The organism is Alkalicoccobacillus porphyridii, from assembly GCF_007293315.1.
GTDB lineage: Bacteria > Bacillota > Bacilli > Bacillales > Bacillaceae_D > Alkalicoccobacillus > Alkalicoccobacillus porphyridii.
In genome coordinates, this window is sequence record NZ_VLXZ01000008.1 from 1 (window position 1) to 57671 (window position 57671).

Annotated in this window: 66 protein-coding genes, 7 tRNA genes and 1 pseudogene (1 of these 74 running past the window's edge); 62 read left to right on the forward strand and 12 right to left on the reverse strand. The window is 34.9% G+C overall.

Annotated elements, in window-relative coordinates; translation table 11 throughout:
* The first annotated feature begins 204 nt into the window (after nt 1–204).
* From FN960_RS13040 to FN960_RS13100, 13 genes are all read left to right on the forward strand, one after another.
* Nucleotides 205–1035: an NAD(P)H-hydrate dehydratase gene (locus tag FN960_RS13040; RefSeq protein ID WP_260682000.1), complete on the forward strand. Its 831-nt coding sequence runs from the start codon at nt 205–207 to the stop codon at nt 1033–1035.
* 75 nt (nt 1036–1110) lie between these two features.
* Nucleotides 1111–2301: an alanine racemase gene (gene alr / locus FN960_RS13045; RefSeq protein ID WP_143849186.1), complete on the forward strand. Its 1191-nt coding sequence runs from the start codon at nt 1111–1113 to the stop codon at nt 2299–2301.
* Between the two features lie 174 nt (nt 2302–2475).
* Nucleotides 2476–2775: a CopG family ribbon-helix-helix protein gene (locus FN960_RS13050; protein ID WP_143849187.1), complete on the forward strand. Its 300-nt coding sequence runs from the start codon at nt 2476–2478 to the stop codon at nt 2773–2775.
* 3 nt (nt 2776–2778) lie between these two features.
* Nucleotides 2779–3129 carry a type II toxin-antitoxin system PemK/MazF family toxin gene (locus FN960_RS13055; RefSeq protein ID WP_143849188.1) on the forward strand — a complete coding sequence of 117 codons (351 nt, stop codon included), beginning with the start codon at nt 2779–2781 and terminating at the stop codon, nt 3127–3129.
* A gap of 150 nt (nt 3130–3279) precedes the next feature.
* Nucleotides 3280–4098, forward strand: coding sequence for an RsbT co-antagonist protein RsbRA (gene rsbRA / locus FN960_RS13060; RefSeq protein WP_143849189.1), 819 nt, complete (start codon nt 3280–3282; stop codon nt 4096–4098).
* A 19-nt stretch (nt 4099–4117) separates the two neighbouring features.
* The gene (locus tag FN960_RS13065) at nt 4118–4474 is read left to right on the forward strand and encodes an STAS domain-containing protein (protein WP_143849190.1); all 357 of its coding nucleotides are present in this window, start codon (nt 4118–4120) and stop codon (nt 4472–4474) included.
* A 3-nt stretch (nt 4475–4477) separates the two neighbouring features.
* Nucleotides 4478–4891: an anti-sigma regulatory factor gene (locus tag FN960_RS13070; RefSeq protein ID WP_143849191.1), complete on the forward strand. Its 414-nt coding sequence runs from the start codon at nt 4478–4480 to the stop codon at nt 4889–4891.
* An 18-nt stretch (nt 4892–4909) separates the two neighbouring features.
* Nucleotides 4910–5923: a PP2C family protein-serine/threonine phosphatase gene (locus FN960_RS13075; protein ID WP_143849192.1), complete on the forward strand. Its 1014-nt coding sequence runs from the start codon at nt 4910–4912 to the stop codon at nt 5921–5923.
* Nucleotides 5924–6008: 85 nt separating this feature from the next.
* Nucleotides 6009–6338 (forward strand): STAS domain-containing protein, encoded by a 330-nt coding sequence (locus FN960_RS13080; protein WP_143849193.1) that lies wholly within the window; start codon nt 6009–6011, stop codon nt 6336–6338.
* A complete protein-coding gene (rsbW, locus tag FN960_RS13085) occupies nt 6335–6823 on the forward strand; it encodes an anti-sigma B factor RsbW (RefSeq protein ID WP_143849194.1) in 489 nt (162 codons plus the stop codon). Before FN960_RS13080 ends, rsbW begins: the two co-directional genes overlap by 4 nt.
* The gene (sigB, locus tag FN960_RS13090) at nt 6783–7568 is read left to right on the forward strand and encodes an RNA polymerase sigma factor SigB (protein ID WP_143849195.1); all 786 of its coding nucleotides are present in this window, start codon (nt 6783–6785) and stop codon (nt 7566–7568) included. Before rsbW ends, sigB begins: the two co-directional genes overlap by 41 nt.
* Nucleotides 7568–8170, forward strand: coding sequence for a PP2C family serine/threonine-protein phosphatase (locus FN960_RS13095; protein ID WP_143849196.1), 603 nt, complete (start codon nt 7568–7570; stop codon nt 8168–8170). Before sigB ends, FN960_RS13095 begins: the two co-directional genes overlap by 1 nt.
* 97 nt (nt 8171–8267) lie before the next feature.
* Nucleotides 8268–10454: a Tex family protein gene (locus tag FN960_RS13100; protein ID WP_438799885.1), complete on the forward strand. Its 2187-nt coding sequence runs from the start codon at nt 8268–8270 to the stop codon at nt 10452–10454.
* A gap of 38 nt (nt 10455–10492) precedes the next feature.
* Here FN960_RS13100 and cmpA read toward each other — a convergent pair whose 3' ends face one another.
* A complete protein-coding gene (cmpA, locus tag FN960_RS13105) occupies nt 10493–10621 on the reverse strand; it encodes a cortex morphogenetic protein CmpA (protein ID WP_143849197.1) in 129 nt (42 codons plus the stop codon).
* Between the two features lie 103 nt (nt 10622–10724).
* On the opposite strand from cmpA, the gene FN960_RS13110 reads away from it, so the two are divergent.
* From FN960_RS13110 to FN960_RS13160, 11 genes are all read left to right on the forward strand, one after another.
* Nucleotides 10725–11174, forward strand: coding sequence for a SprT family protein (locus FN960_RS13110; RefSeq protein ID WP_143849198.1), 450 nt, complete (start codon nt 10725–10727; stop codon nt 11172–11174).
* A gap of 65 nt (nt 11175–11239) precedes the next feature.
* Nucleotides 11240–11314: transfer RNA gene (locus tag FN960_RS13115), tRNA-Asn, on the forward strand.
* Nucleotide 11315: 1 nt separating this feature from the next.
* Nucleotides 11316–11406 (forward strand) — tRNA-Ser (locus FN960_RS13120).
* Between the two features lie 17 nt (nt 11407–11423).
* A tRNA-Glu gene (locus tag FN960_RS13125) sits at nt 11424–11498 on the forward strand.
* A 258-nt stretch (nt 11499–11756) separates the two neighbouring features.
* Nucleotides 11757–11832, forward strand: a tRNA-Val gene (locus tag FN960_RS13130).
* Between the two features lie 13 nt (nt 11833–11845).
* A tRNA-Asp gene (locus FN960_RS13135) sits at nt 11846–11922 on the forward strand.
* A gap of 24 nt (nt 11923–11946) precedes the next feature.
* Nucleotides 11947–12028 (forward strand) — tRNA-Leu (locus FN960_RS13140).
* 32 nt (nt 12029–12060) lie between these two features.
* A tRNA-Leu gene (locus FN960_RS13145) sits at nt 12061–12143 on the forward strand.
* 457 nt (nt 12144–12600) lie between these two features.
* Nucleotides 12601–13683, forward strand: coding sequence for an SIR2 family protein (locus FN960_RS13150; RefSeq protein ID WP_143849199.1), 1083 nt, complete (start codon nt 12601–12603; stop codon nt 13681–13683).
* Between the two features lie 26 nt (nt 13684–13709).
* Complete coding sequence (locus tag FN960_RS13155) at nt 13710–15485, forward strand: ATP-binding protein (protein WP_143849200.1); 1776 nt, start codon at nt 13710–13712, stop codon at nt 15483–15485.
* Nucleotides 15486–15499: 14 nt separating this feature from the next.
* On the forward strand, nt 15500–15715 hold the full coding sequence (locus tag FN960_RS13160) for a KTSC domain-containing protein (RefSeq protein ID WP_143849201.1): 216 nt from the start codon (nt 15500–15502) through the stop codon (nt 15713–15715).
* 114 nt (nt 15716–15829) lie between these two features.
* Here FN960_RS13160 and FN960_RS13165 read toward each other — a convergent pair.
* Nucleotides 15830–16450 (reverse strand): annotated as a pseudogene (locus tag FN960_RS13165) (site-specific integrase); the annotation flags it as partial.
* A gap of 204 nt (nt 16451–16654) precedes the next feature.
* Between FN960_RS13165 and FN960_RS13170 the strand changes: the two are divergent.
* The 10 genes from FN960_RS13170 (at nt 16655) to FN960_RS13215 (ending at nt 25000) form a co-directional block, all read left to right on the forward strand.
* Nucleotides 16655–17230, forward strand: coding sequence for a histidine phosphatase family protein (locus FN960_RS13170; RefSeq protein ID WP_143849203.1), 576 nt, complete (start codon nt 16655–16657; stop codon nt 17228–17230).
* A gap of 630 nt (nt 17231–17860) precedes the next feature.
* Nucleotides 17861–18061, forward strand: a complete 201-nt coding sequence (locus tag FN960_RS13175; RefSeq protein WP_143849204.1) for a hypothetical protein — start codon at nt 17861–17863, stop codon at nt 18059–18061.
* Between the two features lie 162 nt (nt 18062–18223).
* Nucleotides 18224–18625: a VOC family protein gene (locus FN960_RS13180; RefSeq protein WP_143849396.1), complete on the forward strand. Its 402-nt coding sequence runs from the start codon at nt 18224–18226 to the stop codon at nt 18623–18625.
* Nucleotides 18626–18795: 170 nt separating this feature from the next.
* Nucleotides 18796–19134: a DUF2441 domain-containing protein gene (locus FN960_RS13185; RefSeq protein WP_143849205.1), complete on the forward strand. Its 339-nt coding sequence runs from the start codon at nt 18796–18798 to the stop codon at nt 19132–19134.
* A gap of 458 nt (nt 19135–19592) precedes the next feature.
* Nucleotides 19593–20129 carry an RNA polymerase sigma factor gene (locus tag FN960_RS13190; RefSeq protein WP_143849206.1) on the forward strand — a complete coding sequence of 179 codons (537 nt, stop codon included), beginning with the start codon at nt 19593–19595 and terminating at the stop codon, nt 20127–20129.
* Complete coding sequence (locus FN960_RS13195) at nt 20122–20898, forward strand: hypothetical protein (RefSeq protein WP_143849207.1); 777 nt, start codon at nt 20122–20124, stop codon at nt 20896–20898. The genes FN960_RS13190 and FN960_RS13195 overlap by 8 nt, the downstream gene beginning before the upstream one ends.
* Nucleotides 20885–21760, forward strand: coding sequence for an ABC transporter ATP-binding protein (locus FN960_RS13200; RefSeq protein ID WP_143849208.1), 876 nt, complete (start codon nt 20885–20887; stop codon nt 21758–21760). Before FN960_RS13195 ends, FN960_RS13200 begins: the two co-directional genes overlap by 14 nt.
* Nucleotides 21738–22889, forward strand: coding sequence for a hypothetical protein (locus tag FN960_RS13205; protein WP_143849209.1), 1152 nt, complete (start codon nt 21738–21740; stop codon nt 22887–22889). The genes FN960_RS13200 and FN960_RS13205 overlap by 23 nt, the downstream gene beginning before the upstream one ends.
* A gap of 1 nt (nt 22890) precedes the next feature.
* Entirely contained in the window at nt 22891–24117 is a 1227-nt protein-coding gene (locus FN960_RS13210; RefSeq protein ID WP_143849210.1) for a hypothetical protein, read from the forward strand.
* A gap of 439 nt (nt 24118–24556) precedes the next feature.
* Nucleotides 24557–25000: an NlpC/P60 family protein gene (locus FN960_RS13215; protein WP_143849211.1), complete on the forward strand. Its 444-nt coding sequence runs from the start codon at nt 24557–24559 to the stop codon at nt 24998–25000.
* Nucleotides 25001–25076: 76 nt separating this feature from the next.
* On the opposite strand, the gene FN960_RS13220 is transcribed toward FN960_RS13215, so the two are convergent.
* The 3 genes from FN960_RS13220 to FN960_RS13230 all read right to left on the reverse strand — a co-directional run bounded on the left by FN960_RS13220 (nt 25077) and on the right by FN960_RS13230 (nt 26344).
* Entirely contained in the window at nt 25077–25586 is a 510-nt protein-coding gene (locus tag FN960_RS13220; RefSeq protein ID WP_143849212.1) for a TetR/AcrR family transcriptional regulator, read from the reverse strand.
* Nucleotides 25587–25658: 72 nt separating this feature from the next.
* Entirely contained in the window at nt 25659–26021 is a 363-nt protein-coding gene (locus FN960_RS13225) for a DMT family transporter (protein WP_260682001.1), read from the reverse strand.
* A gap of 11 nt (nt 26022–26032) precedes the next feature.
* Entirely contained in the window at nt 26033–26344 is a 312-nt protein-coding gene (locus FN960_RS13230) for a DMT family transporter (protein ID WP_143849213.1), read from the reverse strand.
* Nucleotides 26345–27010: 666 nt separating this feature from the next.
* Here FN960_RS13230 and FN960_RS13235 point away from each other — a divergent pair.
* From FN960_RS13235 to arsC, 11 genes are all read left to right on the forward strand, one after another.
* Nucleotides 27011–27505, forward strand: a complete 495-nt coding sequence (locus FN960_RS13235; protein WP_143849214.1) for an RNA polymerase sigma factor — start codon at nt 27011–27013, stop codon at nt 27503–27505.
* Nucleotides 27492–28145, forward strand: coding sequence for a zf-HC2 domain-containing protein (locus FN960_RS13240; RefSeq protein WP_143849215.1), 654 nt, complete (start codon nt 27492–27494; stop codon nt 28143–28145). The genes FN960_RS13235 and FN960_RS13240 overlap by 14 nt, the downstream gene beginning before the upstream one ends.
* Before the next feature lie 760 nt (nt 28146–28905).
* The gene (locus FN960_RS13245; RefSeq protein WP_143849216.1) at nt 28906–29304 is read left to right on the forward strand and encodes a hypothetical protein; all 399 of its coding nucleotides are present in this window, start codon (nt 28906–28908) and stop codon (nt 29302–29304) included.
* A gap of 124 nt (nt 29305–29428) precedes the next feature.
* On the forward strand, nt 29429–30208 hold the full coding sequence (locus tag FN960_RS13250) for a hypothetical protein (protein WP_143849217.1): 780 nt from the start codon (nt 29429–29431) through the stop codon (nt 30206–30208).
* 229 nt (nt 30209–30437) lie between these two features.
* Entirely contained in the window at nt 30438–31004 is a 567-nt protein-coding gene (locus FN960_RS13255; RefSeq protein ID WP_143849218.1) for a hypothetical protein, read from the forward strand.
* An 800-nt stretch (nt 31005–31804) separates the two neighbouring features.
* Nucleotides 31805–32458: an ATP-binding cassette domain-containing protein gene (locus FN960_RS13260; RefSeq protein WP_143849219.1), complete on the forward strand. Its 654-nt coding sequence runs from the start codon at nt 31805–31807 to the stop codon at nt 32456–32458.
* Between the two features lie 437 nt (nt 32459–32895).
* A complete protein-coding gene (locus FN960_RS13265; protein WP_143849398.1) occupies nt 32896–33216 on the forward strand; it encodes an ArsR/SmtB family transcription factor in 321 nt (106 codons plus the stop codon).
* Between the two features lie 249 nt (nt 33217–33465).
* On the forward strand, nt 33466–33837 hold the full coding sequence (locus tag FN960_RS13270; RefSeq protein ID WP_143849220.1) for an ArsI/CadI family heavy metal resistance metalloenzyme: 372 nt from the start codon (nt 33466–33468) through the stop codon (nt 33835–33837).
* Nucleotides 33838–33962: 125 nt separating this feature from the next.
* Entirely contained in the window at nt 33963–34307 is a 345-nt protein-coding gene (locus FN960_RS13275; protein WP_143849221.1) for an ArsR/SmtB family transcription factor, read from the forward strand.
* Between the two features lie 19 nt (nt 34308–34326).
* Nucleotides 34327–35625 (forward strand): arsenic transporter, encoded by a 1299-nt coding sequence (locus tag FN960_RS13280; protein WP_143849222.1) that lies wholly within the window; start codon nt 34327–34329, stop codon nt 35623–35625.
* 19 nt (nt 35626–35644) lie between these two features.
* On the forward strand, nt 35645–36064 hold the full coding sequence (arsC, locus tag FN960_RS13285; RefSeq protein WP_143849223.1) for an arsenate reductase (thioredoxin): 420 nt from the start codon (nt 35645–35647) through the stop codon (nt 36062–36064).
* A gap of 372 nt (nt 36065–36436) precedes the next feature.
* Here the strand turns inward: arsC and FN960_RS13290 are convergent, their stop codons facing one another.
* Nucleotides 36437–37402, reverse strand: a complete 966-nt coding sequence (locus FN960_RS13290) for an ornithine cyclodeaminase family protein (RefSeq protein WP_143849224.1) — start codon at nt 37400–37402, stop codon at nt 36437–36439.
* Between the two features lie 313 nt (nt 37403–37715).
* On the opposite strand from FN960_RS13290, the gene FN960_RS13295 reads away from it, so the two are divergent.
* The 5 genes from FN960_RS13295 (at nt 37716) to FN960_RS13315 (ending at nt 43193) form a co-directional block, all read left to right on the forward strand.
* The gene (locus tag FN960_RS13295) at nt 37716–38243 is read left to right on the forward strand and encodes a GNAT family N-acetyltransferase (RefSeq protein ID WP_143849225.1); all 528 of its coding nucleotides are present in this window, start codon (nt 37716–37718) and stop codon (nt 38241–38243) included.
* A 396-nt stretch (nt 38244–38639) separates the two neighbouring features.
* Nucleotides 38640–38891, forward strand: a complete 252-nt coding sequence (locus FN960_RS13300; RefSeq protein WP_143849226.1) for a hypothetical protein — start codon at nt 38640–38642, stop codon at nt 38889–38891.
* Nucleotides 38892–40255: 1364 nt separating this feature from the next.
* Nucleotides 40256–41461: an MFS transporter gene (locus FN960_RS13305; protein WP_143849227.1), complete on the forward strand. Its 1206-nt coding sequence runs from the start codon at nt 40256–40258 to the stop codon at nt 41459–41461.
* 31 nt (nt 41462–41492) lie between these two features.
* Nucleotides 41493–42077 (forward strand): TetR/AcrR family transcriptional regulator, encoded by a 585-nt coding sequence (locus FN960_RS13310; protein ID WP_143849228.1) that lies wholly within the window; start codon nt 41493–41495, stop codon nt 42075–42077.
* Between the two features lie 378 nt (nt 42078–42455).
* Nucleotides 42456–43193, forward strand: coding sequence for a class I SAM-dependent methyltransferase (locus FN960_RS13315; RefSeq protein WP_143849229.1), 738 nt, complete (start codon nt 42456–42458; stop codon nt 43191–43193).
* A gap of 421 nt (nt 43194–43614) precedes the next feature.
* Here FN960_RS13315 and FN960_RS13320 read toward each other — a convergent pair whose 3' ends face one another.
* Nucleotides 43615–44124 (reverse strand): DinB family protein, encoded by a 510-nt coding sequence (locus tag FN960_RS13320; RefSeq protein ID WP_143849230.1) that lies wholly within the window; start codon nt 44122–44124, stop codon nt 43615–43617.
* A 376-nt stretch (nt 44125–44500) separates the two neighbouring features.
* Between FN960_RS13320 and amaP the strand changes: the two genes are divergently transcribed.
* The 4 genes from amaP (at nt 44501) to FN960_RS13340 (ending at nt 47374) form a co-directional block, all read left to right on the forward strand.
* Nucleotides 44501–45052 (forward strand): alkaline shock response membrane anchor protein AmaP, encoded by a 552-nt coding sequence (gene amaP, locus FN960_RS13325; RefSeq protein ID WP_185971030.1) that lies wholly within the window; start codon nt 44501–44503, stop codon nt 45050–45052.
* A gap of 12 nt (nt 45053–45064) precedes the next feature.
* Nucleotides 45065–45274: a DUF2273 domain-containing protein gene (locus tag FN960_RS13330; RefSeq protein ID WP_143849232.1), complete on the forward strand. Its 210-nt coding sequence runs from the start codon at nt 45065–45067 to the stop codon at nt 45272–45274.
* Between the two features lie 24 nt (nt 45275–45298).
* Entirely contained in the window at nt 45299–45769 is a 471-nt protein-coding gene (locus FN960_RS13335) for an Asp23/Gls24 family envelope stress response protein (RefSeq protein WP_143849233.1), read from the forward strand.
* Between the two features lie 288 nt (nt 45770–46057).
* Entirely contained in the window at nt 46058–47374 is a 1317-nt protein-coding gene (locus FN960_RS13340; RefSeq protein ID WP_143849234.1) for a 2-hydroxycarboxylate transporter family protein, read from the forward strand.
* A 22-nt stretch (nt 47375–47396) separates the two neighbouring features.
* Here the strand turns inward: FN960_RS13340 and FN960_RS13345 are convergent, their stop codons facing one another.
* Nucleotides 47397–48293 (reverse strand): LysR family transcriptional regulator, encoded by an 897-nt coding sequence (locus FN960_RS13345; protein WP_185971031.1) that lies wholly within the window; start codon nt 48291–48293, stop codon nt 47397–47399.
* A gap of 121 nt (nt 48294–48414) precedes the next feature.
* Between FN960_RS13345 and FN960_RS13350 the strand changes: the two genes are divergently transcribed.
* The 5 genes from FN960_RS13350 to FN960_RS13370 all read left to right on the forward strand — a co-directional run bounded on the left by FN960_RS13350 (nt 48415) and on the right by FN960_RS13370 (nt 52889).
* Complete coding sequence (locus FN960_RS13350; protein ID WP_185971032.1) at nt 48415–49347, forward strand: hydroxyacid dehydrogenase; 933 nt, start codon at nt 48415–48417, stop codon at nt 49345–49347.
* An 8-nt stretch (nt 49348–49355) separates the two neighbouring features.
* Nucleotides 49356–50054 (forward strand): RraA family protein, encoded by a 699-nt coding sequence (locus tag FN960_RS13355; protein WP_143849237.1) that lies wholly within the window; start codon nt 49356–49358, stop codon nt 50052–50054.
* A 501-nt stretch (nt 50055–50555) separates the two neighbouring features.
* Nucleotides 50556–51263, forward strand: coding sequence for an ABC transporter ATP-binding protein (locus tag FN960_RS13360; protein ID WP_143849238.1), 708 nt, complete (start codon nt 50556–50558; stop codon nt 51261–51263).
* Nucleotides 51260–52348, forward strand: a complete 1089-nt coding sequence (locus FN960_RS13365) for an ABC transporter permease (RefSeq protein WP_143849239.1) — start codon at nt 51260–51262, stop codon at nt 52346–52348. Before FN960_RS13360 ends, FN960_RS13365 begins: the two co-directional genes overlap by 4 nt.
* Before the next feature lie 160 nt (nt 52349–52508).
* Nucleotides 52509–52889 (forward strand): MerR family transcriptional regulator, encoded by a 381-nt coding sequence (locus FN960_RS13370; RefSeq protein WP_143849240.1) that lies wholly within the window; start codon nt 52509–52511, stop codon nt 52887–52889.
* A 36-nt stretch (nt 52890–52925) separates the two neighbouring features.
* Here the strand turns inward: FN960_RS13370 and FN960_RS13375 are convergent, their stop codons facing one another.
* Entirely contained in the window at nt 52926–53897 is a 972-nt protein-coding gene (locus tag FN960_RS13375) for an aldo/keto reductase (protein WP_143849241.1), read from the reverse strand.
* 292 nt (nt 53898–54189) lie between these two features.
* On the opposite strand from FN960_RS13375, the gene FN960_RS13380 reads away from it, so the two are divergent.
* On the forward strand, nt 54190–54711 hold the full coding sequence (locus FN960_RS13380; RefSeq protein WP_143849242.1) for a GNAT family N-acetyltransferase: 522 nt from the start codon (nt 54190–54192) through the stop codon (nt 54709–54711).
* A 137-nt stretch (nt 54712–54848) separates the two neighbouring features.
* Here FN960_RS13380 and FN960_RS13385 read toward each other — a convergent pair whose 3' ends face one another.
* Entirely contained in the window at nt 54849–55547 is a 699-nt protein-coding gene (locus tag FN960_RS13385) for a YetF domain-containing protein (protein ID WP_143849243.1), read from the reverse strand.
* A gap of 97 nt (nt 55548–55644) precedes the next feature.
* Between FN960_RS13385 and FN960_RS13390 the strand changes: the two genes are divergently transcribed.
* Nucleotides 55645–55983 carry a DUF4363 family protein gene (locus tag FN960_RS13390; RefSeq protein WP_185971033.1) on the forward strand — a complete coding sequence of 113 codons (339 nt, stop codon included), beginning with the start codon at nt 55645–55647 and terminating at the stop codon, nt 55981–55983.
* A gap of 87 nt (nt 55984–56070) precedes the next feature.
* On the opposite strand, the gene FN960_RS13395 is transcribed toward FN960_RS13390, so the two are convergent.
* Both FN960_RS13395 and FN960_RS13400 read right to left on the reverse strand, forming a co-directional pair.
* A complete protein-coding gene (locus FN960_RS13395) occupies nt 56071–56592 on the reverse strand; it encodes a cupin domain-containing protein (protein ID WP_143849245.1) in 522 nt (173 codons plus the stop codon).
* Between the two features lie 261 nt (nt 56593–56853).
* Nucleotides 56854–57237 carry a RidA family protein gene (locus FN960_RS13400; RefSeq protein ID WP_143849246.1) on the reverse strand — a complete coding sequence of 128 codons (384 nt, stop codon included), beginning with the start codon at nt 57235–57237 and terminating at the stop codon, nt 56854–56856.
* A 106-nt stretch (nt 57238–57343) separates the two neighbouring features.
* Between FN960_RS13400 and FN960_RS13405 the strand changes: the two genes are divergently transcribed.
* On the forward strand, nt 57344–57671 hold the 5' portion of the coding sequence (locus FN960_RS13405; protein WP_143849247.1) for a winged helix-turn-helix transcriptional regulator. It continues 8 nt past the right edge of the window; the window shows 328 of its 336 coding nt (coding positions 1–328); its start codon is at nt 57344–57346; its stop codon lies off the right edge, out of view.

The following is a 57671-nucleotide window of genomic DNA, read 5'->3' on the forward strand; positions in this document are numbered from 1 at the left end:
CGCGCCGATAAAGAGCTCCTCCCGCCGATAAGAGAGTCCTCCGCGCCGATAAAGAGCTCCTCCCGCCGATAAGAGAGCGCCCCACGCCGATACAAAGCTCCTCCCACCGATCCAAAACTCTCACCAAGACTCCCCCTGCCAGTTACCTCACTACCATTAAAGGGTAAAGAGCCATATCAAAAGAATGGGGTGGGGCGGATGCAAATGTTAGAACAACATCAAGTAAGTGAATGGCTTCCTTATAGGGAGCAGGATAAAGATACAAACAAACGAGATTATGGTCAGGTTCTACTCATTGGCGGGTCCCGTGGAATGGGGGGAGCAATCTTAATGGCGGCTGAGGCTGCAATGATGTCTGGGGCGGGCTTAACGACTGTAGCCACAGACGAGAATCATTTTAGCGCTCTCCACACAAGGCTTCCGGAAGCGATGGCTGTTCCTTTGGAGGATGTAAAGGAAATACGTCATCAGATCAAAAAAAACACAGTCATTGCAATGGGTCCAGGTCTGGGTTTAGATGAAAAAGCGAGAGATGTTTTTCGACTTGTACTAAAAGAGGTGGAACAGCATCAGACATTGCTATTGGACGCCGATGCCTTAACTCTTCTCTCTGAAGAGAAGGTAGACTTACCGCAAATGACAATTCTTACACCTCATGCAGGAGAATGGCAGCGGCTGACTGGACTAAAACCAGAAGAGCAATCAGAAAATGAAAATCGTAAATGGGCGAACAAGCTAGGCGCACTGGTTGTGCTAAAAGGGGATCAGACAAGGATCTATACTCCAGAAGCAAGTTATCTAAATATTAAAGGTACACCTGCCATGGCGACTGGTGGGATGGGAGACTGTCTTACAGGCTGTATAGCTGGGATTTGTGCACAAAATGAAGACGTGTTAGAGGGAGTACTTGCTGCTGTTTTTCTCCACTCATATATTGGTTGTTCTTTGGCGCAGACGAGGCATGTGGTTAGACCTACTGAAATCGCACAGTCTTTACCAGTGTATATGAAACAACTTTCAACTTTATCTAAATGAAATTGACACCCACTGTATAAGACATTCATAATCAATGTATCATTCGGAAAAAATGAAAGATGGAGAGTGGCGCTAGTGCAAGCAGATTATCTTAATGCATTTTATAGAGACACATGGGTAGAGGTTAACCTTTCAGCGATCGAAGAAAATATCCGGTCGTTAAAGGAATTATATAGAGATCAGGAAACAACTATCATGGCAGTGGTTAAAGCGGATGGCTATGGACATGGGGCTGTTGAGGCAGCCCATGCGGCTATTGAAGGCGGCGCTACTTTTCTTGGGGTGGCGATTTTAGATGAGGCGTTAGCGTTAAGAGAGGCGGGGCTAACCCTACCCATTCTAGTTCTCGGCAGAATGAGAGCCGAGAATGCTGCGCTTGCAGCCCAATTGAACATTTCTGCCACGGTTTATTCAACAACCTGGCTGAATGAAGCAGAAGAGTGGATGAGACACTCAGATTGTAAACAACCTCTCTCCATTCATTTAAAGTGTGACACAGGTATGGGCAGAATCGGGTTTCTGAACACAACAGAAGTAGAATCGGCTATTATGATTATTAATGGAACAGATCTGTTTGAGCTTGAGGGAGTGTACACGCATTTTGCTACGGCAGATGAAATAGATGTAACCTATTATGAGAAACAGTACGATTATTTTAAACAGTATATTCAATTAGTAGAAGATATGGGTGTGAATATTCCTTATATTCATTGTGCAAATAGTGCAGCAGCCATGCGTTTTATTAATAGAGCGTTTTCGATGGTTCGGTTTGGCATTTCTATGTATGGCTTAACCCCATCACCAGAAATAAACGAGCTTCTTCCTTTTCCTTTAAAACCGGCCTTTGAGCTAAAGACACGTTTAGTCCAAGTGAAAAAGGTAGAACCTGGAACGACCATTAGCTATGGTGCTACTTATACTGCGAAAGATGAAGAATGGATTGGCACATTACCGATTGGATATGCAGATGGTTGGATCCGAGCTCATTCTACAAATGGTGGCCACGTTCTAATTGAAGGTGAAGAAGCACCGTTTGTTGGTCGAATTTGTATGGATCAATGTATGGTGAAACTAGCAGGACCGAAGCCAGAGGGATCCGTTGTTACATTGATTGGCTTCGATGGAGATGAAAGTGTAACAATGGAAGACGTTGCACAAAGACTGCAAACGATTAACTATGAAATTCCCTGTGTCATAGGCAAAAGAGTGCCTCGAGTTTATTATAAGGACGGGGAAATCATCGCTATTCGCAATGATATAAGGTAGCCTTGCATAATAAAAAAATCTTTGGGCACGATTTTTAACAAGAAAAGAAAAAGAAATATGTAAAAACCTCTTTGCAATCCAATTGCCTGAATGCTATGATGGTTCTTGAATAGTAAAGCAGACATACGTAATAATTTTACCAGTGTAAATTACAGAAATATGTAAAAGGCGTTTATGGTGGGAGTTGATACGTGCATGAAGGATAAGAACTCTAAGGATATTACCGTTTCGATACCACAACAATTGTTAAACGAGGTGGATGCATTGTTAGAACAGGAAAACCTTAATAGAAGTGAATTTATCTCTAAAGCAACGAAAACGTATATTATGGAAAGACAGCAATCCCAAATTCGCGAAACGATGCAGCAAGGTTACATGGAAATGGCAAAGATTAATCTGACAATTGCATCAGAGGCTTTTCTTGCGGAGGAGGAAGCGGATCTAACCCTTGTTCGTTTAGTTAGTGGGGTGTAGCATTTGATTGTGAAAAGAGGAGACGTATATTTTGCGGACCTCTCACCGGTGGTAGGTTCCGAACAAGGTGGAGTTAGACCCGTTCTAATTATTCAAAATGATATCGGCAACCGCTTTAGCCCAACAGTGATTGTTGCAGCCATAACAGCACAAATTCAAAAGGCAAAATTACCGACTCATGTTGAAATTAATGCCAAAAAGTATGGATTTGATCGTGATTCGGTTATTTTACTAGAACAACTCCGTACCATCGATAAGCAACGCTTAACAGATAAGATTACCCACCTCGATGAAAGTATGATGAACGCAGTCAATGATGCATTGTTTATTAGCTTAGGCCTAGTTGATTTTTAATAAAATAATGGATAAAATCCCCGATCACTAAGACCGGGGATTTTTAAATGATTAAAAATACAAAAAATGACTAAATCTAATAGTTTCTCTTTGCAACAAGCGCCAACTCATGAAATAATGGCTAAAGAGAATATGTTTGGAGGCTATTACATGCAATCGAATGCACTCGCCTACTTAAAGGCTAATCAAGATCAAATTATCGAGTATTGGGATGAACAGCTTTCTAACCTAAAAAGTGAAATTGAAATGAAGGCGTCCCTAGAAAAAGCTGTAGAGCATACAAACCAAGAATATATGTCTTTAATCTTTCGAACGCTTAGAAATAATAAAGAGGAAGATCTAGAAGGCTTGAAGGCTTTTACAGAGCAGTACATCCAAAGTGGTCGTTCGTTATCTTATTTCACTAGAGCTTTACAGGGCTTAAGAAGAGCGGTATATACTCAGTTGAAGTCAGTGCCTCCTGAAGAAGGTCATATCATCGATGTATACAATGATTTAAACCATTGGATTGATAATATGACAAATTTACTAGTGCAAGAGTATATAGGCTCATGGGAAGACACGTTGGAAATGCAGAAGTTATCCCTGCTTGAATTATCTGCACCGCTTATTCCAGTTTTTAGTGGTATCACGGTTATGCCTCTTATTGGTAGTATAGATACAACACGAGCAAAGCTAATAATGGAAAATCTTTTGAATGGTGTGATTAAACATCGCTCAAGAGTGGTTTTAATTGATATTACAGGAGTACCAATTGTCGATACAATGGTTGCTCATCACATTATAGAAGCGTCTGAAGCTGTCAGACTTGTTGGAGGTACAGCGATATTAGTTGGTATCCGTCCTGAAATCGCTCAAACGATTGTGAACCTAGGAATTGATCTGACTAAGTTTCCAACAAAAAGCACCTTACAAAAAGGGATGGAAAAAGCACTTGAAATGTGTAATCAAAAAACGGTCGAATTGTAAGTTGGAGGTATATAGATAAATGAGAATCCCTATTTTAAAATTGGGCACATATTTACTTATCAGTATTCAAACAGAATTAGATGATCAAACGGCCTTACTATTTCAGGAGGATCTTCTTAATAAGATCCATCAAGAAGGATCAACCGGAGTTGTTATTGACTTAACCTCTGTAGATATGATTGATTCCTTTATTGCTAAGGTATTAGGCGATGTCGTTGATATGTCCAGCTTAATGGGAGCTAAGGTCGTGTTAACAGGAATTCGTCCAGCTGTTTCTATTACACTTATTGACATGGGAATTAAATTAGAGGATGTCTCAACCGCTCTTGATTTAGAACAAGGTTTAGAGAAATTGCAACAGGAATTGGAGGGCTAAATCATGAAAACCCAATCCTGTGTTGAGGTGAAAAATGAATGGGGAATTGTAGCGGCTAGACAAGCTGGAAGAACCCTTTCAAAAGAACTGGGCTTTGGCAATGTAGATCAGGCCCGAATTACCACAGCTATATCAGAGCTGGCTCGTAATATATACCTTTACGCAAAACGTGGGGAAATAAAACTAGACGTGCTAGAGGAACCAAGTAAATTTGGGACAAAAAAAGGAATCAAGATTACTGCAGTTGATTCTGGACCCGGTATACCCGATTTGCGTCAAGTGATGGTAGATGGTTTCACCACATCAAGTGGTCTTGGTGCGGGACTCCCTGGGGTAAAGCGTCTAATGGACGATTTTGATATTGAGTCTGAACTAGATAAAGGAACAACAATTACAGCTACTAAATGGCTCCGGTAAGGAGGACATCAATGAACTATGAACTATACAGATAACAATATTGAAACCTCTTATAAAGAGATCCTAGAATCATATTTGAATACTGGAAGTGAACAGGTTTTGTATGAGGTCCAGCAGTTTACTCGTAATCTGCTGGAGCATCAGACCTCGCCTGAAGAGCTTGTCAGTCTACACAGATCTATCATTGATCAACTATATCCGGATTTACCTGAGGATATTCAAGCATCGTTCGATTTTTTGTTAGAGGCAATGATGGGCTATGGAATGGCTTATCGTGAACATCAAATTCTTCGAGGGCGTCAACAGGAGCTTGAGGCAGAGATTGATGTGGCCGCAAAAATGCAACAAACGTTATTGCCACATGAAAGCATTGAAGTAGAAGGGTTAGATGTAGGGGTCGTTAGTGTTCCTGCTAAGAAAATGAGCGGAGACTATTATCACTATGTGCTCGACCAATATGGCGGGATAGGCCTAGCCATCTCTGACATTATAGGAAAAGGAGTTCCCGCTGCTTTATGTATGTCTATGATTAAGTACGCCATGGACAGCCTTCCAGAACAACAACTAAATCCAAGTGCACTTCTTGAGAATTTAAACCGCGTGGTAGAGCAAAATGTAGATGACAGTATGTTTGTGACGATGATGTACGGTTATTACAATTCACTTACCCATGAATTTACCTATTCAGGCGCTGGGCATGAGCCCGGTTTCTTTTATAACGCACAAAAAGACTCATTTGAGGATTTGACTGCAAAGGGACTCGTCTTAGGTGTGTCTAAAAAAGCTAATTACAGAGAATATGTGAGAAAGCTCTCTGTTGGGGATTTTATCGTGCTACTGACAGATGGGGTAACGGAATGCCGGGTAGGTGATGATTTTCTTGAAAGAGAGGAAATTGCGTCGTTAATCAAAGAGTCCATTCATCTTAGTGCTCAAGAAATGGTTGAACATGTATATAAGGAATTAAGTAAAATGCAGGACTTTACACTTCGAGATGATCTTACCTTAATTATTTTAAGAAGAAATGTTTAAAAATGTTTAAACCGAATGAATTAGTGGTATACAAGGAAGACTCATGTTTGAATAATGAATCGGTTTTACTCAAGGAGGAAGTTAGATGAACCTGGATATTCAAGTTGAAGAGAATGGTAACCAAAAGAATGTGTTGCTCTCTGGTGAGATAGACACATATACAGCACCAAAGCTAAGAGAGGCACTTATCCCTCTAGCTGAAGCAAGTGGAAGTCAATTGATTATAGACCTTAGCGAAGTTCAATATATAGACAGTACAGGATTAGGGATTTTTGTGGGAGTTCTTAAAGCTACGGATACAAATGGTGGTTCTTTAACTCTCACCGGCATGACGGAGAGAATTAAGAGACTATTTGTTATTACCGGATTAGATGAAGTTATCACCATTGTAGATAGGAGGGAAGAAGCAAAATGACGCATTCCCACATCGATCACATTGAAATGAGCATTCCAGCCAAAGCCGAATATGTAGGTGTTGTACGCCTGACCATTTCAGGAATAGCGAATCGGTTAGGCTTTTCCTATGACGATATAGAAGATATGAAGATTGCTGTTGCCGAGGCATGTACAAACGCTGTGAATCATGCGTATCATGAAGAAGGAAATGTTAAGATTGCCTGTGACCTGTATGAAGATCGTATGGAGATTATTATTGCAGATAATGGTCAAAGCTTTGACGCAAAGGATCTGCAAGGAAAGCTCGGTCCTGTAGATTCTAAACAGCCAATTGGTGATATGAAGGAAGGCGGACTTGGCTTATTCTTGATCAGTACGCTGATGGACAAAGTTCAAATCCATGATGAAGCAGGTGTAGTCTTAATGATGACTAAGTTCTTGCGAAAAAATGAGGTGGAAGAACATGTCGACGGAATCTCATCATTACAATCAGAACAAGGATAAGGTTTATGGTTGGATAAAGGAATACCAAGAAACAAAAAACGATGACGTCCAGTTAAAGCTTGTGCAGCACTATGAAGCTTTAGTTCGTTCACTTTCACGCAAGTTCTCTAAAGGTCGAGAGCATGACGAAGATTTGTTTCAGGTTGGAATGGTAGGGTTGCTTGCTGCTCTTCAGCGCTATGATAACGAATTTGGAAGAAGCTTTGAATCTTTTGCCGTACCAACCATCGTAGGCGAAATCAAGCGCTTTATTCGTGATAAAACATGGAGTGTGCATGTTCCAAGACGTATTAAAGAGCTTGGGCCTAAAATCAAAAAAGCAGTTGATGTGTTAACAGCAGAATTGCAAAGATCACCGCTTGTTCATGAGATCTCCAGTTATCTTGATGTATCTGAAGAAGAAGTGCTAGAAACGATGGAAATGAGTAAGAGCTATCAAGCACTTTCTGTTAACCGGGCTCTCGAAGCAGATCAAGAGGGCGGGGAAGTGACATTACTTGACCTTGTAGGTCAGGAAGATAGTGGATATGAACAAACGGATCAGCAAATGCTATTAGAAAAAGCTTTTCAGGTTCTTAATGAACGTGAACGCTTGATTTTACAATACACATATTATGACAATTATAGTCAAAAAGAAGCGGGAGAGCGGTTAGGTATTTCACAAATGCATGTGTCTAGATTGCAAAGGCGTGCTTTGGAAAAGCTAAGAGAATCTATTCGTGTAGAGCCGTCTGAAATTCTTTAATGGTGATCTATAAAGAAGATGATCATGTTGAAGTAGCTGTCTTACAACGTTCCAAGAATAGTGGTGAATTCTGTGGTGACGCCTATGCGGTGGTCCAAACGGAACACTATGCGGTTTGCGCTGTAATCGATGGACTAGGCAGTGGCGAGGGCGCAAGCGAATCGGCACAAACAGCCATGCGCATCGTTGAACGTGATCATGAATTGCCAGTGAAGATGATCGTAGAACGATGCAATCGAGCTCTTTCTGGAATGCGTGGCGCAGTCTTGACCATCGTTAAGCTTGTTTATGAAAACAGGCAGATGAGCTACAGTAACTTTGGGAATATTGGGTTTACCATGTATAATCCGAATGGCACCGTCATTCAACCGATGCCGACTAGGGGCTATTTATGTGGTCGGAATGAGACAATTAAAGAGAGTTACTTTCAATATGATGAAGGAACGATTTTTATCCTCTATTCAGATGGGGTCGTCAGTCCACCTCCTAAGAGTAACCTTTTAAATATTAGTCGAATCAAAAACAAAGAAGGAACTATATTCGAACAAGCTCGTTATGTCGAAAATGACGATATAACGTTACTTATAGGTAAGCTTAAATAAGCTCTTACGCCCAACATGAGGTGGAGAGCTTATTTTTGTGACACCCAGGGTTATGATATGATAGAAGGATGGATGTCAGAGAGCTACAAGGAGGAAGATGATGGAGGATCAAAAGCAAGTCATGATTCAACAGGTGTCAAAGGAATTAAATATTCAAGAGAAATATGCGAAGCAAGTGATTGAAATGATGGATGAAGGAAATACCGTTCCTTTTATCGCACGCTACCGAAAAGAAATGACCGGTGGATTAGACGAGGTTCAGCTTCGAGACCTAGCAGAGCGTTGGAGCTATGTGAACCAGCTTTATCAACGAAAAGAAGAAGTCATCCGACTCATTGATGCGCAGGAGAAGCTGACAGAGGAGCTTCGTGCAGCGATTGAAGAAGCAGACAAGCTACAAACGGTGGAGGACTTATATCGCCCCTATAAACAAAAACGTCGTACAAGGGCAACAGTAGCAAAGGAAAAGGGACTAGAGCCCTTGGCAGAATGGTTATTTTCCTTGCCGAAGTCAGGCGATCCACTAGAAGAAGCCCATTCATACATAACCGAAGAAAATGAGCTTGAATCAGCAGAGGCAGCCTTAGAAGGTGCACAGGATATTATTGCTGAATGGATTGCGGATGATGCCGATCTCCGCAGCCTAATTCGTAATCGAACGATGAAAGAAGGTAGCTTAACAGCAGAGGTAAAGGACAAGGAAGCAGACGAGAAATCGGTATTTGAAATGTATTACGAATATGCAGAGCCCTTGCGTACGATGGCTCCACACCGTGTCCTAGCCGTCAACCGTGGCGAAAAGGAGGGGATCTTACGGGTTGCAGTCCAATCTCCAGCGGATAAACTAACAAGTGAACTCGTTCGTAGGACCATTCGTTCGTTTGGATCAAAGGCTGTTCCGTATGTAGAGGAAGCCATTGCTGATAGCTATAAGCGTCTCATTCAACCTTCAATTGAGCGGGAAATTCGTAATGAACTTAATGAAAAAGCCGAAGAGCAAGCGATTCACATCTTCTCTGAGAATTTACGAAACCTCCTGCTTCAACCTCCAATGAAAGACCGAATTGTCTTAGGTGTTGACCCGGCTTTTCGTTCGGGATGTAAGCTTGCAGTAGTGGATGGCACGGGCAAGGTTCTCGACATTAGAGTTATCTATCCAACACCACCTAAGCAGCAGGTAGAGCAGTCAGCCAAGGTCGTCAAAGAGTTAATCAAGAAATTTGGAGTCAATATCATCGCTATTGGTAACGGAACAGCTTCTAGAGAGACAGAGCAATTCATTGCGGATGTAATCAAAGAGCTAACTGACCCAATCTATTATGTTATTGTCAATGAGGCAGGGGCAAGTGTCTACTCAGCATCTGATCAAGGAAGAGAAGAATTTCCTGAGCTTCAAGTGGAAGAGCGTAGCGCCATTTCAATTGCCCGTCGCCTCCAGGACCCACTTGCTGAATTAGTGAAAATTGATCCGAAATCAGTAGGGGTTGGCCAGTATCAGCATGATGTCTCTCAGAAAAAGCTGACAGATTCATTAACCTTTGTTGTTGAAACGGTTGTGAACAGGGTAGGGGTTAATGTGAATACAGCCTCAGCAGCTCTTTTGCAATATGTAGCTGGTCTATCTAAAACAGTGGCAAACAACATCATTAAGCAGCGTGACGAGCAAGGGCGCTTCCAAAGTCGGACAGAGCTAAAGAAAATCCCAAGACTGGGCGCAAAAACGTACGAGCAGTGTATCGGTTTCCTGCGTATTCAGGATGGAAAGCAGCCACTGGATGCAACAGGTATTCACCCGGAAAGTTACAAGGTGGCCAAAACCATCCTTGATAAGGTGGATGTTTCGACAAAAGAAATCGGAACATCAATGGCTAAAGAACGCATTCAATCTATTCAGAATCAAGAGCTTGCAGCAGATCTAGATATTGGTTTACCGACTTTAAAGGATATTCTAGATGCCTTCATTCGTCCAATGAGAGACCCACGAGATGAAGTAGCCAAGCCATTACTCAAGCAGGATGTTCTGAAAATGGAGGACCTTGAGCCAGGTATGCAAATGGAAGGCACAGTCCGAAACGTCGTAGACTTCGGAGCTTTTGTTGACATTGGTGTAAAACAAGACGGGCTCGTGCACATCTCCAAGCTCACAAAACGTTTTGTGAAAAACCCAATGGATGTGGTATCCGTAGGTGACATCGTAACGGTGTGGGTGACCTCAGTAGATGTTCAAAAAGGACGAATTGCGTTAACCATGCTAGAGCCAGAAAACCAAGTCATTTCATCCTAATATGTTTAAATATAGAACGAAGTAGGCGAGAACATTGTCTACTTCGTTTTTCGATGAAAAGGATAGCTCTTCTGATAGTAGAACCAGCACTGGTTCAATACGCGTAGTTGGTATTTATTTTTTTCGGCGAATGCGCGTCTAAGCTGCTTTTTTAACCAAGTAGGCATAATTCGCCATCTCCTTCGTTCGTATGATAGTATTAACTACTATATGCAATGGAGTTTGTCAGTGTTTCCACCTTTAGTGTATTTTTTTGAAAGGAGAACGCCCATGCACCAACAAGAGCTACAACAGCTTGTCGAGAATATCTCCTCGGAGCACTTTAACCGTCCATTCGTACACACAGCACGTTTTAATGCAAGACTGCGTACCACAGGAGGACGATACTTCCTCCAATCCCATGATATTGAGATAAATCCTAAAATGCTCGCAGCCTTTGGTATGGATGAGTTAATCGGCATCATCAAGCATGAGCTTTGCCATTACCACCTTCATCTCCAAAAACGAGGCTACAAGCATCAAGACCCAGAATTCAAACAATTACTCAGCCAAGTGGGCGGCTTAAGACATTGCCGATTCATTGAGGGCACTCAAAATACACCGAGGCAAATTCACACATATAGCTGCTCCTCCTGTAATCAAACGTATATAAGAAAACGAAGAATAAACACCTCTCGATATGCCTGCGGAAAGTGCAGGGGAAAGCTAAAAAAAATCTAAAAAAGTTATTGCTTGTCTATAATAGATTATGATATATTATAGAAGTCGCAAAAATGAGTACATATTCCACAGTAGCTCAGTGGTAGAGCAATCGGCTGTTAACCGATTGGTCGTAGGTTCGAGTCCTACCTGTGGAGCCACGGAGAAGTACCCAAGTGGCTGAAGGGGCGCCCCTGCTAAGGGTGTAGGTCGTGTAAGCGGCGCGAGGGTTCAAATCCCTCCTTCTCCGCCATTTTTTTATGTTTCATCGGCCCGTTGGTCAAGTGGTTAAGACACCGCCCTTTCACGGCGGTATCACGGGTTCGAATCCCGTACGGGTCACCATTATATATGCCAGCAATTGATTGAAGATAGGGTAATTTCGAGGACACAAGTTATTAAAAGAAGGAGCGTACAACCGTACGTGACCGATTGAGAATAACGAAATGGACGAAGAAATTCGCCGCTTATCTGAGATTGTTGACAAAGAGAAACGATGAGTTCGAGGACACAAGCTTTCGAAGGATGGAGCGTACGACCGTACGTGACTGACTGAGAATAGCGCAGAGGACGAAGAAATCAGAAGTTTATCTGCAGTCAAGGGGAGGATTAGCTCAGCTGGGAGAGCATCTGCCTTACAAGCAGAGGGTCGGCGGTTCGAGCCCGTCATCCTCCACCATTTATCTTAATATGGTCCGGTAGTTCAGTTGGTTAGAATGCCTGCCTGTCACGCAGGAGGTCGCGGGTTCGAGTCCCGTCCGGACCGCCATTTTTATAGGATGTATCTAAACACGCGGGTGTGGCGGAATTGGCAGACGCGCTAGATTTAGGATCTAGTGTCTTATGACGTGGGGGTTCAAGTCCCTTCACCCGCACTTTTCACAAAGTGCTTTTTTTTATACAACGAGCGGTTGTGGCGGAATGGCAGACGCGCTAGGTTGAGGGCCTAGTGAGGTTAAACTCGTGGAGGTTCGAGTCCTCTCAACCGCATCCCAGTAGTACCAAGGCTTTTAAAGCTTTGGTGCTTTTTTATTATATTCTAATAGAGGTAATATCTTCACCATATCTTCACCACAGGGGTAAAAAACGGGAGTAAAACTGGAGTAATAGATAGGTTTTATTTAAAATCTGAAAATGTTCACAAAATATTCATAGTTCGTGTTTGAACATAGAAATAATTCTGCACTAAATTTAAACGGTAATTACTTTAATGAAGTTCCAAATAATATTCATAAGCTAGATTAAAACTAGTGCAAAAGTTTTAGTGAGAAATCTGTCGAAATCTAATGCTAGTCCTAAAGACACTTATTGGGTATAATGCAAAGTAACTACTAATTGCTAGGAGGAAAATATTATTTATTTTAATCCAATTAGAGAAATAAGTGAAATTAAAAATCAAATTTCGTATCCAAAAAGAATTGGTTTTCTTTTCGGGGCAGGAAGTTCAATGGCTCTAGGTCTTCCGGGAATTTGGAAATTGACAGAATTAGTCGTAGATAACTTAAGTACTGAAAACCGAGAAGTTGTAAAAATAATCGTATCTGAACTAGATGATGAAAAATGTGAACCTCATATTGAGCAGATTCTTAATAAGATAAGAATGATTAGACAAGTTACTAAAGATAGTGAAAATAGATCTTATGTTGAAGTAAATGGCTTAGTTGCAAAAGAATTAGACATAGAGATTTGTAAGCAAATATATATGATTTTAAGTGAAGAAGAAAAAAAAGCAATTGAATCAGAAGAAAATAATTCTCATTACACTGAGCGATTTTTTGCATGGTTAAACAATAACAGACAAAATTTTGAAAAAGAAATATTTACTCTGAATTACGATATGGTTTTTGAACGATCATTAGAAAATTTAAAACTTCCTTATTATGATGGGTTTGTAGGTGCTTATGAACCTTTTTTCTGTCCTGAAAGTATTGAGAAATTAGATGTGATGAATAGTATACCAGTTTCTTGGATTAAAATTTGGAAAATGCACGGTTCTTTGGGTTGGTATTGGAAAAAAGGTAGCTCTGTTACTGGTGGAAAAGTAGTTAGATTAGGAGTTCAAGTTAATGAGGAATTAGATGAACTTGTTATATATCCTTCTAAAGAAAAATATGAATCGTCACGTAAACAACCATTCATCACTTATGTTGATAGGCTAAAAAATTATTTGAGGGATGGAGAAGGAATATTTGTCATTAGTGGTTACTCATTTGGTGATGAACATATCAATGACGTGATTTTTGATGGATTAAGACAGAATAATAGATTACATGTGATAGTTCTACTTTTTTCCAATGATGACTTAAACAGAATTAAAGAAGATGTCATGAACTTTATGAATATATCTGTTCTATCACCAAATTATGCAATTATAAGTGGTAAACATGGTGAATGGAAGTTAGATGAAGAAGAGTTAGAAGACGGAAACGGAGATATAACTGATTTCTGGGATATAGATGATAATTCATTAGTTATCGGAGATTTTCTTAAAGCAGTAAATTTCATTACTGAACATAAGGAAGTCGAATAGTGGTAACTATTCTAAGGAGATACTAAATGAAAAGTGAAGTTACATACTTAGGATCAGTGATTAACGTAGATAGTAACTCAATTGAAGTTGAGATCACAGATGATATTCCCTCTTCAGCACCTATAGTAAATGGAAGGTTATATCGAATTGGACAAATAGGTACTTTAGTAAAAGTTCCTATAGGTAATATAAGACTTTTTGGTATTGTAGCTTCAGTTAGCAATGTCTCTAATAAGATACAAGATGAGAATAACATGAATGATAACGGATCAAGATATTTACAAGTGCAATTAGTAGGGGAGCAGATTGGAAAAAAGAAATTTGAGAGAGGTATTGGAACTTTTCCAACTATTAATGATGAGGTTCATATAGTTACTGAAGGGGATTTACTTAATATTTATGGAGAAGAAGGAAAAGGGTTAATTGAAATAGGAAAACACTCTTCAAGTGATAATTTATCAGTGCACCTAGATTTGCACAATTTAGTACTAAGGCATAGTGCTATCTTAGGATCAACAGGCAGTGGTAAATCAAACACTACAGCACATTTAATTAATGAAATTTTAGAGAACTATAATGGTTCAAGAGCAGTTCTAATTGATATTCACGGCGAATACTCATCAGCTTTTAATGGTAAATGTAAAGTTTTTAAGATAAATGATACTGCTAATCCTTTAAAAATACCCTATTGGACTATGAATTTTGATGAATTATCATTTTTCTTGGTTGGAAGACCGAATGGACAAGAAAGACCTGAAGATAAAAAATTGCGGGAAGAAATATTGAGGTACAAGAAACTAAATGCGGGAAAACTAAAGGCTGGTAGTATTAATGAAGATTCTATCACACCTGATTCACCTATTCCTTTTGATATCAAGCAAGTATGGCATAATTTTAATCGAGAAGTAAATGGTACTTATTCTTCGTCAAGCGACCAGACTAGAAATACTGAAGAATTAGAAGATGAGGGAGATTTTCAAAACTTAATTCCGGCAAAATTTAAAGAGTATGCTATTGGAAGTGGAGCTCCTTATAAATCTAAAAATCAAATTATGTATTCATATGAGCAAAAAATATTCTCGAGGTTAAAAGACTCTAGGTATAACTTTATGTTTAATCCTGAAGGTTATTTAAACGCAGATTCAGAGTGTGATTTAGATACATTAATACGTGGGTGGATTGAACATAATGAAAGGCTTACAATTCTAGACCTTAGTGGTGTACCATTTGAATTAATAGACATAACAGTAGGTTTATTAACAAGATTAATCTTCGATAGTATGTATTGGGGTAGAAAAGAAACTTACACTGGTAAAAACAGACCTCTATTGATGGTTTTTGAAGAAGCTCATATATATTTACCTAAAAACGAGGATAGTACTCATATTTATGGTTATGCAAGGAAAGCAGTTGAAAAAGTATTTAAAGAAGGTAGAAAATTTGGAGTAGGTGCTACAGTAGTTACACAAAGACCATCGGAGATATCAGAAACTATATTAGCACAAGTAGGAACATTTATTGCTCTAAGGCTAACTAATAGTTCAGATAAAGGAACTGTTAAATCTGCTGCACCAAATAATATGAACAGCCTAATAGATTTACTTTCTTCGCTTAGAAAAGGAGAGGCAATTGTAGTAGGTGAATCTATTGAAATTCCCTCGAGAGTTCGTATAAAAGAGTACACACCAAGACCTAATAGTAACGATCCTAATCTAGTTGAGAGTTGGATAAAGGATTTTAAATTGGATGATGTAAATTATAAGAGTGTCGTTACTGCAATGAGAGAACAAAAACATTTATAAGGAGTGTTTAATATATGGAAAGAAATTATGTAAGTTCAAGTATGATTTTGTCTATTGGATATGAAGAAGAAACCTCAACTCTAGAAGTGGAGTTTAAAAGTAATAATCAAGTATGGAACTATTATGATGTACCAAGTTATATTTATGATGAATTTCATACCAATGAATCTTGTGGGAAGTATTTTCACTCCAATATTCGTGGCAAATATGCAGAAAGTCGAATTGCATAATAATTACATTATACAAACTAAATAATAAGAGCGTTTTTTCTATTAAAAGAAAAGCGTTCTTTTTTGTTTTAAATGTAAAAATAAAGTTAATTAGCCAAGCAAAGGTCGCTTGGCTTAGAACATACTATCAAATTTATCTGCTGTCTCTTGTTGTTTATTTGGGAACAGGTGACCATATACGTCTATGGTAGTTTTAATAGAAGCATGTCCTAATCTTTCTTTAATGGTCACATGATCCTCTTGCTGATTGATAAGTAAAGCTACGTGCGAATGTCTTAGATCGTGCAAGCGAATAGGTTCTAAATCACCTTTACTACATATCGTTCTAATTCTTCGACTGAATATATCTTTAGTGGGAGGTTTCTCTCTATATTGAAACATGTGTACTTCATCATGATGTTTTATATCTAATTTATTAAAGAGATAGATTTGTTTTTCTCTCCACTGATCGAGAAGTTCAATTAATTTTGTATTAATACTTACACGTCTAATAGAGTTTTTTGTTTTAGGTTCAGTAATAACGATTTCACCGTTTAGGTAGTTGAGTGATTTATGAACATTAATTTCTCTTTTAGAACGGTCAATGTCATTCCAGTTTAATGCTAACATTTCACCACAACGCATTCCTGTTAGGTATACGAATGTATAAAACACTTTGAATAGAAAATTATCTTCATCGATCAAAGACAAAAATTCTTTGAATTGATCAGGTGTCCAGAAGAAAGGCGGTTTCTTTCGTTATGTAAAAAAATAGTAATTTTAATTAGGTCAGTTTCCTAACAATCTTTGTCATAGATTTAAGCTGTAGGAGGCGTCATATACAAACATTTATACTCACCCTAACGATACTTCTTTACAACTATTTTTAAAACAAGGTACTCTTGTAATAACTTAAAATACCTATCCAACTAATGATATTAATTTATAGGAGTGTTAATTTTGGAAACGTATATTTACATGATAAGACATTGTGAATCACCAAAAGAGGGTGGTAGTGAAAAATCAAGAGGGCTAACTAGGAAAGGAAAAACGGATGCTAGTAAATTAACAAAATTATTAATCGATGCTGATATAGAGGTTTTTATTTCAAGCCCTTATACCCGTGCCATCCTTTCAATAGAGGAATTAGCTAATAAGATTGGGAAGGACATATTAATATATGAAAATTTTAAAGAATGTAAATTTTCGCAGGAAGATAAGGTTATCCCTAATGAGCAAGTTTACCCTCTTGTGGAAAGAATGTTCTTAAACCATGATTACGCAATATTAGGCGGTGAAACGTATAAACAGTGTATGGATAGGGCTATATTTGAATTGGAAAGAGTATTAAGTAACTTTAAAGGAAAGAAAGTCGCGATTAGTACGCACGGGTTTGTAATGACACTAATGATTAGCTTTTTTATTAAAAATATCGGTTTTGACTTTCTAGTGGAGACTTCAAAGCCTGATGTATACCTATTGAAATTCAATGGAGTGAAATTAACTGAGTTTAATAGAATTAGAAGAGAAGTTTAATTGTTAAGTAGTTCCTAAACTTTATATAGTAAAAGATTAAAATCAGAAGATGCTTTAGATGTTGTTCAAGATGTTGCTTATCGATAAGCAATGATTTTGTGTAAGACGGAATAATTATTCGTCTTTTTAAAACTTAATTCTTTCCAAAATCTTACCATAACTATGTGATTTAAACTGACCTAGGTATATGAATGAGGTGTTTAATATAGTTAAATGAGGTCTATGTAGTCATTTCTACCACTTTGCAAAATTGAGGGCTTAGTGAGGTTAAACTCGTGGAGGTTCGACTCCTCTCAACCGCATATAAAATTATGTAGAGTACCAAGGCTTTTTAAGCCTCGGTACTCTCTTTGTTTTGATAACGATAAATAGACAGTGTATACTCATATTTTACATATAAGGAAATTTGTGTTTTATTTCTATGGATAGAACCATTTGTGCAATTACCGATCTTTATAAATACTTTATAAGTATATGATATATTGATTTTACTTTTGTTGAAAATAATTTATTTTAAACTTATTAATGTTTAATATGTTATTTAAAGTTAGTTGGGTGTCTTCTTATGTTTTACACAGATAATGTTCCATTTCTGAAGTGAAGTCCCATAACTCTAGGAGGTGTTAAGTAATGGAAATTGAAAAAAAGTCATTAGCAAATCTTTATATGGATACCAAGAATGATTCATCTTGTAAGGAGGGTAGTCTCGATTTTAGTAGTCTACTTATTATAGACTTAATTGTTAATGCAGAAGCTCAAGCAATAATCAAAAAGAATTTTTTATTGGGAATAGAAAACTCCAGAATTCAAGTCAATAATATTAAAATTTAGTAACTGTAAGTGGCGACTATAAATCCGTATAAGATTAATTAAGTATCATAGTTCTAAGGTCAGAGCTAGGGTGCTTTTTTGTTTTTTATGCAGGTGATGGAATAAAATTGGAGAAAGTATAGAGGATACATTAAATTTAATAAGAGGGAAAGGATGTTTAGTTTGGATTCATTCATTAAAAGAGTGGGTACTATATATGTTCCCGTAGAGAACCCTGCAATATCTTCAATATGGTACCAAAAGACGTTAGGTGCTGTGGAAAATTACAGAGATGAAGATAAAGCGATTTTAGATTTTGCTAATCAAAGTTTTTTCCTTGTGAAATCGAAAATAGGTGAGAAGGCTATATTTAAGGATTATAAAGGAGCTGAACACTTTCTAATGACCTTTGAAGTAGATGGAATTGATGAATTAAAACAATTTCATTCATTTTTAACTCAAAAGGAGGTAACAGTAGGCAATATTGAAGATAGAGGACATCCTGGTAACAATTTTGTTTACTATGATCTTGATGGCAATAAGTTTGATGTTTGGAGCGAACTAAGTCCGACATTTAGCAAATAAATGTTTCAGAGACTTAAAGGGCTTAATAAGTTAAAAAGTAATCTCGAATAAATATATCAAAGGAGTGTAATTATGAATAGTCCTGTAAAAAATAAAATCAATACAATATTTATACACGTTAAAATTTAGAAGAATCAGCAAGTGGGTACTCGAAATTACTTGGATTTGATGTGGATTTAACTACTATTAAAAGGCCTGTATTTAACATAAACATTTCTGAATACACCGGCTTAATTTTAGATGCTGGGGAAGAGGGAGTTGTAAAAAGCATATCTCCGAGCAAATATCCTTTTTTTAATTTTCATACAGACAATATTGAAGATTCTTATACCTACGTTAAAGAATTAAGATACAAAGTTGAATCGGAAATAGTTTACTTTGAGGATTTCTCATATTTTAACCTTAGTGATCTTGATAATAATATCATAGCAATTAGAGAAGTAGTTGTTGAAATGGTAAGATTACAAGAATATCCTTCAAGGTTACTCAAATTTAGTGACGTACACTAGGACGAATAATTATATGATACTAATTAAAAATGTTCGTTTATAGAGTGTGGAATATATTTAAAATTTAGCTTTTAGTACTGATAATTAAGGGATTTTTAACTTCACCAATACTTCACCACGATATTTGAAAATGGACGATTTTATATGAAGTGGGCGCAAATGAGTGTACGTGGTGTGCGGGTTTGCAGGAGATAACACGTTTCCACGTCATTGAGGGCTTAGTGAGGTTAAACTCGTGGAGGTTCGACTCCTCTCAACCGCATAGTAAAACTCAGTATTACCAAGGCTTTTAGAGCTTTGGTTCTTTTTTTTTAGGATAATAATTAAAATACATAAGTAGTGCAAGTGAACAAACTTTTAAGTCCAATGATGATTATTTGATTTAATAAAGCTCAAAATGCAACGATTGTCAGTTAGATTTCGAATATAAGTATGATGAAGTCGAAAGGAGTAGAAACGTGTTATCTGACAAGCGTATAATCCGTTACATTTTAAAAAAAGGCTCGGATCAAGCTGCAGATGAATTGATTCGACGTTATTATGATGACCTGTATTTTTATCTTTATCGTCAAGTTGGTAATGGAGATGACGCTCTTGATTTAACACAGGAAGTTTTTATCGCCGCTCTAAATGGATTGAGCTCTTATGATGATCGTAAATCTTCTTTTCGAACGTGGCTCTTTCGTATTGGAACACATAAAGTCATAGATTCACGACGAAAGGTGAAGGTTACGTGGTTAGAGCTGAAAGATGTAGATTGGATAGAAGAGAAGGATTTTGATAAAAGTCTGTATCAAAAGGAGTTGTTAGGCAGGGTTAATGAATTTGTTGCAAGTTTTAAACCGCAAATCCAGGAAATTTTTCGATTAAGAGTCTATGGAGATTTATCATTTCCTGAGATCGCTTCATTGCTTGGAGAAAAAGAAGAGAGAATCAAAGCTCAGTACTACCGTTTGATTAAAAAAATTAGAGAGGAGTTTAGTAACCATGAATAAAGACAGAAAGAATATTCCTTTCACACAGATTGAAAAAGAAAACAGTATTGATTTTATTTTAAAAGAAGTCGATCTTCAACCAGTAACGTTTAGAGCATTTATTCGTTCTTATTTTCAAGAAGTTGGTTTCCGTTATCTTTTCTGGGGTTTGGGAGATATCTTATTTATTGTCGGTCTTTTATTGGTAGGTGTAGTCATTCTCTATCTTCCTGATTTACATCAGTCACTTGATAATGGGCATAGTGATAAGATTTATTTTACTGTTTTTATGGTCTCGCCTCTTTGCTATGCACTCTTATACTTTTTGGGGATATGGAAAGAAAGGTTGTTAGGTACCTTCGAGCTAAAAATGACACTACGCGTTTCTTTAAAGGAACTACTTATCTTACGTATGTTGGCGTTTAGTGGGATTGCTTTGGTTGTTTCTGTGGGCAGTAACGTACTTATGTGGCAATTGCTTGGACAAGAACTTTCGTTGATGAGATTGTTTAGTCTGTCGTTTACCTCCCTGTTTTTATTTGCTAATATTCAACTTCTCTTAGAATATAAAGTTCCTTTGCGATGCAGTTATTGGGTGACGCCTATTGTATGGGGGGGGATAGGAGTATTCTTAGTTTGGCAACAAGAATGGATTGCTCAGCTTCTAGTGTATGTACCGTTTTCAATTGTAACATTGATTGTTTTTGGATTACTTGTTTTATTTATCTACTTATTGCGTCACAACTACTTTATGCAAAAGGAAGGAACAATTACTTATGCTAATGCTTAATCATGTCAGTAAAAAATTTCAGTCAAATCATATTTTGGAAGATATTTCTTTGACCTTTGAAAATGGTGTGTATGGACTACTGTCTCCAAACGGCGCAGGAAAAACAACATTATTAAAAATGATTACAACACTCTTATTTCCAACTTCCGGTGAAATACTATGGAATGGACAAGCAATTAAAGAGCTGGGGGCAGAATATCGTGGAGTAGTAGGTTATTTGCCACAAGATTTTGGTTATTATGGTCATTACACTCCTGTTAAATTTCTAAAATATATTGCAGCATTACAAAAAATGAATAAGAAAGAAACAGATAAAAAGATTGATGAGCTATTAGAGCTTGTTGCGCTTTCTGATGTGAAAAATAAAAAAATGAAACGTTTCTCAGGTGGGATGATCCAAAGGGTAGGAATTGCTCAAGCAATGTTAAATAATCCGAAGTTACTCATTTTGGATGAACCGACCGCAGGTTTAGATCCAAAGGAACGCGTCCGTTTCCGTAATTTGATTCATCGCCTTGCTCAAGACAGGATCGTCATTTTATCTACGCATATCGTTTCTGATGTGGAGACAATAGCGAAACAAATCATTATGATTAGAAATCAAAAGTTGTACTGTTGCGAAACGCCCTCTCACATTACTCGGTCAGTACAAGGGAAGATTTTTGAAGTTCCTTCTAGTTATACAATAACTGTAGAGCAATTGCTATTAAGTGAAAGAGAGAGTGAAGAAGGTCACTTGCTAAGAATTGCAAGCCCAGTTGCTCCAAAGGAAGGGGTGGAAGTACGCCCGAGCTTAGAAGACGCGTTTTTGTATATTTATCGAGACGAGGTGACTAAAGATGCTGCGAATCCTGCTTTTTGAAATTCGTAAGCTATTAGAACAGCCAATTATTCTCTTATTTTTTATCGCATGTTTAATGTTAAATACAATTTATATTGCTACAGCAGGATTGGATCAGTCGTATTTAAATTATGTTCAGGACACAAAAACAAAAACAGGATCCTTCATTACATCTGAATTCCAAGAAAAACTCTCTAATATGTCATCTAGTAATCAACACAATCGATTACTGACCGAAACGGATGAACGAGAGAATATTTTTAACCAGTATTCAACAGAAGCATTGGGCCAAGAGATGATTGATTATTTTCAAATACAAGGTTCAATGGCTGAAAAAATGAAGATAAAATATGAAAAATTAACGCCCATTGTCCACGAATTAGCAGAAGAGCAAGCTGCACTAGAAGTAGGAGCAGCAGGAGAAACAATGAGTTTCTTTACCTTTTTAAAGAATCGATTATTTCATGCAATTTTAGGGGAAAGTTTAATTTTTGCATTATTGCTTGGTTTATATGGAAGTACATCTGAAAGATTAACCAAAACAGATGTACTCATAATAACCTCAAAAACAGGTCGTAAAACACAAGTGACTAAATATGTAGCGAGCTTAATAATTGCACTTCTTTTTTATGTAACAACGGTTACTTTGTCGTTTGCTATTTTTAATCAAATGCATACTATAGGAACATTATGGAGTACAAGTATATCAACACAATTTCACCTAAATGTGTATGTTCCTCAATCGTTAGAAATCCCTTTTATTCCTTGGAAATCCATGACATTGTTAAATTATATCCTACTATCCATTGCATTAGGTGGCATACTCGTTTTCATCTGTCATGGATTTAATTTTCTTATAGGCTTATGGGCTAATCTTTTATTTCGCGGGTTCGTACTTTTTGTGGTCTTTTATGTTTCTTTGCTAGGACTAGAACAAATTATCAATCATTTAAACTGGTGGGATATGCGTTCCCTATTAATGTGGCATCCCATTTCACTTTGGAATTTACAAGCTTATTGGTTTACAGAGATGGGTCCTTTTTCAACAATTCCATGGCATGAATCTATTGCAATGGCTGTAAATATCATTCTCTTAGTTATAGCAGGTATTTTAACAGCTAGATACTATTCAACAAAGGAGGTAAAATAAAGTGTTTACTGTTGAGCTCAAGAAATTTTTCCAACCGTTTTTAATCCTTGTAGCACTAATGATAACGATTGTTTACTATAATCAACAGTTGAGCTTCATCCATACATATTGGCCAAACACTGGTTTGGTATCTATTTATGATCATGCTTCTGATTGGCAAGATCGATTTGGCAAAACGCTTGAAGAGGAAGATATCGCAGAAATTGAATCAGAGTATTACACTCTAATCAATCAAGCAGATAGGATTATCTCAGAAAATTCCATTGCTCAACATCTTAAACTTGGAAATTATGCTGAGTTTGAATCCTGGTACGATAAAAATCTTCCCCTTGGGGCAATCAATGAGAGGAATGAAAAAGAGAAAGAAATCGTCGAACAAATTGATGAGATTCAGCAAGACTTAATTGATGAAACAGGTAATTCAATAGTCGATAAAATTAATGTCTTACAAAATCTAATTCATTCTATGAAGCAGTTTAATTCAGCAGATACCTTCCTTAATAATGAACACTATACAGAAAAAGAAAGAATGAGACTTTCAGAGATTATTTTTATTGAAGAAGGGTGGCGAAATATTTTACCAACTGAATTGTCTACAATATTTGATGCTCATTTTAAAAGTATTCTTACCCTCCTTATTTTTCTCTTGTCTCTATTAATCCCTTCCGTTTTTGTTAGAGATCGTTTGTTAGGATTACAGAAGCTTCAATGGAGTAGTCGCCACGGGCGGAACATACTTTGGACACAATTTGTAAGTGGTATGATTGCCAGCATCCTGTTGATTACGTGTATAGTGGGATTATTTTGGGGTTTATTGTATCTCACTGATTTCACACAATATTTTTCTAATGGTTTGAATTCATTTTTTATAAGAGATGATGAACCTTTAATGGTATCATTATTTCGATGGACTTTTGGTGAGTGGATAATAAAATTGGTCTTGTTAGTATATTTGATTGGAATGGCTTATAGCGGGATTCTTATATTCCTCTCTCAGACTAGTAAACACTATCTGTCCTTACTAATGAAAATCATTCCCGTGGGCTTTATTTTTATTGCCATTGCTAATCGTGTGTTTAAAGATGCGTTTTATTTAAAGAATGATTTGTACCAATGGACAAACATTCCTTTAGTTGAATTATATGTGGGAATCCTTTTATTCGTTCTTTGTACTGGTTTACCAATTATATATTGTATTCATCAACGGAATAAAGATCTAGTAAGCTAATAAATATGTTGTAATTAGAAGCAGCTGTCCTTGCCGAGAGTGAAGCTTAATAACGAATATTATGATAGTTGGTCTAATAAATGTTCGTTTTTAGATGATGGGATATAATTACAAACGAGTTCCGAGTGGTGAAGAATAAGGGTATTTTAGATTCACCAATTCTTCACCACGATATTTAAAATTGGACGATCTTATATGAAATGGGTGTAAATAAATGCAATTGATATGCGTGTTTGCAGGAGATAACACGTTTCCACGGCATTGAGGGCTTAGTGAGGTTAAACTCGTGGAGGTTCGACTCCTCTCAACCGCATCCTATTAGTACCAAAGCTTTAAGTAGCTTTGGTATTTTTATATTGCAGGTAATACTGATTACTTAAGGAATATATAGATAACAGGAACGTTTTAAAAACAATTTTAAATTTAGGAGAGTGTGCTAATGGGTAAATATCATGAGTATATTGATAACGCTATCAATTGGGCTGAAGATCACTTGGGTTCTGTAGATTACGCATATATTTGTTTAGCTTTTGTAGAAGATGCGTTAGAGAGAAGCAATAATATAGAAATTTTTGGAGGAGATAGTGCAAAAGAATCCGCAGACTTATATCATGACAGTATAAGTGAAGGTATACCTCCAAAAGGCTCTTTTGTTTTTTATGATTGCTCAGGGCCAATTAATGGGGATCATAGGAATTGGGGTCATGTCGGATTATCAATAGGTAATGACAAGGTAATTCATGCTTGGGATATGGTTCGGATTGATGGGTATCTTGAAGTTGAACATTTAAATGGTGCTCCTGGTTGGGATAGCCCTAAAATGATTGGATGGGTACCTCTTGAAAGAATTATGCAAGGCTTTCAAAAGAAGGTATACGAATAGGTTAGACTCCGCTCAACCGCATATAAAGAGTACCAAGGCTTTTAAGCTTTGGTACTTTTAATAGTTTTATATAAATTTAATTAGCTAACTCTTGATCAATATGATCAATAAGTTTCTGAAATGACAATTCTATCTCTTTAGAAGTATACTCCCCACCTCTAAACCAAAATCCATCTGTAGTTAATACGACTAAATTAGCAAACTCTTTTGAAGTTTCTTGAGCTATTTCTTCAAAAATCTCTTTATAATAATGATCCCATTCTTGATGTTTATACTCGCTAACTAAAAAAGAGTATGCTTTCATCTCTTCGCTGTTAAACCCTTTTAAGCAAGCCCTAATGAACGTCTCGGTGAATGTTTTATAGTTGCCCCTTTCCTGTTCAATTAATCTTTTTGAAAAATCAATCGTATATTCTTGTAATTCTTTAATTAAATCTTCTTTAGAGCTAAAGTGATAAATAAAACCACCTTTACTTATGTTCGCTTCTTTAATTACATTATTCACTGAAAAATTTGTAACGCCTCTTTTAGCGACTAGATCGACCGCTGCTTTTAATATTAATTGCTTTTTTTCATCACCTTTCATACAGTCACCTCATTAAATATTTTAATCAACTACTCAATGATACTTGAAATGAAGTTCTTTATGGAAAGAAAATTACATGCTTTTTGAATAGGAAATATCCTCTTCTGGTTTAGTTAGAAGATTTAGTGAAACAACTCCTCCGATGACAGTAACAACACCAATTAACTTTAGTATGCTTATTGGCTCGTTAAATACAAAAATACTTATAACATATATGATCGCTGTCCCAACTCCTACCCAAATTGCATAAGCGATAGACAAAGGTATATAATTTAATGCTTGTGCTAGAAAAAACATAGCACATGCTATGGAAACAACAGCAATGATAGATGGTATTAAAATAGTAAATCCTTGAGATAGCTTTATGTTCGTTGTTGATATTACTTCAAGTACGATAGCTAATAATAAAAAAATAGTGCCTTTAGATTTAATCACTCAAATTCCTCCTATGTCAAATTTATTGTTAAAACTCCCGCTAAGATAAAACCTAAAGCTGTTACAATTTTTAGGTTCATATTTTCTCTGAAGATCATGACTCCTACAATTGAGGTTAAAATCATACCTACACCACTCCACGTAGCATAGGCTATACCAACTGGAATGGCGATCATAGATAAAGACATTAAGTAAAATGTGGGTACGTACAACCCGATAGTTACTGCACCATATTTCTTGATTCTGAAACCTTCTGATTTCTTCATAAATACGTCTCCAATTGTTGCAATAATAATAGCAGTAATAAGTGCAACATATGCCATAAGTAGCCCTCCTTTTTAATACCGACCGGTCTGTACTAATTGTAATCTTTTTTTATTTCCAAAGTCAATAATTTTTTTAGTGTAGTTTTTAGTTAACTATTCTATAATAGGGCTCTCCAGAATTGTAGGGGCGAATGATTGGGTAGGATTTTTAATTAATGTTCGCTTTTAGATTATGGGTTGTAATTTAAAGGGGTCTCTGAGTAACGAGGTATAAGGGTATTTTCGGTTCACCAATTCTTCACCACGATAATTGAAAATGGGTGATTTTATATGAAATGAGCGCTAATGAGTGCAAGTAGTGCGAGGCTTTGCAGGAGGTAACAAGTTTCCACGGCATTGAGGGCCTAGTGGGGTTAAACCCGTGGAGGTTCGAGTCCTCTCAACCGCATCCCTCTAGTACCAAGGCTTTCGGAGCTTTGGTACTTTTTTGTTTTTTATGATTTCCGTATGTTTCTTTCCATGCTTGATTTATCAACAGAATACTGTAATGTTCGGAAATAGGTTAGAATATGTTGCGAATTTAAATCAGGGCTTACAAAGCTTTGTTTTTTTTAGTTTGTATGTAAGGTATATAATTTAACTCTATATGAATGAAAAAATAATTCGAACAAACCTGTAACGAAATCAATTTTGAATAGTTATATATATGGAAGGGGAGATGAAATGGAGTTTGAACAACTATACGCTAAACATTTCAAAGAAATTCATTTGTTTATAAGATCCTTATGTAACGATGACTATTTAGCGGAAGAGATCACACAAGAAACTTTCTATAAAGTTCTGAAATCAATTGATCAATTTGATGGTTCTAAAGATATTAAAGCTTGGATATACACTATAGCTAAAAATACATACTTTACTCATTACAAAAAAAAGAAAAAGGAAGTTGATGTTGATCTCACTAACAATTTGATTCATGAAGTTAATTTCCTACAAAAGCTTTCAAACGAGGAAGATGCTTTTTTAGTTCATCAGTTTCTGCATCAACTGAACGAACCTTATAAAGAGGTGTTTTCTCTCCGTACTTTTGGTGAGCTACCCTATGAAAATATAGGAAGATTGTTTGGGAAAAGTTCAAGTTGGGCTAGAGTTACTTTCTACAGAGCAAAAAAGCAAATTATTAATTACATGGGGGGAATAGATAATGAACGAGAATAAAGTTAAATGCGAAATTATAAAAGATGTATTACCTCTCTATATAGATGGGGTTGTTAGCTTAGAGACTAAAAGTATGGTGGAGGATCATTTACTTAATTGTGAAAAGTGTAAACAAGAATATGAAGAACTGAGTAAAGAGGTAGTCATACCTCCAAATATAGATAACTCTATGTTAAAACACTTTAAAGAAAACTTCCGAAAGAAAAAAATCAAGTTTGCACTTGTAGCTTCGTTAATTACAGCCATGGTTTTCATGAGTGTGTATTGGTTTGTATTTAATTTTGAGCGTGTGATACCTTATTCAAATTCTTTATTTAGTATAGACACAGATAATAATAACCAAATCTATTTACACTATAGTGGAAATAACTATTATGGCACCCATGAAGCTTATTCTATTCCAATTGAAATTAACGGAGTATCAAAAAATGTTAGCTTTATATACTTTACTCAAACATTAGCTGAATCACCATCTAGCACCCTTCTTGGTAAGAGCAATGAGACAGAAACCGTTTATCAATTTTCAGAGAGTGATCAAATTGATGCTATATATTATGTGGATTTTGATACTGACTTAACCAACTTAGTAGATGATGGGGAATCAATTGTGGAAAGAGCAGAATTGTTGTGGGAAAAATAATTCTTAAATTCGATTGTTTGCAACTAAGGCGATACTATAATGTTTATTATATACGAACATAACAATTAATAATGATAAAAATGTTCGTGTTTAATTCGTCTGATTCTTTCCAAGTTCTTTCCATAGCCATACGATTTAAACTAAAATAGGTATAAGAATGATGGGTTTTATATAGCTGAACGAGGTTAGTGTAGTCATTTCTAACGTTTCGCAAAATTGAGGGCCTAGTGGGGTTAAACCCGTGGAGGTTCGAGTCCTCTCAACCGCATCCCAGTAGTACCAAGGCTTTCAGAGCTTTGGTGCTTTTTTTGTTTCTGATGATTTCAGCGTGTTTCTTTCTGAGCTTAGTTGTTTAAGAAAAGACTGTAATGTTCGGAAATAGGTTGAAATAGGTCGTCAATCCTATTATTAGTTGTGGAGGATCGAGTTCTCTCAACCGTATATAAAACGTTTAAGTATCCAGGCTTTTAGAGCTTTGGTGCTTTTACGTATGTTTATGTTTTTGCTAATCATATAAATAATGATTTATGCAGGACTGTTCTAATGCTTCAATAATATCAGGCACATAATAGCTGATAATGTCGAAAGATTTAAATGTTAAAAACCGTAATATAATGTTAAAATTTAAAAGATTTTAAGGTTGTCCCTTTTATAAACATCTCAAAGTTGTTCTAGATTGTTGATGTAACCGAAAGCATTCTGAGCGTCAAAATGAGTAAGTAAAAATTATTTTAAAAATTAAGAAAAGAGAGGTAATTAAATGAACAAGCTAAAAAAAGTCATTGGATCCGTTGCTGTAATTGGTCTTTTACTATCGGGTACAGGAGCTATAGCTCACGCAGCTACATATTATGCCTATAGCGCTACTGTACCAGTAATTAATGATTATGAAACTGCTTCAAAGACTAAAGCGACAACTGGTTCTGCTTATAATAGTGTAACCGCCATCCAGAAAGATAGAAAATTAACTTCATGGATAGAAAATACAGGCGGATCAAATCTCACAACTAAAGTGACCTATTCCAGTACAGGATCAAAAACTATGGACTTCAAGGGGAATGCTAGCGAAGTTAAAGGAAAAAGTGTTCGATTGAATATTTCTACTGCCACATCAGAGTTGAATACTGCAACAACATCTGGGAGTTGGACTCCGAATTAATTACCTTTAAGTAATAGGATCTATAAAGTTCTGACGCATTCTTAATCTTTCGGTTTTCGGTTACATCTGCAATCTATTTGTGCAATTTCCATTCAAGAGAATACAATTTTATGAGGTGTATGATGTGAATACGTATGTTAAAGAAGAGCTAAAAAGAGCTTTTATTTCTAAGGTTGCATTTGGAACAATGATTCTTTCAATTGCATTAGTTTTTGTAGGTATGTTTGAATATCTAAGTTGGATTTCGTATGGAGGCATTTCTGTTTTGTATATTTTTCTTTCTGGATACAACACTGGAACAGCAAATTTTCTTGTAATTGTTTTTCCTATATTAGCCACCCTACCATTTGCATCTTCATATGTTGAGGATTGTAAATCCGGTTTAATAAAATATACCTATCTACGGATGCAAAAAAGAACGTACATGTATATTCGACTTGTTGTTAATGGTATCATTGGGGGAACGGTCCTTTTCATTGGCCCTTTTGTAGCTTTTGTTTTTCTAATGATTGCAAAGACCTTTACTGGGATGCCTATGGTAAAAGAACATATGGAAACAGTGGCGTATTTCGAGAGTATAGGTGTACACTCTCCATTACTTATGATCATCATTATTTTAATGACATTATTTTGTTGTGGTTTTATCATCGCCACAATCGCTTTGGGGATATCTACTTTTATTCAGAACAGCTATCTAACAATATTAATTCCATTTATTTTATATATTCTTTCAGGGACAGTATTAAAAAGTATATATACTAATCTTAATTTATTAGCTTTATATGACGTCGACTATTTTGGAATGAGTTTTACAGAGAGAATTTTGTATGGAATGATCTTATGTATTATTGGAATTTCTTGTTTCTTTATTGGAGGATTTAAGAATGAAGAGAAAGCGATATAACATTGAATTAGCCTATTACTTCGTTAGAAAAAATCTATATATTTTTGTAATAATTCTTCTTTCTCTTTTTTGCTTGAAACTTCTAATTGAAAATAGTTCTGATGATAAAAATGTTTTTGATTTATTTATTGCACTAAATGGATTCCTTTCAATTTCGTATTTCCTTATTCCAATTTTTTTACTCATTTTGACTAGTCATTTCTCTCAAGGAAAAATACAAAATTATTTAATGTTTCGATTTAAGAACAAGCGAGATTGGTACCATACGAATGTGTTGTATGTTGCACAATTAACACTAATTTTCTTAGTTACTGTTGTCGCTATTATACTCATGCAATCCTTGTTTGTTTTAAATTTTGAAAATAACTGGAGTGACTTTGCTCGCAACTATTACGTCTACCACAATACATTTCTAGGGAATTATAGACCTCTTACATATTCTATTTTTACTTTTTTATTGTTAGGTCTATTATTATTTCTGCTAGGATTAATCTTCTCTATCATAACCATATGGACAAATAAACCTTTAGTTTCGTTACTTATTGTCATGTTATTAAATATCATAAATATCGCCGTCACTATAGGGAAACTAGAAACATTATCTCCATTTCTCTTCACCAATCATTTAGATCTTATGAATTATATGTACATGGTCGAATCAGATCAAAATAAATTCCCAATTGGAATCACTATATATTGGTTTGTACTCATTGCTATTGTTTATTTATTTGGCTATTTTTTTACTAACAAAGTTGATTTTGACGTAGAAAAAGGTGAAAAAAAATTTGCTAACTAACATTATACGATATCATCTTTATGGTGTGCTTTCTCCAACAAAGATACTTTTACTTATCGTACCGTTCATAGCAAACGTATTTCTTGTATACGCTTCATATGGTGAACTTATACCATTAGAAAGAATGAAAGTAACGATCCTTATGTTTTATTTCCATGTTAACTTTAAGTTAGATCTCTTCCGCATACTTATTATCTTTGTACCTATCCTTATAATCATTGGTACTTTTATATCCAATGAAGTAAAGGAACGAAATATCTACTTGCTTCTGCAGATGAAGAGTTATCATCTTTGGTTTAAAGGGTTAATTGTGGCTTCCCTTTATACTGTCTTTCTTTATTTTATAATAGGTTTTCTTTTAACGTACGGCATCGTTTTGTTGTTACCAAATCATTTATTGTTTGATGAGAGTACGTTTCCATTCCATTCAATAATCACAACAAATAGTTTACTATTGTTGGTTTCTCAATACATTTTAATTTCATTGTCAGTCTTTTTGCTAGTGATGTTAAATATTCTATTTGTTTTCTTGATACATAATACTGCTTTTGCTTTTTTATTAACGCTTATCTGCTTCCTTGTATCAATCACAATCGGATATGTTTCTCCCAGTACGATAGACTTTTTACCTTTGGCTTATGGATTAATTGCATTCAGAGAACCACTAGACAGTTCTTTTACCTGGGTTTATATTTTTTCAATAATAAGTACCTTCATATTATATATCTTGGTTTTTGGAGTTTTTAAACTAAAAAAAGAATCCCTATTTAGAATACAGTAGGTAGAGGAGTTTGAGTGGGATGGGTACAATACTTGAGGTTAAAAACCTTTCGAAAGTAGTAAAAGGAGATTACTTATTAAAGAATATCGAATTGAAGATCGAACAGCCTAACATATATGGAATTGTGGGGCGAAACGGCTCTGGGAAAAGTGTGTTATTTAAAAGCATTTCAGGTCTGTTTGTTCCATCTGAGGGTTCTATAAAAGTCTTCAATGAAGAAGTTGGTACAGGAAGTTTTCCGAAAGATTTCGGTGCCTTATTAGACACCCCTGGATTTCTTGGACATTACTCTGGCTTTAGAAACTTGAAATTATTAGCTTCTATCCAAAATAAAATAAACGATGAAGAGATTAAGCAAGTTATTACTCTAGTTGGGTTAAATCCAAATGATAAAAAACCAGTGCGGAAATATTCACTTGGTATGAAACAACGTCTTGGGATTGCACAAGCCATTATGGAAAAACCAAAACTATTAATTTTAGATGAACCCATGAATGGTTTAGATGAAACAGGTGTGACTGAAATAAGACAAATGATTTTAGATCTTAAGAAAAAAGGAATCACTATTTTGGTAGCAAGCCATAACTCTGAGGATATATCAATCCTATGTGATGTAGTATATAAAATGGATAATGGACATTTAGATCTAATACAGGAAGAGCAAACTTATTAATCATGATGGATTGTCAGATGTTAATGAAGAGGAAACAGTTGAGATTGCAGTAAGCCTAAAGTGGTTTTGAGATATAAATAAGCGAATGATTTTTTGTAATATAGAATGATTATTCGTCTTTTAAGAGCAGAATTCTTTCCAAATTCTTTCCATAGCCATACGTTTTAAACTGAAATAGGTGTAAGAATGAAGGCTTTTGTATAGGTATTTGAGGTTAATGTAGTCATTTATACCGTTTCGCAAAATTGAGGGCCTAGTGAGGTTAAACTCGTGGAGGTTCGAGTCCTCTTAACCGCATATAATTTTTATGCTACTATCAAAGCTTTAAAAGGCTTTGATATTTTTTTGTTTATTAAATCAAATAAACTTGATTTAATGATGAATATAAAGTATACTCAATTTAATCAAATAAAATTGATTAATGAGGTGACAAGTTGATAACAAAATTAATTAACGTCCAAAATCAATTAGATCATGATTTTGATGTTTTTGAAAAACAGTTTAAAGCATTAGCTGATAAAAAACGATTACAATTGCTTCACTTACTAAGCACAAGGGGACAAACGTGTGTGTGTGATTTAGTAGAAGAAATGAATATGACACAATCGAAACTTTCATATCATTTAAAAATACTTATGAATGCTGAGTTGCTTAATAAAGAAACAAAAGGTACTTGGAGTTATTATAGTGTGAATGAAAGTGTAATGGATAAACTCCTATCTGAACAACTATGTTGTATTTTGAAGCCGTCTAAATAACGGTTTTCATTATATATTATAAATCAAATAAAATTGATTAAGGAGGGTGATGTGATGAGGATAATTTATGCTTTTCTATCTAGGTTTAAGAAATGTTGTCAGAATGCTGAAAGGCTCTACAGAAAATCAATTCTTAACAAACAAATTGAAGATGAACGAACTCAAATAGAGATGCGTTATTTTCAAAATGGAGCTTGTTGTGTGCGTTAAATCAAAAAAAATTGATTTATATTAAGGGAGGAACTAAATATGGTGTATGTTCACATAGGTATGAATGTAAAGAATATAAAAGAAAGTAAGGAATTTTATGAGCGTTTTTTAGGAGTTAAACCAGTAAAAGAAAAACAAAATTATGTTAAGTTCTTAACAGAGAAACCAGCTTTAAATTTAACATTACAAGAGGAAGAAAATTATGAAGGTAATCAAATTAATCATTTAGGTGTTCAAATTGAATCAAAAGATGATGTTTTATATCATAAAAAAAGATTAGAAAAAGAAGGTTTTTTTGCAAGAGAAGAAATGGATGTCAATTGTTGTTATGCCCTTCAAGATAAATTTTGGGTAACAGATCCTAATGGTATTGAATGGGAATACTTCTATACCAAAGAAGATATCGACTAAAACAAAAGAGAAGTGTCTTTATAGGCACTTCTTTTATAATGCATTAATATAAGTGGATGTTTATATAATAATTGACTTATATAATATCTCTGTCATATAATCAATTTGCGAAAGGAGTGAGAACATTGTTAAATGCACAAAAGCTAGACACAACAGATACGGTTACTTGTTTGAAAATTATAAGTGATCCAACGAGGTTGTTAATATTAAAACTTGTTGAGAATAAAGAGTATTGTGTGTGTCAATTTGTCGAGATGTTTGAGACTAGCCAACCTGCAATCAGTCAACATATTAAAAAACTGAAGCAATTGAACTTATTAATTGAAAACAGAAGAGGACAGTGGAGACATTATTCTCTCAATGTAAGTTCTTCATATTTTCCAATAGTTAAATCTGTTTTAGATCAAGTGGGTCATGATGATCCTTCTCTAGTAGAAGCATTAAAAAAGGAAAGACCGGTACAATGCTAGTCAGAGGAGGAAAATAGCCTTGAGTTCAGTTATCTTAGCGTCCAGTATTTTTGTTTTGACACTTATATTCGTTATATGGCAACCTAAAAACCTTAATATAGGGTGGTCGGCTTGTGGTGGGGCAATTTTAGCTTTGTTGTTTGGAGTTGTAAGCTTCACCGATGTAATGGATGTAACAGGAATTGTTTGGAATGCCACTCTTACCTTTATAGCCGTTATTATTATCTCTCTTATCTTAGATGAAATAGGATTCTTTGAATGGTCAGCTTTGCATATGGCAAGAATGGCTAAAGGTAATGCGGTTCTCATGTTTGTTTATGTATGTATATTAGGCTCTATTGTTGCGGCATTTTTCGCTAATGATGGTGCGGCTTTAATTCTAACTCCAATTGTTTTATCAATGGTTCGCTCACTTAAATTTAATGAAAAGATGGTATTTCCATTCATTATTGCAAGTGGGTTCATAGCTGATACAACTTCCTTACCTTTAGTGGTTAGTAACTTGGTGAATATTGTTTCTGCTGATTACTTCGGTATTGGCTTTGTTGAATATGCAACACGTATGATCGTGCCAAACTTTTTTGCTTTACTAGCAAGTATTCTAGTTCTTTATCTTTATTTTAAAAAACACATTCCAAAACGATATGATTATTCAGAACTGCAAGAGCCTGTGGAGGTTATTAAAGATCATAAGATGTTTCGTCTGTCATGGTTTGTACTAGGCGTATTACTAATTGGTTATTTAGTCAGCGAATTCTTACATATACCAGTATCAATCGTTGCAGGTGTTATCGCACTTATATTCTTAGTATTCGCAAGTAAAAGTACAGCCGTTGAAACGCGAAAGGTAATAATTGGTGCGCCATGGAATATAGTTTTTTTTTCCATTGGTATGTACGTAGTCGTGTACGGACTTCGAAATGTGGGTCTAACGGATGCTTTATCAGATGCCATCCAGGTAGTAGCCGATCAAGGTCTTTTTGTAGCTACCATGGGCATGGGATTTATAGCGGCAATACTATCTTCAATTATGAACAATATGCCTACAGTTTTAATTGATGCGATTGCCATAGCGGGAACAGATACAACGGGAATAACAAGAGAAGCTTTAATTTATGCCAATGTTATTGGAGCAGATTTAGGTCCTAAAATTACGCCAATTGGTTCACTAGCTACTTTATTATGGCTTCACGTCTTAACACAAAAAGGCGTTAAAATTTCGTGGGGAACTTACTTCAAGACAGGAATTATCATCACGTTACCGGTATTATTTATAACTCTAATGGGATTATATCTATGGTTACTCATTATCCATTAAAAGAAGGAGCAAAAATACGATGACTAAAAAAACAATTTATTTTCTCTGTACAGGAAATTCATGCAGAAGCCAAATGGCAGAAGGATGGGCAAAAGAATATTTAGCAAGCGAATGGGATGTGTACAGTGCTGGCATTGAAGCACATGGGTTGAATCCAAATGCCGTGAAAGCAATGAATGAAGTAGGTATTGATATCTCTAACCAAACATCAGATATTATTGATACGGACTTGTTAAACAATGCAGATTTTGTGGTTACATTATGTGGCGACGCAGCAGATAAATGTCCGATGACTCCTCCACATGTAAAACGAGATCATTGGGGGTTTGATGATCCTGCAAAAGCAGAAGGTACAGATGAAGAGAAATGGGCATTTTTTCAGCGTGTTAGAGATGAAATAGCAGAGCGTATTAAACGTTTTTTGGAAACTGGAGAATAATATAAAGTATCTATTCAAAAAAACGAATATTTTTATTTTTTGTCTTAATATCGTTCGTTTTTATTGGGTTGGTAAAGATGGGGGGGTGGTGTCTAAATGCTGAAATATCAAGGTAATTTAGGTTCACCAATTCTTCACCACGATATTTGAAAATGGATGTTATTATGTGAAATGGGCGCAATAGAGTGCAAGTGGTATGCGTGTTTGAAAGAGATAACACGTTTCCACGCCATTGAGGGCCTAGTGGGGTTAAACCCGTGGAGGTTCGACTCCTCTCAACCGCATATAAAACATTAATAAGAGTACTAAGGCTTTTGGCTTTTGTACTCTTTCTTTGTATTTGTTTTAGAAGAGACAAATTAGGAAGTAGAATTATCCCAAGAAGTTCATGTACCTTCCTTTATGTAACTTCTTTGCTCTTTGGTATACATACCAAGCGCTTATTAAATCTTGAAAAGCAAGACCAACTGAACCGTATATTGTAATCTGTTTATCGTTTATCCTCCCTGTTTTCTTTTCAGAGATAATCTCACCAATTTCAGCATAAATATCATCTTTTGATAACCCTGCTCCTCCAATAGCACCCATTTGAATTGACAGGTCTTTATCATCACACACAAATGTTGATTTTTTTATTAATTCAGCACTTACTTCGCATTTTCCAGGTTCATCTGGACCGAGTGTTGTAATGTGGATACCCTCTTTTATCATTGATGAGAACAAAAAAGGTTCTCTTGACCATGTAGCTAAAATAATAATGTCACAATCATCTACTGTTTCCTGTATAGTTTTACATATACGTATTGGTATGTTTAGTTCTTCTTTCATTTTATGAGCAAACGATTTTGAACTTTCTTTATTAGTGTCATAAACATTCACATGAGTTAGCTCTCTTAAGTAACTGAGTGAACGTAGTTGGAGTTGACCTTGAACGCCCGCCCCTATAATCGCAACTTTTTTAGCGTGACTATTTGCTAACATATGAGTACCTATCGCACATGATAGCCCGGTGCGTACTGCTGTAATATAAGTAGAGTCCATAATTGCCAAGAGATGTCCCGTTTCTATATCGTGCAGATTAATTACTCCCTTAATTGCAGGAGAGCTTTGAGGGAATTTAGCATGAACTTTAACTGTGTATGCAGGCACATTAGAGCTAAGACCAGGAAATAGAATCATAGCACTACTATCTTTAGTAGGAAGTGAAGAGTTTGCTCTTTGAGGTGCGATTTCACGATTTAAAGAATATAATTTAAATCCCTCTACTAAATGTGGATAGAGCTCTAGAGGGTTTAGTAATGACTCTATTTCATTTCGATTAAGTAATAACGTCTCCACGATATCATTCTCCTTATACCTTTTTATTATCTGAACAATGTTTACTATAACAAATTAAGAAACGATCAGCTTGACTTTATTACAGTATTTATTTTTCAAATTGAGGGACTAAGTAAAGTACATCTAGAAATACCAAGACTTAATAGAGTTTTGGTATTTTTATTTTTATTAAGTTCTCATCTTCTGCCATACATAATTTGGGTTGGTGTTATAATATATGCAATTATAAAGGGGTGGAATATGCCAGATAGTAAACTTAGTCTTGCAAATATATATAAGAAAATTCAACAAACATTAAAAGGAGAAGTGAAAATTGAGCGAATTGATTACTGAAAGACTTAAATTAAAAAAGGTTTCCCTTCAAGATGCACCAGCGCTTTTTAAAGTTTGGTCAAATCACCAAGTGACAGAGTTTATGAACATTTCACCAATGACTAATGTAAAGCAAGCACATGAAATGATTGAAATATTTCAGAATATGGATAAAAGTAAACAAGGTAATCGGTTCTCTATTTTAGAATCTGATCAAACGAAGCCTATTGGTTCTTGCGGTTTTAATTATTTAGATTCAAAAAATGACAGAGGTGAAATTGGTTATGAACTCTATGTTGATCATTGGGGGAAAGGGTTCATGACCGAGGCTCTAACGGAACTTGTTAGGCATGGTTTTGATAAATATAAACTTAACCGAATCGAAGCTAAGGTAGAGACTCAAAATCAAGCATCACAAATTCTATTAAAGAAACTCGGATTTAAAGAGGAAGGACTTTTACGTTCCTACGAAAAAAGTAAAGGTAGTTACATTGACTTAGTAATGTTTAGTGTATTAAAAGAGGATTAAATATTAAGGTTGAATTACGGTATAAAAACCCAATTTCTCATTTTGTATGAGAGGTTGGGTTATACTAATTAGTAAAGTTAAACTCATGGAGGTTCGACTCCTCTCAACCGCATCTTAAGGTACCAAGGCATTAGTAAGCTTAGGTATTTTTTAGATGCATATACAATATAAACATCCCCCAAAAAAAGATTAATTTCATTCTCTTTGATATCGACTTTCTGTACTTGAAGTGATCTTTTATAGAAAGTTTATAATTTTACTATATGATATTTTGTATAGTAATGTTTGTTTTGATATTAAATTAATTTAGGAAGTGTCTTAATAAAAAATTTTATGCTTGGAATATCGCCGCTTGTATTAATCTTATTTATAAGTTTTTTTGTAATTAAAAACCTTATGACTGAAGTAGGAGTTAATTTTGATTTATCAAGTGAGAACTTAGGAGGAATTCATCTAAAAGAAGATGTAAATAATCTTGATGAGATATTATTAGAAGAAGTTCCAGTAGAGTATATTAAGTATAAAAAGGTATATATTTATGATAATAAAGTTGAAGTAGCTGTTGATGATAAAAGGAAGATAAAAAAGGTTTCAGTTAATAAGTATTATGATGGGGAAGAAGAAAAATTAAATTATCATGGAGTTTAAATAAATAATAATATTGAAATTGGAGTTAATCAAGAGCTCGTTTTTGAGAAATATAATCAAGAATATTTCACTAGTCAAGAATTGGGGATGGGAGAATATTATCGTTATAAAGATGGTGACTCTGAACTTACATTTTGGTATAAAGATAAAAGCGATGGTATATATTTTCACCACGATATGTTTTTCGTAAGATACTCCATTTATCAATATCATAAATAACTGAAGCAACACCTGTACTTGAAAGTATTATTAAAGAGAATTAAATATAAGGTTAATAATACTGCAAAGTAATTGGATATTTGTGGAAATAATTATTAGGGTTATAATGTTTATTATTGTAGTCATACTCTCTCTTGTGATTATGTTTGAACGAATAAGAATTGGAAGACATAAAGATATTGAGAAACTGGTCGAAAGAAAAGTCAGAGAGGAAATAAAATAAAGAAGGAACAAAAATAATGTCTTTCGCTATAGGTTGTACTTTAAGTGTTTGGAGGCTAAAATCTTTCTAATTGTATAAAATACTAAAACTGAACCCATTAACAAAAAGCGTACTAGTTAAGTCTAGTGCGCTTTTCTTATTGTCAAAAAGGAAATCAACAATGAAATCAGGACGGCGGCTGTTTGATATTGTATTTAATTTGACTCGTTCGGGGGAATTGTACGCCGAGGACTCGTAATTAAGATGATTTAATATTTTCATCCTTATCCTTTTTCTTTTGAACAGTTGCAGCACTCATGAAGCTAAGTCCAGCGAAGATAAAAATAAATTGGAGAATAAATGAAGTGGAGTTGGAAAGAAACATAATTCCTCCGAGCACCAGAAATAAAGTTCCTGTAAGATAGTATAAGTTGGTTCTCAATATAATCACCTCGCTAATTTATACGCATTCAATTGAAAAGAGTTTCATTAATTTTTGATTATTTGAAGTAAGTAGAAGCGAGCAGATAGGAGAAATTTTTATTTTAAAAGATAAAATTTGGAATTATCGAGGTCGCAGAATTCTACCTCATATGAAAAATGAAAGAATGGTCTTTTTTGTGATCTTGTTGATCGAGATATTGAAGAAAACTTTGTAGCGTTTAAACTATCCTATGATGCCAGAAAGAAGCGTATTCCTATCCAAATGCCTCGAGTTCATATTGCGATCAATGATCACTAAGTATAGTAAAAATATATTACCTTATAAAATTGAGGGTTTAGTGAGTTTTAAAGTTCGACACCTCTCAAGGGCATCTCAGTAGTACCAGGGCTTTTAGAGCTTTGGTGCTTTTTTGTGTTTTTACTTGACATAAATTATTAAAAGACTTATATTGAAAACACTAACGACCGATCGGTAGTAAAGAGTCTAAGGAGAATAGGTGTGGAACAAATTTCATTATTTAAGAATAGAACATACATGTTGTTATTAACAGCTGGTATATTTGCTGTAGTAGGGTTTAGTATGTTCTTAACAACGACAACTTGGTATGTTGTTAGAGAGCTAGAATCACCGGAAATGTTAGGTGTCGTCTTGATAGCTGCCACAGTTCCAAGGTTACTTATGATTACATTTGGTGGAGTAATAGCTGATAAGTATAAAAAAACAACCATTATGTTTAGTACAAATTTGATTCAAAGTGTCTTATTGCTACTTTTATACTTGTTTGTAGTGACTGATAATATGACTATGATTGTGTTAATCATTTTATCTGCAGGCTTTGGAATGTTAGATGCTTTTTTTGGACCAGCAAGTACCTCAATGGTTCCTAAAGCTGTTCATAAATCACAGTTACAGCAAGCTAATGCTTATTTTCAAGGGGTAGATCAAGTTTCTTTTATTATAGGACCAATCCTAGCAGGGATTATTATGGAAACAATCGGAGTCTCAACAAGTTATCTAGTAGCAACTATACTTGTATTAGTATCTGCAATTTTTGTCTTTCCTCCTCTAATTAAGGAAGCGGAAGTAAAAAGGGCTGAAAAACAAAGTCCTTTAGCCGATTTATTAGATGGGTTTAAATATGTACAGTCGTCAAACTTTCTAATAATAGGTATATTAATTCTAATTACGTTAAACTTCTTTGTATTTGGTGTATTACACATAGCGATACCCGTACTAGTTGATGTTCATGGGGGTAGTCCAATTAATCTAAGTTATATGGAAGTGAGCTTAGGAGTTGGCTTAGCGACAGGTACATTCGTGTTAGGTTATAAAAAAATTACTAAGAAAGGTTTTACTTCTTTAATAGGGTTATTTTCGGCGCTGCTATTTTTCATAGTTTTTAGTTTAGCTCCTAATTTAACTGTATTAACTTCGCTTCTCTTCCTAGTAGGCTTTTCAATGTCATTTGTTTTTATACCAATCTTCACAGCAGTACAGGAAACAACTGAAATGCATTTAATGGGTAGAGTGATGAGTTTGATCTTTTTAGCTATGAACGGTTTTGATCCAATTGCCTATGGATTAATAAGTAGCTTTGTATCCTCAGGCTTTAACATACAACACATCTTGTTAGGATCAGGCATAATAGGCATAGTAGTGGCTGTTATATTATTTGTGAAAGGAAGAGAATTTAAAGCTATATAAATTTTTTGATTTTACAAGGAGAGGGTCGTTTTTGAGTACAAAAAAAGAAATCCAAAATATAAGTGTTGAACTATTTGCAAATTTAGGATATACAGGTACATCCATTTCTCAAATTGTAAAAAAAGTCGGGATAAAAAAGGCATCATTTTATTCTCATTATGAAAATAAAGAAAGTTTATTAATGGATGTAGTGTATATCATGACAAGCGAACATCTGATTTATGTGAGACAAACTCTTGAAGAAAGAATTCGAGGAGACATTGAGAGCAAATTATATCATTGCTTTTTGAAATTTATCCAGGATAGTCTGGATGACACTCCGGCTAATAAGCTGTTTAATCAAGTTACTCTAAATCCTCCACTAGAAAATAAAGGAGAGATTCATGAGATCATTAACGCTTGTTCAAACGAAGTCGACCAAATGTTTTCGGAAGTCATAAGAGAGGGACAAAAAAAAGAAAACATAACAACTGATTTTACAGCAGAAGATATAGTCTACAATTACTTTTCTCTGATTGAGGGGGTAAGCTTAAGTCAGAAATTTTATTCTCAAGACATAGGTCAAATAGAAAAAGCTTGGAAGATTTTCTGGAGAGGGATTAAAGAAAATAGTTAGAAATGTTAGCTAAATCAGTAGGGTATTAACATTAGATGAGAACGAGGCTGGCTCTCTTGCCTTGCATCTGGAAAATAATTGATATTGGTGAAACAATGGTTAACTATGTGCAGTTCCTTTCGCATCTTCGTTTCTTTGTTATTCAATTTATTCGTAATGAGAGAATTGAAAGTAAAACTGATATGTTGCTGGTCTAGATCAACTAAGTATACAAAAAAGGGTATATTGGATTTCGAGGGACACTAGGAAATATAATAGTTAATCTTTATTCTTATTTGTCTAAATTTCATTTTTATAGCCCATGAGTCTCACATTAATATCCGGAACCTTAAATTAGTTTCCTATGTAAGAATAATATAGTTATGAAAGGAAAAACAAATGAGTGATTTCTATGGAGAGCTTTGTACTAAGATGTACGAACAGGAGAAATCTTTAGCGGAAGAGAAGGAACTTGAATTTTATCTATCCTATGTTAAAAACCAAGAAATGAACGTTTTAGAGCCCATGTGTGGAAATGGTAGGTTGCTCATTCCGTTTTTACATAAAGGGATTAATATTGAAGGGTTTGATATATCGGAAGAGATGCTTAAAGTATGTAAAGAAAAAGGTGAGAAATTAAATTTAAATCCACATGTTTATAAACAAGGAATTGAAGAGTTTAAAAGTGAGAAACTATATGATCTTATTCTAATTCCTTTTGGTTCTTTTTCGCTTCTGCCTGATCGTATAGTTAATAAAAGTCTTCAAAATTTAAAAAGTGCCTTAAACAGTAAGGGCAAATTACTTTTAACTATTATGGAGAAAGGAAGAGAGATCAAAGAAGTCCTAGATTGGACAGAAACAAATAGAATAACATTTAATAATGAAACAATCGTTGAATACAAAAAGGTTACTTTCAATAAACAGAATGATATGATAGAAACGGAATTAAAATATCAATCGATTCAAAATAATATTGTTCAGAAATCAGAATTTATGAACTTTCCAATTAAACTCTATAATTTTAAAAAGTTCGAGAATACATTAAAGTCAAATGGCTTTCAGGATATATTGATTCATGTAGTAGAGAATGGGTACGGTGATGGAAGTTCATTTAAGGTTTTTGAATGTTCGTGAAATTATATGATTAAAATCCAAACAAAATGTACCTCACCATTTGTTAATCTTGTGCCAAAGAAAGATTAATTACTATTTTCTCAGTAGCTAATCTTCAAATTAATCAAGAAATGTATGAATTAAAGGTGAATAATCAAGTTTCTGTGATTCCACTAATAGAGTTTGAAATTATAGCCATTCTAATAGACATGTGAAATGTCGTGTGAGCAGAGAGTAATTATTAGAGGAAGTCTTGGGGCACTCAAACAATTAAATGTTCTTCCGTAGTGGTGGTGAATAGGAGATTTTAAATTATAAATTCCTCACCACTATAATTGAAAACTACTAATATTAAAATGAGTGGAAATGTGTGCAAACCGTGTGGGCTGAGATAATACATTTATGTTATTACAATAGGGCCACGTTACAAGTAGAATAAGATTTATAAGTATTTTTCACTAATCACCTTCCTATGGTGTAACTCGTGTCCTGCAATGCCATATGCAATGGTACCTATTGAAACTGGACTGTTCATTACATTTCCAGTTCGAACCCACTCAGTATCATCAAACGTTGAAATGAGGCTTAACGTGTTGGAGCGCACTGTGTCTAAACCAGTTAGTAACTGTTCCCAAGCTAATTTGTTGAAGTTTGCTGCAGAAACGTATTGATTCTGATCCATTGGTGGTAATGGTTCACTTTCATTTCGTGCGATAGCAAGCATTCGATACGACATCACGCGTTCCGAGTCAGTCATATGCCCAATCACTTCTTTTAAAGTCCATTTCCCTGAGGCGTACGCCTTACTTGCTAAATCCTCTTTTACACTGCTTAAGAGGTTGATCGTCTTAGTTCTTTGCTTATTAAGTATTTCTTCAATATCTCCATCGGGGACAAGACTAATAAACCTCTCAATCTCTGGATTTTGAATAGATAATGGTCGCGAACGCATAAAAACCCTCCTTTTTAGAATGATTGCATTGCAAGTTGTGAGACTGTCATCAAACAGTTTAGCTCAATGACAATTATCTCAAATTTCCAAAAACTCCGCAAGAATATATGTCGTTTAGTACAAACTTTAATTATTCTTTAATTATTACTTTTGCACATATTAGCGATTAGGATAGATCATCCCATTCCGTACTGAAACAGCAGCTATTTTCAAAAATCTGAAATTATCATCCAATATTTACTAGGTTTCATTTGCTCAAAAATGAGGAATGGTATGGTCGAGATGGTGCACCCTCTCCAAAGAGATTAAATTAAATAGATAAAGCCATCCTTTTGTAATGGAGTTATGCTGCTTTATTAAGAAAGGAAGCGAGAGTGTGAACCTAGCCATTCGATTCATTATCGGTGTTTTTTCCTTACTCACACTACTTTTAAGCGGAAGTGTTTTACTAGAGATAACAGGAATATACGATCCTTTGAATGAACTGTTAAATGTGCAGCAATCAAATGAGATCTATTGGATCTTAATTGGTGTTCTTACCTTTATAGGACTCGTAGCCTTGATTATGTTTATTACAGCTTTTAAATCAAGCGAGATCTCTGAGCGCAACTATCAATCCCCTACGGATATAGGTGTGATAGGTATCTCAAAAGATTCAATTGAATCAACGGTTTTACGAATCATTAGAAGATTTGAAGGTATGCGCTCTGTTGATGTTCACTCAAGTATTTCTAAGAAAACACAGCAGGTGACAGTAGATGTAAGCTATTCTCCTTTTGGACCAAGTCCAGTCCAGGAAAATGCAAAGAAGCTTCAAGAAACAGTCAAGACTGAGCTCGAAAGCTGGCTTGAAATACCTGTTAAAGAAGTGAAAGTACATGTAAAGCATGAGCCACATTCACCAAAAAAACGTGAACGCGTCATTTAAGGAGGAAGCGTAATGAATCAAGAACTATTCATGCGCTATCGAGGGCGCATTCTAGGGTTATTGATTGCCATCGTATTTAGCATTTTGTTTCTTACGATAGGCTTTGGATATACATTAGCTGTAGGAATATTTGTGTTAATTGGATATTTAATCGGCAAGTGGGTTGATGGCGATTTAAATGTGGGTGCCTATATTGATGCACTTTTTAGCAAAAGAGATTAATCTAACTTTAGGGAGATGTTCATAATGGAAACCAACGTACAATCAACTGAAAAAACAAATGCTCAATTAGAGAAAGAACAAAAACAAAATGAGACTCAACATGAGAACCGTGAAAAATTAACATACGATGATGAAGTCATCAAAAAAATTACAGCGTTAGCTACAAACGAAGTGGCAGGAATTTTAGGAATGAGCGGTAACCTATTCCACGGTGTGAGAGAAACATTTGGTGGCGATGAAAAAATCACTAAAGGCATTAGCGCAGACGTAGGCGAAAAACAAGTAGCCATCGATATTGAGGTGTTTGTGGAGTATGGTAAAAACATTCCAAGTATCTATAAGGAAGTAAAAGAAAGCGTAAGTACAAGCATTCGCAATATGACAGGACTTGAGCTTGTAGAATTCAACATGAATGTAGATGATGTGTTCACTCGTGAAGAATTTGAGAGTAGAAAATCAAACTCAAACTCAGCCACTTCCGGTAGAGTAGAATAGGGTAAATTATTTAGACGATATGGTGTATACCTAACCATATCGTCTTTTTTTTGTGCATAAATAAATCAGTTAGGACTTACAAAATATTTTTTTCTATTGTACTTAAAATAAACGTTTTTTACTTACCATAGATATATTATCTTACTCACACTAGTACTTAACGTTTAAATAGTAATTTAATTAATATTAAATAATAAAATATCCTATTTTACATTATAAAAATTAATATTATTCTTAAGTTATAATACTAAAAAAGAAAGCGCTACCAGAGAAAAGGGGATATTCATTATGGATGATAATTTAAAAGAAAGTAGAAAGAACAATATATTTAGTAATGAGATCTACGGAATAAAGTTGCCTCTTTATTTAAGCCTTATAATTCCTGCAATTGTATGCTTGTATTTAGACATTATTCCGATTAACATATTGACCGGATTGATGATTACAATGGGTCTAGGTGGCTTATTTTTATGGATTGGAAATTCAATTCCTAAGTTCTCAGAGTTTGGTGGAGGAACATTATTATGTATTTTCCTGCCTGCATTACTTATTTTCGTAGGTATTTTACCAGAATCAACTTCTGAAATTGCTAAAACTTTTTATAGTGGCTTTGGATTTCAAGATTTTATTGTAGCAGGATTAATTGTTGGTAGTATTTTAAGTATCAAAAGAGAAATTCTAATCACGGTTGGATTAAAAATGCTGTTTCCTCTTTTAACTACTATTTTACTTGGTGCTTTAGTTGGGGGATTACTAGGACAATTATTTGGTTTAGGTTTTAAATACACCATTTTATTGATTGTCGCTCCAATTATGGCAAGTGGCCTAACTACAGGAGCAATCCCATTGTCGCAAATTTACGCAGATAATATGGGAGGAGTTCCAGCAGATTTCTTTGATATTCTTGCGCCTGCCGTTATGGTTTCTAATATTATATGTATTTTGTTGGCATCGGTATTAAATTACTTGGGTAAAAGAAAGAAAACCCCATTTAAAGGTTTTTCGGGAGACGGTAACCCACTAAGAGTAAAAAATGAGTCGTTTAAAGCTGAAGAAGGAAACAAATTGATTGAATCACTTAAAAATCTAGGTATAGGTATTATGGTAGCTGGTGGATTATATATGGCAGGCGTATTACTCAACGAGCTTTTTCCTTTTTTCCATACGTTTGTATGGCTCATTGTTTTAGCTGCTATTTTAAAGCTTACAAATTTGCTGCCTAACCAAATAAACATGGGTGCAGAAATATGGTTTAACTTTATTAGCAGAGTCTGGGTGCCAGCAGTGCTAGTTGCTATCAGTGCAAGTTTAATCGATGTAAATAGAGTCATAGAGCTAGTTACGAATCCAACTAATATGTTTGTAACTGTCATGGTTGTAGTCATTATTGCAACAATAGCAGGTTTTGCAGGATGGATCATTGGTTTCTATTTTGTTGAATCATCTATTATTTCGGGTCTTGCTTTAGCAGATATGGGAGGAGTAGGTGATGTAGCAGTATTAAAAGCAAGCGAAAGAATGGGGCTATTCCCCTTTTTACAAATAACAACAAGAATAGGTGGAGTTTTAACTATAGTGGTAATGAGTTTACTCTCTGCAACTTAAATGAACAAAAAGCCCTGGATTTTTAAACAGGGCTTTTTGTATTTTCTTCTTCAAGGACTTTATCTGTCAGGTACTGAAATAATTCAAGAGCATTTCTTTTAGAAGAAAAAGGTTTTTTATGAGTTAGTTTATAACATGTGTAAGGAGGTGGGGAGTCTTGAAGCTTATATATATAAATATTCCTTTCCTTAATGACTTTTTTGGCTATCCACTCGGGTACAACAGCCCAATACTTTGAATTTTCAAGTACAGCAAGTAATATACTTAGATTATCAAGCTTGAATTGTTGATAAATCATTTGTCCACACCAATATTCGTGCCAAAGTCTATACTCTTCTCCCCATGGCATAAAAAGTTCAAACTTTGAATCTAACTCGTTAATTTTTACACTATTTACCCCCACATATTCTTTAGCACTTATAACAACAAGTGGAGATTCAAAAAATTGATTCACAGCAACATTTGGACTGTTTCTGTCTATCAATGAGAATCCAATGTCTATTGAACGACTTTCAATGTCATCGTATATTTCTGTGGAATGTAAGGTATTCGCTGATAAGAATAAAGATGATGTTAAAGTAGTTATTTCTTTATATACATCAGGAAGAAAAAAAGTATTAAAACTATCAATGGAACCTATGCTCAATGCTAATTTAGGACCTCTTTGTTTTAATAGATTAAATTCTTTGTCTATATTATCCCATTGTTCTGCTAATTTTAGAAACTCTTCACCCGCAGGAGTTAGATTGACTTTTTTAATACCCTTTCCTCTTTCTATTAACTTAAATCCTAATTCTGTTTCGGCAATCATTAGTCTCTGACTAATAGTAGTTTGAGCAACGTGTAACTCCTTGGCAGCTGCACTCAACGATTTTTTCTTTACAACAACTAAAAATGTCTCTATAAAATTCAAATTCATATGAACACCTCTTTTAACACATTTATTGCTATTTAATAGCTTTAATCTGTATTTTACACTAAAGATCATTATATATAATATAAAATTAATGGTAGCGTTATCAAATGAAGAGGTGTTTAAAATGAAAAAATATAAAATTCTTTTAAAAGAACATATAGATAAGAATGCATTAGAAATCCTTAAAGAATCTTGCACAATTACAGATGATTTTGATGAGATTGAAAATGTCGATGCCATTATTATTAGAGCAGAAAAAGTTACACGTGAGATGATTGCTAAAGCAAAAAAGTTAAAGGTAATAGGTAAACATGGTGTCGGTTACGACTCAATAGATATACAAGCATCAAAAGAGTTTGGCATAGATGTTGTCTACACGCCAATAGCAAATATTCAATCAGTTGGTGAGCTAATTATTGCATTAATGATGAATACAGCTAGGAATGTGAGTTTAAGCTTTGAAAGAGGAAAAAAGAATCTAAATAAAACAATTGCGCCAAAAGAACTAATTGGTTATCAGTTAAATCATAAAAAGCTTGGTATTGTTGGAGCGGGAAAGATTAATAGGATTGCAGCTAATATTGCAAAAGTCGGGTTCAACATGGAGGTTTTAGCGTATGACCCCTTTATTTCTGAAGAAGATTGCAATGAACTAGGTTTTAAAAAAGCTCAGTCATTAGAATGGGTTATGGAAACTTCTGATTTTATATCAATTAGTGTCCCATTAACAGGAGATACTAAACATTTAATTAATAAAACAATGCTAGATCTAATGAAATCTAGCGCAATTTTAATTAATACATCAAGAGGTGGTGTAGTTGACGAAGATGCACTCTATCATGCTCTTTACAATAAGTCTATATTCGCTGCAGCAAGCGATGTGTTTGTAAACGAGCCACCTACACATGAGAATAAACTTCTAAGCCTAGATAACTTTGTAGCGACTCCACATGTAGGAGCAAATACACATGAAGCAATGGAATTAATGGGTTCAACAGTGGTGAACGAGGTGCTTCTTGTATTAAATGGAAGAACTCCAAATTACCGTGTTCTATAAAAAGGAGAATGGAAAAAATGAGTGTAGGAAAAAGAATTTATAAACATAGAGAGAACTTGAATCCCACTTTGGTAGAGCGCTTTAGAGAGTATCCATCCGCAAATGTTTCCGATTGTATGGAAAGATTATATAGTATGAACGCATATATTAAGCCATATGGTAAGCAAAAAAAAATAATTGGTCAAGCCTTAACAGTAAAGGCCTCTATAGCTGATAATATGCTTTTTCATCAAGCTCTTTTAATGGCTAATCCAGGTGATGTCATTGTGGTAGAAGCAGGAAGAGATATGAATCATAGTATTTGTGGAGATATCATGTATTCAATTGCTAAAAGTAAAGATATTGCAGGCTTTGTTGTTGATGGTTGTATTCGAGATGTCGATTATCTTTTAAGAGAGGATTTCCCTGTTTTTGCTGCAGGTGTTACTGGAAGAGGACCTTATAAAAATGGTCCAGGAGAAGTTAATGTTGATATTTCATGTGGAGGACAGGTTGTACATCCTGGAGATATCATCTTAGGAGATGAAGATGGGATTGTAGTTATTCCACCGCTAGAAGCTGAAGATATTCTGTTAAAGGTAGAGGCTTTAATTACGAACGAGAACAAATCAATGGACATGATTGAGAAAGGTGAATGGGAAAAAGGAACATTAGCCAAAAATATAAAACAGCATTTAGAAGACAATGGCTATCAGTTTATTGATTGATTATAAAATATCATAAGTCAGTATAAGTAGTGCGTATGCTTTTTGGATATAAAACTATTTAGGTTAAACTCGTGGATATTCAACTCCCTCAATATATATAAATGTAAGATACCAAGGTCTGTAGAACTTTGGTATTTTTTATTTTGAATCATTTTTTATTCTGAACGGGAAGGTAGCGTTCTGTTTAATATGTTAGGTTTCAGAGAAAAACCCCTTAGAATTATTGAATACTTCCGATTAGACATTGAATTTATGTCTGAATGAAGCCTCTATATTAAATTTATCTTAATTTTAGGATAAGCTGTAATTAGAAGGAATTAATTAAATAAAAAAAGAAATGGTATAGATAGAGGGATTCCAACTGTGAACTTTCATTCATAGATTAAAGAAGGGTTTTCAAGTATTCGCTACAAAAAATGTAACGTATTTAGCTAAAGGACGTCTTTCATGCTACTATATTCACTAAATGCGATTAAATAAAATAAGGAGGGAGATCTCTGGATGATATTAAGCTTAAACCATGTGAGTGGTGGATACCTTACTCGAAAAATTATAAGAGACATTTCGTTTGATATTCATACGGGAGAAATCATTGGTTTAGTCGGTTTGAATGGTGCTGGAAAAAGCACAACCCTTCGTCACATGATAGGCACCTTAAAACCCATGGGTGGTGAGGTCACCATAAATGAGCAAGATTGGTATATTCACAGAGAGAAAATCGCTGTTATTCCTGATAAACCACATCTTTATCCAAACCTTACTGTTAACGAACATTTTGAATTTATAAAGAGGATTTATCAAATTGATAAGGATGACTATTTGAATGCTTTAATCGACAGATATTCACTTCGAACTCACATGAACAAATATCCCTACGCATTATCAAAAGGCACACAACAAAAGGTTTCGATTATTAGTGCAATGATCTCAAATCCAACATTTCTTGTGATTGATGAACCCTTTATGGGCCTAGATCCACGTGGTTTAAAATACTTTATGGAGGATCTGGTTAGACTTAAAATAGAGGGTGTAGGCATTATCCTTTCCACTCATATGTTGAATATCGCGGAACGCTTGTGTGATCGGGTCATTGTTTTACATGAAGGCGACCAAAAGTTTTATCATGATCGTCCTTACCTGACTGCTGAGCATATGAAGGATGTTACGTTAGAGGATATTTTCTTTTCAATAATTGAGGAAAAAAGATGAAGGATTTATTTATTGAAAGACTTCAAAATTCTATGCAACAAAACATAAAAACTCTTGTTAAAGTGTTAGGACATAGTGGTGTATTTGCGTTAATACCATTTATGATGTTAGTGGTGTATGTCGTGATCATGTTACTGCAAGATGGCCATCTTCATTCGTTCTATCAATCCCTCATTCTTACCGGACTCTTTCTTTTTTTTACTCTTAATAGAGGGATCGTTAGCTTTATTAGTGAGTTTGATGAGATTTATTTAGCTTCTAAAGTAAAAGCGATGAATGGTTATTTTATGTATTGTTTACTTTATAACCTGACCATTCAATCGATAAAGGCTGCTTTGTTTACCTTGTTTTTACTATACGCCCTTAGTTTACATATAAGCGAATTGGCGACTCTTTTTATCTTCATACAACTCTTAGGTATTTTGCATATTCTATTTCTAGTGATCATCATTAGCACGAGTAACCAAAAAACAGAGTTACTTTTGGGGCTTCATCATGCTTGTGTTGGAGTTTGTTTTCTTTTAATGCTAGAAGCATCGATTATCTTTGGTATTGTCCTTATAATAGGTATCGTACTTATTGGTCTACTCTATAGTAGAACGATAATTTTTCCTATTCATTCTTGGAAGAGATTCATGAAGTCTGAAGAGAAAGCGGCAAAAGTAGTTCAGATTTTTTTAAGTGGTTTTATTGATGTAAAGTCAGATCAAATATCTTATAGAAATATGATACCGTTAGCCTTTTTTAAAAAAGATGAGAATCCATTAGTCTACCTATTCGTGCGTTCGACAGTAAGAGGCACAGAAACCAGCCGAAACTTTGTTCGAGTGATTCTTTTAACAGTTTTTCTGATCGTTTACTTTAAGAGCTTATTCATTCTCATTCCACTGATAGCTGTATTGATTTATTTTAATACATTGCAATTCTCACAAGGAATTGGCTCAGGAAAAGAATTAATCCCACTCCACTTTCCGATTAATAATCAAATGATAAACGATGCAGAGAAGCATATTAAAAGGAGAGGTGTTTTAATCCAATTATATATTTTCATGTCTGTTATACTTATTCAGACATTCTATTTTTAGTAGCGTGTATGTTTTCACGTCGTATTATAGAGTGTAATGATGAAAAAAGAATGAGGGAATTAAAGCAGAAAATAGGAGAATATTTTGTGGAGTGCACAGCTGCAAGTGACAAAGAATAAGGGTGTTTTATGTGAAGTATTTAATATTAAGGGGTGATTAAATGGGATTATTAATTAGTGAAGTTGCGAGACTTACAGGCCTGTCTCCCCATACGCTGCGCTTCTATGAAAAAGAAGGTCTTGTTCCTGGTGTTAGTAGAAATTCTAACGGTATCCGAACCTATGAAGATTTTCATCTGGAATGGTTAGGCTTTATGGTATGTTTACGTGCAACAAATATGCCATTGGCTGAAATAAAAAAATATGCGGAATTAATAAATGATGGCAAAGCATCCATTGCTGAAAGAAAAGAAATGATGCTTACACATAAGAAGAAAGTAGAAGAGCAGCTTAAAGAAACCTATCAATATCTTGAAAAAATAAATTATAAATTAGCATTTTATGATATTCATGAAAAAGGACTAGAAATACTACCAAAGTAAAAGGGTACTACTTTATAAAGCGTAGTACCCTAATTGTTATAGGTTAAGATTTTTCATATTTGTCTCGTCATACCGATTTCCATGCACAGTATTAAAAGGGCTAATCGTGTCTAGACGTTCTAATTCTAGAGGAGTCAGCTCTATGTCTAGAGCCCCGATATTTTCTTCTAAATAATTTTGACGCTTTGTTCCAGGAATCGGCAAGGAACCATTAGCAATCGTCCAAGCGATCGCTAATTGAGACGGTGTCACATTCTTTTCGTCTGCCATTTGTTGAATCTCTTTAACGATATCAAGATTCTTTTTGAAGTTTTCTCCTTGGAATCTTGGCATAAACCTACGTAAATCATCATCACCAAAATCTTTAAACGTAGTTATTTCTCCGGTAATAAAACCTCTACTTAAAGGACTGTATGCTATATGTGTTATTCCGAGATCGTTGATAACAGGTAAGATAGTCTCCTCAATGTCTCTACTCCATAAAGAGTATTCAGTTTGTAAAGCTGTAATTGGATGTGTGTTGTGTGCTCGCTTAATTGTTTCAACAGATGCTTCTGATAATCCAAGTGCTTGGACTTTCCCTGACTTCACTAAATCGGACATTGCACCTACTGTCTCTTCAATTGGAACATTTGGATCAACCCGATGTTGATAATAAAGGTCAATATAATCTATGTTTAGTCGAAGCAGACTATCGTCAACCGCCTTTTTTATATAGTCCGTATGGCCAATGATCTTCTCAAAATTTTTCGTATAAGCAAATTTAGTTGCAACAATGGCTTTATCTCGATTCCCTTTCAGAGCTCTTCCCAGAAGACTTTCGTTGTGTCCATTTCCATAAACATCCGCAGTATCTAACATTGTTACGCCCAAATCTAGAGCTCGATGTATTGTTTTAATTGATTCTTCATCATTCACTTGTCCGTAAATCCCAGGTGACATCCCCATTAATCCCAGTCCAATTGAGGATACTTCCAAATCACTGTTTCCAAGCTTTCTTACTTTCATATTATCCACTCCTACTTTAAATTTTGTACATTTTTATCATAAGAGTTAGAGCGTTCTTTAAGTCAAGGAAAATATCTAGTGGACATTTTTCGATTAATTAGAGTGTAAATAGCTAATCTTGATAAAATAATTCTATATTTTGTAATTTTAAAGTTGTTTTCGATTAGAGTAACTTTAATAGGTTCTTTGTTTAATCAGGTAATAAGGATTAGCTTTTCTATGAATGCAATATATTTCACTGTAAAGTATACTAAAAACAATCATATGTTTAGGATGATTAGGAGGTATCTAATTGAACATTGAATTAGTTACAGAAGAGACAAGAGATTGTTTGAAATTACCTAACGAAAAATTTCAGATATTTGGTGAATTAGTGGTTACGAAGGCAAATGAAAAGTGGGAGTATACTGAAAGATATTTCGAGAAATCGAAGGAAAAGATATTTCCAGAAGAGAACTATATATTTGAGACAATGAATGAAAATGGATTTGCAGTGGCTACATTCGATCAAGATCAATGTGTTGGTTTAGCAGTATTTGAAACGGGATGGAATAAATATTGTTATCTAAGTGACCTTAAAGTTAAGGCCAACTATCGACGTACTGGAATATCTAGAAGTATGCTTGATCTCGCAATCACCATAGCGAAGAAAAAGAACTGTAAGGGATTTAGTACTATCGCTCAAGCCTATAATCTTGCTGCAAACAAATTTTATTTGAAATACGGATTCGAAATTGGTGGTTTAAATACAAGAAATTATGAATTCACATCTGAAAAAGGAAATTCTGATATTTACTATTACCTTAACTTTTAATGTGACATAGTATTGTTTGTGTTCGTTGGAATATATTTATTCGAATTCAAATGAACTGCATGAGGGCCGAATGCAGTTAATAGAAAAACAAAATGGCAATGTAACAAAACTACACACCTTACACACAAGTTCTGATTTTATGTATTATTTTCTCTCTCATCATATAAATCCACATATACATTTCCTCGAGAATCTAATTGGGCAAGAAATACATCTGTAAAATTGGTAGCCCCTTGTTTTTGTATTTCATTTACTAACCATTCTTCTGTATAACCACGTTCTCCTAGACCTTTTTTAAGTAGTTGCCCATCCATAACTAAGATAGTAGGGCCATGCTCCTGTTGAAGAGGAATTCCTGATACATGTGGCGTAACAGGTTGTTGATCGGATTTCAACAATATACTAAGCTGTCCATTTGTCTCTAAAACAGCCATTTCTACATCAGAAACTTTAAAAGTACCCTTCTCCCTGAGTAGTAGCATTAGCTCGTCTACAGATAACATATTTTTTTTCATGTTTTTCTCATGAATTTCACCAGACTCTATTAGTATTGTTGGGCTCCCATCTATTATTTTTGTGAACCACATAGACTTTAGGCTCACAAAGGCTAAGATAATGGGGAAAAGACCCCAAATAAGTAAAGCCATCAACCCATTTGCTATTTTTACATTTTGGTCGACTGACATGGTTGCTGCTATGGACCCAATTGTAATTCCTACACAATAATCGAAAAAAGTGAGCTGCGAGATTTGCTTTTTCCCCATTATCCTTGCCATGATCATCAACAAAAGAAAAGAGATGATGGATCGAATCAAAATTAAAATAAGTTCAGGCATGATTTTATCTTCCTTTCATGCTTTTTATTACGGAATCTTTCTCTATTATTGGGCAATAATATGTATCATATTCATACTGGTGCTAGGAGGACATATTTTGCAGAGGTACATAGTGTTAAACATATTATTGTTACTTTTTCTTTCTGGATGTGGTGATGTAGTTGGTAGCAATCTTTTCTTTAACCAAATGGATCAGCTTGAAGAAGCATTGGATCGATCAGACTGGGATCAAATTGAAAGGCATGCTTATAAATTTAATGAGATTTATAAGACTAATAAATGGAAATTACAGCTAATTGGTGATGAAGGCGAATATGAGGGATTAAATGAAAGCATTCAAAAAATGATTGCAGGAGTAAAGGAAGAGGATATTACAAACGTAAGACTTGAATTGGCAAGTGCAAGATCCCTTATTGCAGATATTTATTCATTGTAGTTAGGATACCGCCCTGTATTGTGGAGAAAAGAAATCCTTGAAGTTGATAACATCAAGGAGTCGGTAGGAGTTATAAATTTGTGAAGTCTAAGACTCCATTGCATCTGCCTTTGTTTGTTGTACGGTTCCGTATGGATGGTGGGGAGGTGCATAAATGGAATATATTTTTAAAGGTAATGGACCAGTATTAATAATATTATGCCACGTGCCAGCAGGAACCATGATTGCGCTATCTTCAAATACATTTGCCTGGTAGGTTAAATCATTCGGGTTGTTTGGATCCTCCCCCATTTGAAGTAAACCCTGACCTTGTTCTATACGTAGAAATTGATCTGTATCAGGATGAATTTCTAAACCAATGTCGTCACCGATATTAATACTCATTAATGTAACTTGTAGATGTTCCCCTGTCCAAATGGCTGTGCGATAGGTGTTGTTATTTTTTGAAGCTTGTGCGATGTTTAGAGTAAAAGGTTCCTTACCATAATCAGTTTTTGGTTGTTGGTACGGCACTGTTCTATTTGGATATAGCCTTTGATAATTGGGGTAGTATTTAGGCTTATGGTGAAGTAGAGGACGGGGATAGAACGGTATTTGATTATAATACATGATGGCGTCGCTCCTTCTTATTTTTTTTAGTATATGCGTGTGCCTAATAAGGGTTCTTACATAAATGGAGATGTTAGACAAACTAAAACTACTAAGTCGATTTTTTACCTTTCCAACTCCTCTTTATAAATTAAACCACAAAGGGTAAGTGTATAGAAAAAAGGAGCTGTCACATAAGCTCTTTTTTGAGATTATATAACAGCTCCTTAGCGAAGCAGGTTTTAATTTCCACATATAATTGATCTACTATTTATTGTAATTTTAATCAACGTGAGCAACTGCTCTTATTTCAATTAGCTGCTCTGGGTAGGCTAAATATGTTACGCCAATAGCGCTGCCGGCTGGTCGATGGTCATCCATATATTCCTTGAGTAGACTAATAACTTCCTCCAAATGCTCTTGCGGTTTTGTTAAAAATATTTCTACATAGGATAGATTAGACTTTGTAGCATTGAGTTCTTCAAGTACACGATCGAGGTTTTCAAACGTTTGATGCGTCTGGGCCTTTATGTCGTCTTCCCGATTGAATGTACCCTCCTTATCGTAGGCAAACTGCCCAGAAATATAGATCGTGCCATTCACACTATAGCCTTGAGTAATACCATGATCCCAAAGATTATGATTGTAGGTTTTTACGTGATTCACTTTACATCTCTCCTTTAATTTAAGTTAAGATAAGTGTAATAGTAATAAATACATAAAAAAAGTACGCACTTTATTGATAGCTACTATCAGAAAGGATAGTGTCAATATGAGCATGGCTGATTATAATGAAAAAGGCAATGTACAAGAGACAGCTTTTGGCTATACAATGTCTGTGATTGGTGGGAAATGGAAGCTGCTTATACTGTACCTCTTATCAGAAAAACAACCTGTTCGTTTTAATGAAATGAAAAGACAAATTGGTCCTATTACTTTTAAGATATTGAGTTCACAGCTTAAAGAGTTGGAAGCAGATGGGATGATAACAAGGAAGGAATATCCACAAGTTCCACCTAAGGTCGAGTACAGCCTTACGCCCAAAGCAGAGGACCTATTACCTGTTTTGGAACAACTATGTGAGTGGGGAGATCGCAACC

Excerpts from the sequence above, each read along its gene's own strand:
- FN960_RS13040 (WP_260682000.1), top strand. The coding sequence starts at position 205 with ATGTTAGAACAACATCAAGTAAGTGAATGGCTTCCTTATAGGGAGCAG.
- FN960_RS13050 (WP_143849187.1), top strand. The coding sequence starts at position 2,476 with ATGGTGGGAGTTGATACGTGCATGAAGGATAAGAACTCTAAGGATATT.
- rsbRA (WP_143849189.1), top strand. The coding sequence starts at position 3,280 with ATGCAATCGAATGCACTCGCCTACTTAAAGGCTAATCAAGATCAAATT.
- FN960_RS13065 (WP_143849190.1), top strand. The coding sequence starts at position 4,118 with ATGAGAATCCCTATTTTAAAATTGGGCACATATTTACTTATCAGTATT.
- FN960_RS13070 (WP_143849191.1), top strand. The coding sequence starts at position 4,478 with ATGAAAACCCAATCCTGTGTTGAGGTGAAAAATGAATGGGGAATTGTA.
- FN960_RS13075 (WP_143849192.1), top strand. The coding sequence starts at position 4,910 with ATGAACTATACAGATAACAATATTGAAACCTCTTATAAAGAGATCCTA.
- FN960_RS13080 (WP_143849193.1), top strand. The coding sequence starts at position 6,009 with ATGAACCTGGATATTCAAGTTGAAGAGAATGGTAACCAAAAGAATGTG.
- rsbW (WP_143849194.1), top strand. The coding sequence starts at position 6,335 with ATGACGCATTCCCACATCGATCACATTGAAATGAGCATTCCAGCCAAA.
- sigB (WP_143849195.1), top strand. The coding sequence starts at position 6,783 with ATGTCGACGGAATCTCATCATTACAATCAGAACAAGGATAAGGTTTAT.
- FN960_RS13095 (WP_143849196.1), top strand. The coding sequence starts at position 7,568 with ATGGTGATCTATAAAGAAGATGATCATGTTGAAGTAGCTGTCTTACAA.
- FN960_RS13100 (WP_438799885.1), top strand. The coding sequence starts at position 8,268 with ATGATGGAGGATCAAAAGCAAGTCATGATTCAACAGGTGTCAAAGGAA.
- cmpA (WP_143849197.1), bottom strand. The coding sequence starts at position 10,621 with ATGCCTACTTGGTTAAAAAAGCAGCTTAGACGCGCATTCGCCGAAAAA.
- FN960_RS13110 (WP_143849198.1), top strand. The coding sequence starts at position 10,725 with ATGCACCAACAAGAGCTACAACAGCTTGTCGAGAATATCTCCTCGGAG.
- FN960_RS13150 (WP_143849199.1), top strand. The coding sequence starts at position 12,601 with ATGGCTCTAGGTCTTCCGGGAATTTGGAAATTGACAGAATTAGTCGTA.
- FN960_RS13155 (WP_143849200.1), top strand. The coding sequence starts at position 13,710 with ATGAAAAGTGAAGTTACATACTTAGGATCAGTGATTAACGTAGATAGT.
- FN960_RS13160 (WP_143849201.1), top strand. The coding sequence starts at position 15,500 with ATGGAAAGAAATTATGTAAGTTCAAGTATGATTTTGTCTATTGGATAT.
- FN960_RS13175 (WP_143849204.1), top strand. The coding sequence starts at position 17,861 with ATGGAAATTGAAAAAAAGTCATTAGCAAATCTTTATATGGATACCAAG.
- FN960_RS13195 (WP_143849207.1), top strand. The coding sequence starts at position 20,122 with ATGAATAAAGACAGAAAGAATATTCCTTTCACACAGATTGAAAAAGAA.
- FN960_RS13200 (WP_143849208.1), top strand. The coding sequence starts at position 20,885 with ATGCTAATGCTTAATCATGTCAGTAAAAAATTTCAGTCAAATCATATT.
- FN960_RS13205 (WP_143849209.1), top strand. The coding sequence starts at position 21,738 with ATGCTGCGAATCCTGCTTTTTGAAATTCGTAAGCTATTAGAACAGCCA.
- FN960_RS13215 (WP_143849211.1), top strand. The coding sequence starts at position 24,557 with ATGGGTAAATATCATGAGTATATTGATAACGCTATCAATTGGGCTGAA.
- FN960_RS13220 (WP_143849212.1), bottom strand. The coding sequence starts at position 25,586 with ATGAAAGGTGATGAAAAAAAGCAATTAATATTAAAAGCAGCGGTCGAT.
- FN960_RS13230 (WP_143849213.1), bottom strand. The coding sequence starts at position 26,344 with ATGGCATATGTTGCACTTATTACTGCTATTATTATTGCAACAATTGGA.
- FN960_RS13235 (WP_143849214.1), top strand. The coding sequence starts at position 27,011 with ATGGAGTTTGAACAACTATACGCTAAACATTTCAAAGAAATTCATTTG.
- FN960_RS13240 (WP_143849215.1), top strand. The coding sequence starts at position 27,492 with ATGAACGAGAATAAAGTTAAATGCGAAATTATAAAAGATGTATTACCT.
- FN960_RS13245 (WP_143849216.1), top strand. The coding sequence starts at position 28,906 with ATGAACAAGCTAAAAAAAGTCATTGGATCCGTTGCTGTAATTGGTCTT.
- FN960_RS13255 (WP_143849218.1), top strand. The coding sequence starts at position 30,438 with ATGTTTCGATTTAAGAACAAGCGAGATTGGTACCATACGAATGTGTTG.
- FN960_RS13260 (WP_143849219.1), top strand. The coding sequence starts at position 31,805 with ATGGGTACAATACTTGAGGTTAAAAACCTTTCGAAAGTAGTAAAAGGA.
- FN960_RS13270 (WP_143849220.1), top strand. The coding sequence starts at position 33,466 with ATGGTGTATGTTCACATAGGTATGAATGTAAAGAATATAAAAGAAAGT.
- arsC (WP_143849223.1), top strand. The coding sequence starts at position 35,645 with ATGACTAAAAAAACAATTTATTTTCTCTGTACAGGAAATTCATGCAGA.
- FN960_RS13300 (WP_143849226.1), top strand. The coding sequence starts at position 38,640 with ATGACTGAAGTAGGAGTTAATTTTGATTTATCAAGTGAGAACTTAGGA.
- FN960_RS13315 (WP_143849229.1), top strand. The coding sequence starts at position 42,456 with ATGAGTGATTTCTATGGAGAGCTTTGTACTAAGATGTACGAACAGGAG.
- FN960_RS13320 (WP_143849230.1), bottom strand. The coding sequence starts at position 44,124 with ATGCGTTCGCGACCATTATCTATTCAAAATCCAGAGATTGAGAGGTTT.
- FN960_RS13330 (WP_143849232.1), top strand. The coding sequence starts at position 45,065 with ATGAATCAAGAACTATTCATGCGCTATCGAGGGCGCATTCTAGGGTTA.
- FN960_RS13335 (WP_143849233.1), top strand. The coding sequence starts at position 45,299 with ATGGAAACCAACGTACAATCAACTGAAAAAACAAATGCTCAATTAGAG.
- FN960_RS13340 (WP_143849234.1), top strand. The coding sequence starts at position 46,058 with ATGGATGATAATTTAAAAGAAAGTAGAAAGAACAATATATTTAGTAAT.
- FN960_RS13345 (WP_185971031.1), bottom strand. The coding sequence starts at position 48,293 with ATGAATTTGAATTTTATAGAGACATTTTTAGTTGTTGTAAAGAAAAAA.
- FN960_RS13350 (WP_185971032.1), top strand. The coding sequence starts at position 48,415 with ATGAAAAAATATAAAATTCTTTTAAAAGAACATATAGATAAGAATGCA.
- FN960_RS13355 (WP_143849237.1), top strand. The coding sequence starts at position 49,356 with ATGGAAAAAATGAGTGTAGGAAAAAGAATTTATAAACATAGAGAGAAC.
- FN960_RS13360 (WP_143849238.1), top strand. The coding sequence starts at position 50,556 with ATGATATTAAGCTTAAACCATGTGAGTGGTGGATACCTTACTCGAAAA.
- FN960_RS13365 (WP_143849239.1), top strand. The coding sequence starts at position 51,260 with ATGAAGGATTTATTTATTGAAAGACTTCAAAATTCTATGCAACAAAAC.
- FN960_RS13370 (WP_143849240.1), top strand. The coding sequence starts at position 52,509 with ATGGGATTATTAATTAGTGAAGTTGCGAGACTTACAGGCCTGTCTCCC.
- FN960_RS13375 (WP_143849241.1), bottom strand. The coding sequence starts at position 53,897 with ATGAAAGTAAGAAAGCTTGGAAACAGTGATTTGGAAGTATCCTCAATT.
- FN960_RS13385 (WP_143849243.1), bottom strand. The coding sequence starts at position 55,547 with ATGCCTGAACTTATTTTAATTTTGATTCGATCCATCATCTCTTTTCTT.
- FN960_RS13395 (WP_143849245.1), bottom strand. The coding sequence starts at position 56,592 with ATGTATTATAATCAAATACCGTTCTATCCCCGTCCTCTACTTCACCAT.